The sequence below is a fragment of the Bradyrhizobium sp. LTSPM299 genome (assembly GCF_000938235.1).
GTDB lineage: Bacteria > Pseudomonadota > Alphaproteobacteria > Rhizobiales > Xanthobacteraceae > Bradyrhizobium.
In genome coordinates this window covers 1-57671 of the sequence record NZ_JYMU01000077.1, presented here as the reverse complement: position 1 = coordinate 57671, position 57671 = coordinate 1, and the positions used below count along the sequence as shown (strand labels likewise).

Sequence of the window (57671 nt, the reverse complement as noted above, 5' to 3'; positions counted from 1 at the left end):
TCTGAGCTATCAGCCCGGCGCGGGCATCAACGACGCCACGATTTCCAGCCTGGGATGCTTGCTGCTACCCGCCCTGAGCCATCCGGACCAAGCTAACCCTTTGTTTGTCGACCACGTCCTGCTGGCGGTCGGGGTGCATATCGCCCAGACCTATGGAGGCATGCGGCCAATGTCGCGGCTGACCCGGGGTGGGCTCACGCCATGGCAGGAGCGACGCGCGAAGGAATTTCTTCTCGCCAATATCAAGCGCAGAGTGTCGCTCAAGCAGGTGGCGCGAGAGTGCGGCCTGTCGATGGGCTATTTTTCGCACGCCTTCCGTCGCACGCTGGGAGTGGCGCCGCACAAGTGGCTCATTGAGCAGCGCGTCGTGCTATCCAAGGAAAAACTGCGCGATGACGGGCTGTCGCTATCGGATGTGGCCCTGGAGTGCGGCTTCAGCGATCAAAGTCACCTCACGCGAATTTTCAGACAGACGGTCGGCGTAAGTCCGGGCGCGTGGCGTCGAGCGCTCAAACGATAGCAAGCGATTAGATCGGCTGTCGTGTTGCGCTCACCGTCCTCCAGCCGCAGTCCGTGATAGCTCCCACGCCTCATTAGGTCGAGATTGGCCCCTTGCGGAACTAAGTCGGCTTTAAGGGCGCGCGCCATAGACCTTCGTATCGTTCCGTGACACCTTTGAATGCCCAACCTTTACCTACGTTCAATAGAGCCGCTGATCGCGATCGTCTTAACTGGGGTATGCGATAGCCTCCCGCTACCGTTGCCCTCCTTGGGCGTTTCCTCCCTAGACTTGGGCCGCTTGTGGCAACGCAGGCGGCCTTTTTTGGTAGATGCCGCGTCCGCAGCATTTCTGCGCCAGCACAGATTTCAAATCCAATCCGCAATCGATGCTACGGCGTCCAAAGATACTGCTCGGACCGAGTCAGTCTTGTGCCGTACACCGCTGAAAACCGGTGCAGCCGCGCTTGGCGTCATGGTCCTCGGAGCACCGATGCAAAGAGTGGCGCGAACAGTCGACGCGATCGGGACGGCCACCGCCATGAGCATCGACAAATTCATGGCCGCCGCCAGCTGCCTGATACAGCACGGGATCACCCGACGTCGGCGCGCGCATGGCGGGAATTCTCTACGCGAAGATTCCTACGCTCGATGCAGATATCAACGCGATCATCTCCACCGCCCGGGGGAAGAATTCCAAGGTCGTCGAGGATTTCTTCGATGCGCTCCCCGACGGTCATGTGAATGACTCTGCGCACCAAATCATCTTCGGCTGGTACGCGGTTGTTATTGACGAAAGCCCGACCGCCGAAGTCTTCGCCTATGAAGAGGCGCTAATGTATCAGCCGACAAAGAATGCGGTGGCGCTGCCGACATATTCGTTCAACGGGCCGTACCACTGGACTGACGTCGATTCGTCGCTTTCGGCCATGCCGGAATTTTGAACCGCCGCAAGCCGGTTTCGGCACTGCGCTTGCGTCCCTCGCAAGACTGGGCGGCCGCCGGGAGTTCTCCCTAGGCATCCGACCAGATCGCATAATATCCGACCAAGGGGTCCGATTGCGGCTGAGGGTCCTCATAACCTAGTGGCGGATGGCGAGCGTTGGACCCGCGGCAGAATCGCTTCGCCCAGTCCGAAGCCCTTGCAGCCGTAGCTTCACTCTAACACTTCAATCTGAGGCCGGCGCTCTCATATGCGACCGTCGTACGGACATTGTTTTTCGTTCTCTCCGTTCGTTATGAAAACTGCCAAGGATTTGAGAGCATTTACTCACGCTCCTAGGTTCCGCATCGCGATTGTTCTCAAAGAGGGCAAAAGCGTCGTGCTTCTTAAAAGTGGAGTTGGAAGCAGAACCGTTCCAGAGACGACAGTCTCATCAAAGATGATCATCGACCTGCGCGGCATAATCACGATCGAGCTTTGAGTTAACACGACCCAGATCGCAAAGAGGTGCCACATGTCGAGGCCGTTGTTGAAATCCTCTCAAGACGCTGTTGCGAGGGCGGCTAGCCCACGCCTCTTTGTTCTTGAGCTGAACGCCGGCCGCGTTCATTCGATGAATACGGACGGCTCCGGCCGCAAGACCATCGTGTCGGATTGCCATTTGCCCGACGGCATCGTCGTCGATGTTGAGGCTGGACATATCTACTGGACCAATATGGGCATCCCGAGCCTGAACGATGGCTCCGTCGAGCGCGCCGATATCGACGGCAAGAACCGCAAGGTTATCGTCAAGCAGGGAGACACCCACAGTCCGAAGCAGATCATCCTCGATAAGAAAGGTGGCAAGCTCTATTGGTGCGACCGCGAAGGTATGCGCGTCATGCGCTGCAATCTCGACGGTTCGCGACTGGAGACGCTGATCGAGACGGGGCGCGGCGAAGCCGACAGCCGGGATGCGACACGATGGTGCGTTGGGCTGACGATCGACCCGAAATTCGGGCATATCTACTGGAGCCAGAAAGGCCCTGATAATGCCGGGCTAGGCCGTATCTCGCGCGCCAAGCTTGAAATTCCCGACGGCCAAACTGCAGCGACCAGGTCGGACATCGAGATCTTCTACGACGGCCTGCCGGAGCCGATCGATCTCGAACTCGACCTCAAGAACCGTGTCCTCTACTGGACCGACCGCGGCGACCCGCCGCGCGGCAACACCGTGAACCGGGTCTCGATCGACAACAAGCCTGCCAAGCCAGAGATAGTGGTGACCCACCTCATGGAAGGGATCGGTATCGCGCTCGACGTTCCGAACGATCGCATGTTCGTGACCGATTTCGCCGGTTCAATCTTCTCCGCGCGGCTCGATGGATCCAGTGAACGAAATGTCCTCGAAGCACAGGGCAACCTTACCGGCATCGCATATGCCGAAATCCCGAATGAGAAGTAGTATGTCGCAGAACAAACCCATTCGCCGCATCGCCATCATCGGCACCGGTGTGATCGGCGCGAGCTGGACCGCGCTCTATCTCGCCAAGGGACTGAAGGTCGTCGCAACCGACATCGCGCCGAATGCAGAAGCCGCGCTGAGGAAGTTCGTCGAGACCGCCTGGCCGGCGCTCAAGCGATTGGGCTTGTCGCCCGGAGCGTCGCAGTCGAACCTGACATTCACGGCCGACCTTCCAAAGGCGCTCCCCGGGGCCGATCTCGTCCAGGAGAACGGGCCCGAGCGGATCGAATTCAAACAGAAGCTCTATGGGCAGCTCGACCAACTGTTGCCGCCCGAGGTGATCATCGCGTCGAGCTCGTCGGGGCTCACCATGAGCGAAATCCAGAAGGGCGCCGCGTCCCATCCCGAGCGTTGCGTCATCGCCCACCCGTTCAATCCGCCGCACTTGATGCCGCTGGTCGAAATCGTCGGCGGGGCCAAGACCTCCGAAGCGACGATCCGGCGTGCGGATGAATTCTACACCTCGATCGGGCAGCGGACGGTGCGCGTCAACAAGGAAATGCCGGGCCATGTCGCCAACCGTCTGCAGGCGGCGCTGAGCCGCGAGGTCTATTACCTCGTTGCGGAGGGCGTCGTGAGCGCCGCCGATGTCGATACGGCGCTTACCTGGGGGCCGGGCCTGCGTTGGGGCGTGATGGGCGGCTTGATGCTCAACCACCTCGGCGGCGGTCCAGGCGGCATCGAGCACTTCTTCCAGCAGTTCACCGGCCCGATGACGGCCTGGTGGAAGACTCTCGGCTCGCCGGTGCTGACGCCGGACGTGCAGAAGAAGCTCATCGACAGCGTCCATGCCGAAGCCGGATCGCGCACCATCCAGGAGCTGGAGGCGGAGCGTGACGAAGTTTTGCTCGGCTTGATCGAGCTTCGCAACAAGGTTGCCAGGTCGAGCCAAACGAAAGTGACGGCGACGGTCGCCTGAGGTCAGGCGTCACCGGCGAAATCAATCACGAGATCAATCATAAGTCCTTCGACTATTCCGGCTTTTAAGCCACGGCATCAGGAGCCCTAAATGCCCACCGCAACCGCAACACGCAAGACCGCCGCACCGAAGCCGATCCCCGTACCGAATGCCGACTTCTATCAGCTGATCGAGCTGCTCACACCCGAGGAGAAAGCGGTTGTCACGAAGGTGCGGACCTATATGCAGACCAAGGTACAGCCGATCATCAACAAGTATTGGTCCGACGACGCGTTTCCGTTCGAGTTGCTGCCTTCGTTCAAGGAACTCGGTATCAGCGGGCTCGGCTACGAGGGTTATGGCTGCGCCGGCGGCAGCCAGAAGCTGTACGGCTTCGTCACGATGGAGATCGCGCGCACCGACGCGTCGTTCTGCACATTCTGGGGCGTCCACAGCGGTCTGGCGATGGGCTCGATCTATCTCGATGGATCCGAGGAGCAGAAGCAGAAATGGCTGCCGCAAATGGCGCGTTACGAAAAGATCGGGTGTTTCGGGTTGACCGAGCCGCTGGTTGGTTCGGGAGCGAGCGGCGGGTTGACCACGACCGCCAAGCGCGAGGGCGACACCTGGATTCTCAATGGCCAGAAGCGGTGGATCGGCAACTCGACTTGGTGCGACATCTCCATTATCTGGGCGCGTGACCTCGCGGACAACCAGGTGAAGGGTTTCATCGTCGAAAACAAGTCGACGCCGGGCTTCAGCGTCGAAAAAATCGAGCACAAGATCGCGCTCAAGGTTGTGCAGAACGGCCAGATCACTCTGAAGGACGTACGCGTGCCCGAAGCGAACCGCCTGCAGGGCGGCAACTCGTTCCGTGACACGGCACGCGTGCTGCGGATGACGCGGTACATGGTGGGTTGGGCGTCAACCGGTATCCAGATGGGCGCATTCGAAGCAACCCTCAAATATGCCCAGGAGCGCCTGCAATTCGGCAAGCCGATCGCATCATTTCAGATGATTCAGGATCTGCTCTCCAAGATGCTTGCCAATCTGACCGCGTGCCAGTGCCTGATGCTCCGCCTGGCGCAGCTCGATGACGAGGGCAAGCTCGACGATCATCATGCGGCGCTGGCGAAGGCGTTCTGCACGGCGAAATCGCGCGAGACGGTCTCATGGGGCCGCGAGGTCCTGGGCGGCAACGGCATCGTCGCCGACTACAATCTCGCGCGCTTTTTCGCCGATGCCGAGGCGCTGTACTCCTACGAAGGCACGTATCAGATGCAGAATCTGATCGTCGGCAAAGCCATTACCGGCCACGGCGCCTTCATCTGACATCCCAGCCGGCGCCGGCGCTCCGGCGCGGGCTGCCCTCCCAATCCAGGAGATATGATTATGGTTTCGCAAGCTGCATCGTCTGTAACAGTATCCAACCCCTTGCCCAGGGCGGCATTGGCGCTTGCCAACGTTCAGTACGAGAAAAAGGCCTCGATCGCCTACGTGACGGTCAATCGGCCCAAGGTGCTCAACGCGCTCAATACGCCGACCTGGACCGATTTGAAGGCAGCATTCGAGGATGCAAAGGCCGACACGTCGATACACGGAGTGATCCTTACGGGTGCCGGCAACAAGGCTTTCATCGCCGGTGCCGATATCAGCGAACTCGCACATGTCGGAGCCTTCGATGCGGAGGAGTCCAGCCGCTTCGGGCAGGGGGTGCTGGATCTCATCGAGAATCTCGGCAAGCCGGTGATCGCGGCGATCAACGGCTTTGCGCTCGGCGGAGGTTGCGAGACCGCAATGGCTTGCACGATCAGGATCGCCGCCGAACATGCCAGATTTGGACAGCCCGAAGTGAAGCTCGGCCTGCTGCCCGGGGGTGGCGGCACGCAACGCCTGCCGCGCCTGGTGGGAAAGGGCCGTGCGTTGCAGCTGATCCTCACGGGCGAGACGATTACGGCTCAGGAAGCCTATCGCATCGGCCTCGTCAACGAAATTGTCCCGGCAGCCAATCTCATCGCGCGCGCCGAGACGATTCTGACGCAGATCTCCGCCAACGCGCCGATCGCGGTGAAGTTCTCGCTGCAGGCCGCGAACAAGGGGATGGACACCAGCCAGGCCGAGGGGTTTGCGCTCGAAGCGTCCTATTTCGGCATCTGCGCGGCAACGGAAGACAAGAAGGAAGGCACCTCCGCCTTCCTCGAAAAACGCGCGCCGCGGTTTCAAGGTCAGTGAATTTCGTGCAAGCGAGACCGGACATTTGCCATGACAACGCCTTCTCCCACCCCAGCTCCGACAGATCGCTTCCGACTGACCAGCTCCGACGGGCTGTGCATCGCGTGCGCCCGCTGGGACGGCCGCGGCCCAGCCCGCGCCGTTGTTCAGATCGCCCATGGAAGGGGCGAACACATGGGGCGCTACGCCGACACCGTCGATGTGCTCGTTGCGGCGGGTCTCACCGTCTACGCCAACGATCATCGCGGGCACGGCCTCTCGGTCCACTCGCAATTGGGAGAATTAGGCGGGGGCGGCTTTGAACTTCTCGTCCAGGACATGGTCAGCCTGAGCGAGATCGCCAGAGAGGAAAATCCCGACCTGCCGCTGCTCCTCCTCGGGCACGACATGGGATCCTTTGCCGCGCAGAGATACATCATCGACCACAGCGACGAGATTGATGGTTTGATCCTCTCGGGATCGGGAGCGCTTGAAGGCTTGGCCCGGGCTGCGCGTCCGGAGATCGCGGGCAGCAATCTTCTCAACGCCGCATTCGAGCCGGCGCGCACACCCTTCGACTGGCTGTGCCGCGATCAGGCGATCGTCGATGCGTTCATGGCTGATCCCTTGTGTTTTGAAGACCTTCACCCCGACTCTCTTGTTTCCTTCCTAGGTACCGCGCCGCGACTGTACGATCCGGTGACGCTTCGCAAGATCCGCAGCGATCTGCCGATCTATTTGTTCTCCGGAAGCGAAGACCCCGTCGGACAGCACCTGCGCGGCCTCCACACGCTGATTGGCCGCTACCGCGATGCCGGGCTGAGCGACATCGCCTTCGATTTTTATCCGGGCGGTCGGCACGAGATGCTGAACGAGATCAACCGACGCCAGGTCCAAACCCGTCTGCTCGGCTGGATCTCCCAGACACTGGAAAAACTGAACGACGATGACCGCCGCGCTTCAGCCGCGCTCGAACTTCAACAATAAGGAGAAAAACATGCCGAACGACAACATCTTTTCCGGACTCAAGGTAGTGGATCTTGCGAGCTTTATCGCCGGCCCGAGCGCTGCCGTGATTCTGTCCGACTTCGGTGCCGACGTCATCAAAGTGGAGCCGCCGAACGGCGACTTGTGGCGAATTGCGAACCACCTGCCGCCGCAGCCAGTCGCCGAGGATGCTTACCCCTGGCACCTCGCCAACCGCAACAAGCGGGGTATGGCGCTTGATCTGAAGTCGCCGAGCGCCCAGCAGGTTCTCGAAAGGCTGGTCAAATGGGCCGATGTCCTCATCGTCAATACGCCGCATCCCGCGCGCGCACGATTGAAGCTCGAATATCAGGATGTGGTGCAGTGGAATTCGCGGCTGATCTACGCGGACATCTCAGGATTCGGCGACAAGGGGCCGGATGCAAATCTCCCAGGCTTCGACATCACGTCGTATTGGGCACGCAGCGGATTGCTGTCGATGACGCGCGATGCTGGCGCGCCGCCGACCTGGCCGGTGGCTGGCAGCGGTGACAATGCCACCGCCGTCGGGCTCTATTCGGCGATCGTCACAGCCCTTTATCGTCGCGAGCGCACCGGGGAGGGGGCGCATGTTACGACCTCGCTGCTTGCCGAAGGCGTATGGTCCGCCAGTGTCTCGATCCAGGCAGCGCTGTGCGATGCGAAGTTCTTCGGGCTGCACGATCGAAAGAACCCTGCGAATGCGGCAATGAACGTCTGGCGCGCCAAGGATAACACCTGGTTCGTTCTCCTCATCACACCCGACAAGCTGGCAGCCGTCGCCAAGGCCATCGGCCGCCCTGACCTCCTGACCGATCTGCGGTTCTCCGATCCGGCAAAGCTGATGGCGAATATGCCACAGCTCACGGCGATCCTCGACGAGATCTTCTGTGCCGAGCCGATGACCCATTGGTACGAGGTGTTCAACGGCGTTCACGTGACGTTCGGAGCGGTGCGCGGGCCGCAAGAGGTGATCAACGACCCCCAGCTCCAGGCGAACGACATCATCGTTCCGCTCAATGGTGCCGGCGGCAAGCTGACGTCCACCATCTCTAGCCCGCTTCAGGTCCATGGCGTCGCCAAAGTACCGGCCAAGCGCGCTCCAGAGATTGGAGAACACAACGAGGAAGTTCTCCGCCAGCTCGGATTCAGCGCCACCGAGATCGATAGTTTGCGTGCGAGCGGTGCCGTTCCAAAAACAAAGGAACATGCGGCCTAGCACGACGGCACAGCGGAGGCGGTGGGAGCCGCCCCGAACCTCGACTTGCAGTGAAACTCACCAAAGTGGATCGACATGAGCCCATCCTTTAGCCCGCTCGACGACCATGCCGCCGCACAGAACGTCAGACTCGTCGAAGATCCGGCCCCGATCGCACTATCTCTCAAGGTCAACGGGCGCGCCTACTCGGTGCAAGTTCGCGAAGACATGCCATTGCTCTGGGTTCTGCGCGATCTCCTGGACCTCAAGGGCACCAAATTCGGATGCGGAATTGCACAATGCGGCGCCTGTACTGTGCATGTGGACGGCCGGCCGGTTCGATCCTGCATGTTGCCGGCGGCGAATGTCGGCTCTCGCGAGGTGACCACGATCGAAGCCATCGGGCAAAAGGAGAGCGGGCGCAGGATCCAACAGGCGTGGCTCGAACTCGAGGTCGTTCAATGCGGCTACTGTCAGTCTGGTCAGATCATGGGCGCGGCGGCTCTCATCGAACGTAATCCCGGTCCCGATGATGCTGAAATCGATGCGGCAATGGCGGGAAACATCTGCCGTTGCGCGACCTACGCTCGCATACGCGCCGCGATCAAATCGGCTTCGCGCAGATGACCGGACACCTTTCGATTTCCCGTCGCCAGTTGATCGTAGGTGGCCTCGTGGTCGCCTTCGCCTGGAGCGCCCGAGCAAGAGCCGCGACGTCCGAAGCGACAGGTCCGAGCGCAATCGGCGGTTTCGTTCGCATCTCGTTGGAGGGAGGCATATCGCTGGTGATGCCGAGCGTCGAGATGGGTCAGGGCATCTACACCGCGGAAGCGGCTTTGCTGGCCGAGGAACTCGACGTCCGTCTCGATCAGATCGTGGCGATTGCCGCTCCGCCCGACGGATCGCTTTACGCGCAGCCTCTCTTCAAGGCCCAGATGACGGGCGGGTCAACCTCGATCCGCGGATTTTGGACCCCTCTTCGGCAAGCGGGCGCGGCTGCGCGATCCATGCTCGTTGCCGCGGCGGCGCAGGCCTGGAGAGTGCATTCGGAAGAATGCTCCACGAAGGATGGCACGATCCTGCATTCATCGACGGGCCGCGTCCTGAAATATGAAGAGGTCGCTGAATCGGCCGCGACCCTGCCGATCCCCGAAGACCCGAAGCTGAAGTCGTCCGAAGAATTCAAGATCATCGGAAAACCCCAACGTCGCATCGATACGCCGGCTAAGGTAAACGGGAGCGCGGTCTACGGGATCGATGTGACGGTCGATGGAATGAAGACCGCGGCCGTGGCGATCAGCCCCGTGGACGGAGGCAAGGTCAAATCGGTTGACGAAAACGATGCGCGGAAGATCCCGGGCGTCATCGACGTCTTGCGCATCGACGACGCGGTCGCAGTCGTCGGCGAACACTATTGGGTCGCTCGTGCCGGAGTTGAAGCACTGGATATCGATTGGGAGCTGGGACCGAACGCGAAAGTGACCACCGCATCGATGCGCGCCGAAGCCGTCAAAGCGGCCGATGAGGGGACGCCGATCAAGGCTCTCGAACGCGGCGCCATCGAGACCAGCTTCAAGAACGCGACGAAGCGGCTGACAGCCGAATACGAACTTCCGTTTCTGGCTCACGCGACGATGGAGCCGATCAATACGACCGTTCATGTCCGTCCCGATGGTTGCGATATCTGGGTTGGCACTCAGACGCCCGCGGTAGCCCAGAAGCATGCGGCGAGGATCACGGGACTTCCGGTCGACAAGGTGGCCTTGCACAATCATCTCATCGGAGGAGGATTCGGGCGCAGACTCCAGGCCGACACGATCGAGCAGGCCGTTCATTTTGCCAAACAGGTCCCCTATCCCCTGAAGATCATCTGGACGCGCGAGCAGGATATCCGGCACGATCGCTTCCGCCCCTGTTATCTCGACAGGATAGCAGCGGGTTTGGACGAGCAAGGCCAACCCCTGGTCTGGACCCATCGCACCATATCGGGAACGGTCAGGCGTTACTTCGCTGAAGACGGCTGGCCGGAAGGAAAGCTCGACAAGGATGCCGTCGATGGCGCTTGGGACAGCCCCTATGCGTTCCCGGCCATCAGGGTCGACTGGATCCGACACGATCCGCCAGTCAAGTTGAACTGGTGGCGCGGCGTCGGACCTACGCACAACGTCTTTGTGGTCGAGAGCTTTCTGGACGAGTTGGCGCATACTGCGGGACAGGATCCGATCGCCTACAGGCGGGCGTTGCTCGATACCAATCCGCGCGCAATGGCCGTGCTGGACAAAGTTGCCGATGCCGCCGGCTGGCATAAGTCGTTGGAGCCAAGGTCCGGGCGCGGGGTGTCGCTGCATCAGAACTTCGGAAGCTACGCCGCTCTGGTCATCGAAGTCGCGGTGGCTCTCTCAGGCGAGATTTCGCTGAAGAAGATCGTGGCCGCCGTCGACTGTGGCATCCAGATCAATCCGAATACCATCCGCGCGCAGATCGAGGGCGGCGTCCTGTTCGGACTGTCGGCCGCTCTGTTCAACGGCATTACCTTCAGCGAAGGGCGAGTCGAACAGGGCAACTTCAACGATTACCGACAACTTCGCATCAACGAGACGCCGCCGATCGAGGTCCACCTCCTGGAAAGCGGCGAGAGTCCCGGTGGCCTCGGCGAGGTGGGAACGGTGTCTGCGGCGCCAGCACTCTGCGATCTTCGCAGCAACCGGGGTCCGCATCCGCCGCCTGCCGATCGACCGAAGCCTGCTTTCCAAACGGGAGAACGCATGAAGCGCATCCTCGTCGCTGGTTGCGCTTTCGGTGTCGTCCTCGCGATCTCGGCCGCGTGCTTCTTCTTTTGGCCCGCGTCGATTGAAGAGATCCAGGCCACGCACGCGCAACCAACTGGATCCGCACTCGTCGCGAAGGGAGAGTATTTGACCAAAGCGGCCGATTGCGCCGCCTGCCACACCGCTCCCGGAGGGCAACCGTTTGCCGGCGGGCGCGCCTTCAGGCTTCCGTTTGGAACGATCTACTCGAGCAATATCACGCCAGACCGGGGAACAGGGATCGGCCGATGGAGCGATGCGGAATTCGTAAGAGCCGTGCATAGGGGAATCGGGAAGAATGGAGAGGATCTTTATCCTGCCTTCCCGTACACGGCCTATGCGCTGCTTTCGACCGACGACGTCCTTGCCATCCGTGCCTACCTCTCAACTGTGCGACCAGTGTCACTCCGGAACACCGACAACACACTCGTTTTCCCGTTCAATCAGCGGTACTCGCTGAGAGCCTGGAAGCTCCTGTTTGTGCCGACCAGGCCATGGGAGCCATCCGCGGCCCATGACGCGGCGTGGAATCGTGGAGCATATCTTGCCGAAGCGCTCGTGCATTGCGGCGAATGCCATACACCCCGCAATCTGATGTTCGCGACAAAGAGCGGTAGGAAATACGCCGGAACGGTCGTGGACGGGTGGAAGGCCTACAACATCACTTCTGACAAAGAGACCGGGATAGGCGCATGGTCCGACGCTGAAATAGAACAATATCTGTCTTCCGGGCACGCGCCTGCGCACGGCAGTGCTGGGGGTGGCATGGCCGAGGCGATCGATCTCAGTCTTCGTCATTTATCCTCCGAAGACATCGCCGCGCTGACCCGATACTTGAGGACAGTTCCAGCGCAACGATCCGAACTCGCCGCTCCGGTCGTGCGCGATCCGGGAACGTTGAACGGCGCCACGGCGTGGTCGCCCGGAGCGGACCACGACGAGAGTGCCGGCTTCCAGGTATTCGCTTCGGCCTGCGCAAGCTGCCACGGTTGGGACGGCAATGGTCAGCAGACCGACAATGCAGGACTTCGCGGCTCTCGCAGCGTAAATGACCCCGCCGGTGCAAATGTTATCCGCGCCGTACTTGAAGGCATCAGGATCGGATCGCTTGGTGGCCACAACACGATGCCCCCATTCGCCGACGCATATTCCGACGAAGAGATCGCCGCAGTCAGCAATTACCTCATCGCGCATTTCGGCGGCAAACGAGGCAACGTCACGGCGGCCCAGGTTCGTGCCTCCCGTGATTGAGGCGGATTACCGCCTCGCCCGGATGGAAGGTCGTGACATGAAGCGAACCTGGTCGTTCAAACGGAAAACATCATGATGGAGAATGATCTTGGATAAGCCGATGAACGTGTGCGTATTGCTTGGAAGCCTCCGGAAGGCGTCGTTCAGCGGGATGCTGGCAAATGCACTGATGTCGCTCGCGCCATCCTCGATGGAACCCGAGGTCGTCGAAATCGGGCAACTGCCATTCTACAACCAAGACCTTGAGAGGTTGATCGACCCTCCGCCCGCGCCATGGACTGCGTTCCGTCAGCGCGTCAAAGCCGCTGATGCAGTGCTGTTCATTACGCCTGAATACAACCGGTCGGTGCCTGCCGTCCTAAAAAATGCACTGGATGTCGGTTCCAGACCTTATGGAAGTAGCGTCTGGGACCGCAAGCCTGGTGCGATCGTTAGTGGCTCGCCGGGCTCGATCGGAGCCTTCGGCGCCAATCATCATCTCAGGCAGTCGCTTGTGTTTCTGAACGTGCCGACCATGCAGCAGCCCGAAGCCTATGTCGGTCATGTCCACAAGCTCTTCGATCAACACGGCAAGCTCATCAACGATGATACCCGAAAATTCCTTCAGCAGTTTATGCGGGCGTTCGCGAATTGGGTCGAGACAATCCGATCTTGAGGCCAGTGGCGCGGAGCATCGGCGTGTAAAATGGGCACCGACGAAACTGCCGGTGAGGCTCTCCTCGGCGTGGCATCCGTGGCAGCAAAGCTGCTCCTTTCAAGGGCTTGGAAACCCTTCGACTGTTGCGCGAGGCTGTGGCCGGGGTTCGGACCTGATTTTATCATGCCACTCCATTTGCGGATCGGAATATCCAATCTTTTTGAGGGAACCCCCGCCATGAAAAGCCTTCGTTCGCAGCAGCCGCCAAAACGACCTCCCAGAAGTTGAAGAGTGGTTATCCGGTCCGTGGAATTGGAATCTTTGGCAGGGCGGGATATGGCCCACAAGCCACGAACCCCATTACCAGTTACGCAAGCGTCGGGCTGATTGCGCAGGGTCTCTTCAGCAGAAGGGAATACGATAGTTTCGGAGTTGGGTTCTACTACAACAGGACCAGCAACAATTTGAAGGCGGACATCACGCAGCTTACGTTGGGAACGACCAACGCGAGTGACGAGAGCGGCGTTGAGGTGTTCTACGATTTTGCGATCACACCGGCCATCCAGTTGATCCCCAGTTACCAGCACATATGGCATCCGCTTGCTGCCCAAGTCGCCAAGGGCCAGGATCACGCCGATCTCTTTCTGACGCGCCTCACTGTGGCGTGGTGAACTACCAAGGAGCGATCCCCGGAGGCGGGTTTCATCGAACGCCCTCCAGCAAGCGCCGGCGGGTACGGCATTCAGTTAGAGGAGGTGGCAGATGTCGATATCGGTCGGCCTGGACTGATAGCCCGCATCGCGCTTAGCTTCGCGTAAAGACCGACTAGACCGGGAATGTAGGCTTGATCGTGCTGAAGCGCATCTATCTGCGGCGTCTTGGATGAAATCTCCGCAAAGGATCTGCTGGCGGGCCTCCTCGTGAAGAACCCACTGGGCGCGGACTGGCTTGGTTCACGCAATTCGCAATTCCGCTCGTCAAGCCACCAACAACCGCTCCGGTGAGGGCGGAGAGCGCGGAAATGATCGAGGTTTCCACACGTGCAGTCCACAACCAGCCGCAGAGTCCGGAAATGGTAAATACCCAGCCAAACTATTACTATGACGCGGACGACCGCGGCCCTTCGGAAATCAGCCGCGAGCTCCGTTGTCCGGACAGATAGGACCAGAACCATTGCGTCTGAACGCGGAAACGGTTCTGAAGCTGCGGCAGCGCGAGCACGTGTAGCGCGGCCCACACCCACCAGGTCGCAAAGCCACTGCTGCGCAGATGGCCGGACTCAAGGATTGCAAAATTCTTGCCGACCACCGCCATATTACCTTTGTTGCGGTACCGAAACGGTCGACCATCCTTGCGCCCCCTGACGCGGTTGGCGATGACATGCCCCACAAATCGTCCCTGTTGAATGGCTGCCTGGGCCACTCCGGGGACGGGATGACCATCCTGGGTTATCGTGGCTGCATCTCCCACGACAAAGACATTGGGCGCCTCCGGAATGTCCAGGAAAGCGCCAACGGAAGCGCGGCCAGCGCGGTCCGTCGTGGTTCCGAGCATTTTTACGACAGGCGAGGCGCTGACGCCGGCTGTCCAGAGCACGGTTGCGCTGGGAATGCGGACCCCAGCCGCGATGACACCCTGGTCGTCAACCCTTTCGACCTTTGCCCCCGTCGAAACTTCAACCCCAAGCTTGGCGAGCCGCTTGGCCGCCTTTCGCGACAGCGATTCCGCAAATGTTGGAAGAACACGGGCGCCGCCGTCGACCAACACAATTCGACTCTTGGCGGGGTCGATCTTGCGGAAATTGTTGCGTAGGGTCACCGCGACCAGTTGAGCGATCGATGCGGCAAGCTCGACGCCGGTGGGGCCAGCGCCCACCAACACGAAGGTCATTTGACGCGCACGTTCCTTCGGGTCATCGGTCGATTCAGCCAATTCGAACGCACTCAGGATCCTGGTTCGGATCGTTTCGGCGTCGCTCAGGCTCTTGAGACCTGGCGCGAACCGCGCGAACTCGTCATGACCAAAATAGCTCGGACGCATTCCGACGGCGATCACGAGGAAGTCGTACTCGAGTTTTCGAGGACCTATTCCTGGGCAATATACATCGACGGTTCGAGCTCCCAGGTTGATTCCCTTAACCTCGGCCAGCAATACGCTGAGGTTTTTCTGCTTAGCCTCGAGCTGACGGATTGGCGCTGCGATCTCGGATGGCGCCAAAACTGCGGTAGCGACCTGGTACAGCAGCGGCTGGAAAATATGATGATTGCGTCGGTCGACAAGGGTGATTTCGACATCGGCCCGCTTGAGTCCGCGCGCCGCCGCAATACCGGCAAAACCTCCGCCGACGATCAAGATGCGTTTCTTGCCCGGGACCGCCTTTGTCACAGGCGGCATTTCTTGCGGGAACGCTTTGGTCAGAACTGAGGTCATGGAGACTCCGGCGATCTGAAAGCAACTCGGCCTTTGTTATGGATACGGCGGGTCCAGCGCTTATTCTTGAACGGCGTTGCCGTGCATGGAACGTTCGCGCCATTTTATATTGGCGTAGGGACGCGAACAGTAGGCCCGGGATGATCAGCAAGGTCATGGCCATGATGATCATAAATGCCGTGACGCCGCTCGTTACGATATTCGTCAGCTGACAGTTTTGAGCATGATTGGCGTTTATCGCGCAGCAGCGTTCAATCGCGAATGGCAGCGAGAAGACATATTGAATGCAGGTTTTGAGAAGCTGTTCAAACTCAACACGACAGCCTTCACTCTAGATGAAGCATTGAGCACCCGGCACGCCCAACTCTCGACCACCGGAGCATCCCCAATGAATGACCAATCCAAACGACCGCCGTTGGCCCATGCATCGGGCACCCCGGTCATGGATAATCTCAACATTCAGACGGCGGGACCGCACGGTCCTGCCCTGTTGCAGGATGTCTGGTTGATCGAAAAACTCGCCCATTTCGCTCGCGAAGTGATTCCGGAACGCCGCATGCACGCCAAGGGCTCAGGCGCCCACGGCACCTTTACCGTCACGCACGATATCACCCGCTACACCAAGGCAAATATCTTCTCGAAGATCGGCAAGCAGACCCCGATGTTCGCCCGCTTCTCCACCGTTGCAGGCGAGCGCGGCGCGGCTGACGCCGAGCGCGATATCCGTGGCTTTGCCCTGAAGTTCTATACGGAAGACGGCAACTGGGATGTCGTCGGCAATAACACTCCCGTGTTTTTCTTCCGCGATCCGCTGCGCTTCCCCGACCTCAATCACGCCATTAAGCGCGATCCGCGCACCGGCATGCGTAACGCCGACAACAACTGGGACTTCTGGACGCTGCTGCCTGAAGCGCTGCACCAGGTCACGATCGTCATGAGCGATCGAGGTATACCGAAAAGCTTGCGTCACATGCATGGCTTCGGCAGCCACGCATATAGCTTCCTCAATGCCGCAAACGAACGCATCTGGGTCAAATTCCACTTCCGTACCCAGCAGGGCATCCAAAACCTGACGGACGAGGAAGCCGAGGCCCTCGTCGGCAAGGATCGCGAAAGCCATCAGCGCGATTTGTTCGAAAATATCGACGCCGGCAATTTCCCGCGCTGGACTCTGTTCATCCAGGTGATGACGGACGCGCAAGCGAAGGCATTCCCATTCAATCCTTTCGACCTGACCAAGGTCTGGCCAAAGGGCCACTTCCCGCTGATCGAGGTCGGATATTTCGAACTCAACCGGAACCCCGAGAACGTCTTCGCCGAAGTCGAACAGGCGGCGTTTTCGCCTGCCAACATCGTGCCGGGCATCAGCTACTCACCGGACAAGATGCTGCAGGGGCGTCTCTTCTCCTACGGAGATGCGCAGCGCTACCGGCTGGGCGTCAATCACCACCACATCCCTGTCAACGCACCGAAATGCCCGTTCCACAGCTATCACCGCGACGGCGCGATGCGCACCGACGGCAATCTCGGTGGAACTCCGACCTACTTCCCCAATAGCCGGGGCGAGTGGATCGACCAGCCGCAGCTTAACGAGCCGCCGCTAGGGCTCGAAGGCGCGGCCGCACATTGGGACCATCGTGTCGATGACGATCACTACCAGCAGCCGGGCGACCTTTTCCGCAAGATGAGTGCTACCCAGCAGCAAACGTTATTCGACAATACGGCTCGCCAGGTCGGCGTCGCTGCAAGGCACATTCAGGAGCGCCATATCGCCAACTGCGCCAGGGCGGATCCGGCCTACGGCGCGGGCGTCGCGAAGGCGCTGAGCATCGATTTGAAATCGAACATGATCGCGGCGGAGTAGGCTTCGTCCTCCGGCCGACGTCGCTTCCCGCGTCGTCTGTCACCCCCAACCGCGTGCTGTTCCTGCCGTCGAAACAGGTTGTCGCGACGCGACGTGTCACGGGGTGGAGCCTGCCGCATCGGCGCGAAATGGAAAGGGAACAGGTGCTGATATGAGGAACGTATTGAGTCTGGCCACATTCGCCATCGGGGTGCTGTGCCTCGTGGCGTTCCTGACCAAAGTAAGACCAGTGTCCATCACTGCGACGCCTTCGTCGAGCGAGCAGGTGAACCGAAATTGCTCGATTTTCAGAAGCGATGAGCGTTGCCTGTAGCGCGTTATTCTATCTTCGTCGGAGGCTCGCTTGCGGCGCTACTGTTCATTCCCGGCCGGCTTCTGCCACCCCCCAAGCGAAGTGTGCTGATCAGTCGGTAGCCCTTGATAGAACGGTCATCCGGATCAAATCTGCGCACAAATGGACGGAAAAGATCGTTCTGGATACCAGTCAGCCGACCATCACACCTCCCGCTATCATGGAGCCCCCTGCGATCCAGTCGTCGATTCCGCTACCGTCTGACGAGGCGCCGGATCAGCCTATGCAGCCGGCCGTCATCAATCACTCAACGCAGAAAATCAAGCGCGGCGCAGCAAGGCCCGTTCGATCGAGGCGTGCGGCAAGAGGTCCCGTTATACACCACCGAACCATAATAGGCGAAGACTGTTGCCAGTTTGAGTGGATTCGTAGCGGTCAAACAAGCTCGAATGCCGTGCCGCCAGCGCGCGTCGCCATGAATCTTGGATTGAAGTGCGCTCGATCGGTAGAAATTGAAAGATGATAGATTTCTGCTGTTGCGCACGGAAGTACGCATCAACCATCTAAATAAATCACCAATGTACAAGATCATCCAGAGCACATCCGTTATTCATTGCAGCATCGAGAGAGACGAAATCCGCCGACTATCTGGCATCATGTTCAAGTAACACGCGCGGGTTAACCGGCATCTCGCAATAGGAGACGTTGTATGACCGAATACCTAATCGCCGCGCGCGCCGCGGTCATCCTCTGGACCAATCTTGCACTGACGCCAGCCGAGATCCTCTTTGGCGCGATCGAAGCCGAACTGGAGCGTCGCGGCGTCGAGCTATAAATGCCTCTGTCTGAGACCATTCGTCGCGCGAGCTGTCTGGAGCGGCGTTGCCATCCGAACGAAACTGCAGCGGACGCTTAGCTTCATTTTTGGCAGAGAGCACAATCTTCGAGCACGAAATGACAGAGCACATCGCACCGTTATCAAATCCCGATGGATCATTGCTTCTTCGTGAGTTGGACCACAGAATAAAAAACGAGCTCACGTCCGCAATATGCGCGGTTTCGGCTAAAGCCGTGCAGTCGGATAGTGTCGCGGTCAAGGCCGCGCTGCTCGACGTCGTAGACTTCTTGCATCAATGGGCCGACGTGCATCGCGCGCTGCGCATGCCGGATCAGGGACGCCTCACCGATGCAGCAAGGTACCTCCAGCAGCTTTGCTTTGCGATGACGAAATACCGTCTCGATTGCCTGGCCATTCGTGTCTTGTTCTCATCGGATGATCTGAGGCTTGAAGGAGAACGCTGCTGGAAGCTTGGATTGATCGTATCCGAGCTACTGACCAATGTGGCACGACACGTACAATTCGACGTTAGACATCCAGAATTGCGAGTGAAGTTGTTGCTTGCAGGCAATGTCGTAAAGTGCGGAGTCTCTGACAATGGGTCGGCACCTGAGCCCATCCGGCGGGGTAGAGGGCTTACGATCGTAGGCGAGTTGGCCAGCAGTTTGGGAGGGCGCGTTCATACGTCTTGCGTCGCTGCAGGGGCCTCTTTCCTTCTCACCTTCCCATTGACCGAGGTCGAGCTGCATGCTGCAGGCCGGACTCATCTTGTGCAGCCAAAGCGGAGAAAGGTGCGCCAGCCTCGGCGCTTGGAGGCGCCAACGTAGGTCAGACCGGGACCATTTGCATCATGCAAATTGGACTTCCGCTGCCGCACCTGCGTACGGCCACGCCGAACCGAACTTTGGTGTCAGCAAATCCAGGGAATATTCGTGGAGCCGCGCGCCGCCCAATTAACCTTGAGCGGAAGTTCAGGATTGCCAGACCGTAGCATTGGAACTCCGCCAGCGATTGAACCGAACGTTTCAATCGCTGCGTTCGATTTGGTTCGCGAATGCTCTCAACGGAAGCGAAAGCATCGTGCTTTTCAGAAGTGGAGTTAGAAGCACAACCATTCCACCGACGACACTCTCATTCAATATCGCGGCAAGTGTTGGCGGCACAATCGCGGGGCTGACCGACCGCGTCAGATCGTCACGCGGGTAGCGCGGCAAATGAAGCCTGTCACTGGTGGAAAGCGGAGGTAACTCGTGAACAACACCGCCAATGTTGCCCCGCACTTCGTTCAGCGTCGAGGCCTCCATATCGTCTTTGCCTCGACCAGCGGTCACACGGAGTACGTCGTGGATGCGCTGACCGATTCCTTGAAGAGCATTGCCCCTGGCTGGGAGATCGAGGCAACGATAGCCGAGAAAACGCAGCCACAGGATTTGCTGAGCGGAGATGTTCTCCTCCTTGCCTCCTCGACTTGGAATACAGGGGGCACCGAGGGACAATTGAATCCACACATGTGGGTTTTGCTCCATGACAAAGCGGCGACTCTGGACCTGGCCGGCAAACCGTGTGCGTGCATCGGACTTGGGGACCATCGATACTTCTATACGGCGCGGGCGGCCGATCATTTGCAGCATTACGTTAAAGCCCATCACGGTCGGCTGATTGCTCCAACGCTTAAAATCATAAATGAGCCCTACGGCCAGGAGGAGGCAGTAAGAGTTTGGAGCAAACAGTTGGTGGATGCTTCGAAGCCGGAAGATCGGTGTTAGGCGATGCCCCGAATCTCTCTCAAAATCGTCGGGGCTTCCGGACAGGGAATAAACTCCATTGGTGCGATTATCGCCAAGGGTCTCAAGAGATCAGGGTACTGCGTGTTCGGCTACCGCGAGTACCCGTCGCTCATCAAGGGCGGGCACGCGAGCTATCAACTGGACGTTTCGAATGAACGCATTTGCAGCACCGAAACCAAGGTGAACGTGCTTGTCGCGCTCAACCACCACGGTCTCGAGCTAAACATGGATGAACTGAAACAGGGAGGGATCGTGCTGCACGTGACACCCGGGTGGCAGTTTCCGGAGCATCATCGGAAGCTGATCTCGGAGCGAAGCCTTCGCGTCATCTATTTCCCGGTTGATGACATGCTCAATCGCCTCGGCGCGAGGGCAATTCTATCGAATGTGCTGCTGACTGCCTTTGTCTGGTCCATGCTGGACCAGGATATCGATGCCCTCAAGTCTCTCGTTGGAGAGAAGTTTGCAAAAAAGAAAGCGCTTCTCGATCTCAACATGCGATGTATCGATGAGGGATATTCCTTTGTCGATCCAGAGCAGGGGAGGATCTCTGTTGTGTTGCCGCCGCCTGACAAAGGCTTCGCCGGCCACCTTTTGATTACTGGCAGTCAAGCGATGGGGCTCGGCGCGGTTCATGCGGGGGTGCGGGTCTATGCCGGCTACCCGATGACGCCCTCCAGCCCGCTGCTGTCATTCATTGCCGAGCTCGAAAACAAGACTCATATGGTGATCAAGCAGGCGGAAGACGAAATCACCGCCGCGCAGATCGTGAGCGGGGCGATGTACATGGGAACTCGCGCGCTCACCGCCACCTCCGGTGTCGGCTTTGATCTTATGAGCGAGACACTGTCTCTGAATGCCATGATCGAGAACCCGACGGTGTTTGTGCTGGCGCAACGCCCCGGTCCGGCGACCGGTCTTCCGACCTGGACGGCTCAAGGTAGTCTGTTACAGGCCGCGAACTGCTCTGCGGGCGAATTCGCGCGCTGCGTGATCGCGGTCAGCAACAGCCAGGATGCGTTCGATTTGATGCCGGTCGCATTCAATCTGGCAGAGCAGTATCAAATCAGTGTCATTGTCCTCACCGACAAGCAGATCGCTGAGGCACTCTACACGCAACACCCTTACGATCTGGAAAAGGCCGAAATTGATCGTGGCAGGCTCGTCGTCGATCCCGAGAAGCTGAAAGCGCTGAGATCTTCTGACCGATATAACCCGCACGCCAAGGGCGGCGTTTCCTTGCGATGGCTTCCCGGTAGCGACGCGGCGACCTATTGCGCCCAGGGCGATGAACACAATTCTATCGGCGCCGTGGATGAGTCCAGCCCAAATACCAAGTTGCAAATGGAAAAGCGGTTACGGAAGTTCCACGGGTTAAGAGTGGGGCTTCCCGCACCTCATTTGAGTATCGGTGGTCGCAGCGCAACGACGACTGATTGGATGGATGCGGGCGGTGAAATCGAGTTGCTCGCGGTCGGCTGGGGAAGCACGGGTGACGTATTTGAAGACGTCATGCGCAGCGATGCCCTGCGAGGGCGGAAGATCGCGTATTTGCACTACACCTATCTCTGGCCGCTCCGCACCCAGGAGCTTCAGATACTGGCAAAGCGCTCGAAACACATTGTCCTGGTGGAGCAGAACTATCAGGGGCAGTTGGGCATGCTCATCAGGATGGAATGCGGTTTGGATATCCCGGATAAGATTCTCAAGTACGACGGTCGGCCGTTTTTTTACGATGAGCTTCTTTCGTTGGTGTCGGAGAGATGTGCAAGCACCCCGGAAAGCGAGGGGAACATGCCCGATTTCGAAATTGCAGATACCTCAACATGAATATCGCTCTGCAGACCCGCCCGCCCGCTCTTTCCGACTATTATTCGGAAACCAAATGCATCTGGTGCGACGGCTGCGGCAACTACGGCATTTGGACGGCAGTGAAGTATGCGCTGGTAGAACTGAATTTGCATCCGTGGCAGGTCTGCCTTTGCTACGATGTCGGGTGCAACGGCAACGGCTCGGACAAGATTGAGGGCTACCGTTTCCACGGACTCCATGGCCGCGTCATCCCGTTTGCAGCAGGCGCGAAGCTTGCGAATACGACGGTTCCGGTCATCGCCTTCGGAGGGGATGGCGCAACGTTCTCGGAGGGTATTGGGCATTTGATCCATGGCGTGAGGAGCAATTATCCCTTCACGTTCGTCCTGCACAACAACACAAACTTCGGGCTGACGACCGGGCAGGCGAGTTCGCTCACGCCACAGGGCCAGCCCATGAACACGAGCCCCAACGGTATCCCCGAGCATACGTTGGCGAGCATGGAGCTGATCTTCTCGCTCAATCCTACCTTCGTTGCCCGTGGCTTTAGCGGTGACATCAGGTTGATGACACGCATTCTCAAAGCCGCCATTCAGCACCGCGGCTTTGCTTTCGTCGAGATGCTGCAGGCGTGTCCGACATACAATCACTTCGCGACGCACGGATATCTGCTGGATAGGTACTTCGATGCGAATGCCGATGGCCACGATCCAGGCAATCTGCAGCAGGCTAAGGTGCTCGCTACACAGGTTCAGGATCGCATCGCCTGTGGAATTCTCTACCAACGCGAAGACATTCCCCACTTCTATGACCGGCTGATTCCGCGGCAAGGCCTGGAGACGACCTGCGTGGAGGAGGTTCGGAAATATGATGTGAGCGAGTATTGGAAGGAGCTGGTGTAAGCAATCCTCGCCGGATCCACTTTCGCACCTTTGCACCGTTCGCATTATACCAATGGCTAATGCCGAACAACCAGGAGCCAATCGCGCAATACGCGTGGTCAGTAGATCGCGCTAAACGATTTCATAAAGATGCTCTCGGAGCCAGTGCGCGGCTCAACGCCGCTTCCTTCGGATCATCTCCTGCGGGGCGGCAGGTGATAAGTGCAAAGACCGGTGTCAACGTGAAGTTCGTTTTCCCTTTCGATATGGCTTCTAATGCAGGAGTGGCCTTCGCGCTTCTTCTCCTGTCCATGTCAAATACAGCCGCACTTGGTGCGTTACAGTGCGATCAAGAGTCGACTCTGGGTGCTTCCCATATTCGGCGTGCGCGAGCGTCGCAGAACGGTGTGAGCCATTCGTCTGTTGATGAGAAATGCCGCGTTGTCATCTCCCAATTCGTCGAGGCAGTCACAGCCCGTCAAGCCGCCGCAACCTGCCAGAACAGTGTGAGCCGCGAACGTGCTCTAAGGATCATCGACGCCGAAATCGAGACGTTTAACGACCTCATCGGAGAACAGTCGTGTGGTCAACGACCCTGAAATGACCGTTCTGCGTCAACCCGGAGTACTTCGCGCATGATCATTTCGTTCATCCGTCTGTGCGAGCTACGTTGGCGTCGCCGGCGCTAAACAGCATCAACCTGCTGGCCAGCGTTCCTCTTCAACCAACCGTTCCTCGTCGATCTAAATGAGTGGGCCAATGTCAAAGAAACAACTGTTCGAAGCCCTATTATTGTTGCTGATCTGCGCACCATGCTATGCCGGCGCCACGTTGGATGACAAAATCAATGCGGCTCAGGAAAAGGATGCAAACGGCAACGAACTTACCGACGAGGCGATAAGCCGTGAACTCGAGTTGTTCCGAAGCGCGGAAGTATCACTACGCCAGGCGCTGAAGATAGCCGACAGCCTCCACCCCGGTTCGAGGATCGTGGATGTCAGTTTTGATGGCGGCTCCGGCTCATCCGTTTATCGCGTGAAGACGTTTCGGCAGGATCGCATCTGGGAAGATACGATCGATGCCAAAACAGGGCGGGTTGCGGGCAATGCGACAGCATCATCCATCAGCGAGTTGAGGCTAGAGGACCGCCTCAACTTGATCGCCATGCAATCTGTCCGGCAAGAGCTTGCAGATGCAGTGTTCGTAGCCGAGGATAACACCTCAGGAAAGGCGCTCAGCGGCGGACTGATGAACGAAGCCGGCAAGTTGATTTTTGTGATTGTGGTTCTGTCCGGCACCAACCTCAAGCAGGTCATGCTCGAACCGCCTACTGCTAACAACCTGGGGACGCTTCCACGTCGTTCAAAGCAGCATTGACGTCAAGGATCAGGCCGTACTTACGGCAACCGAGTGTTGGCCATCAATTCCTTTTCCGCTCCCCCGTACAGGCCGGCAAAATTCGCAGGCAGCTGGATACGGTCAGCGGCGAAGTCGAATGGACCGTGTTTCTGTATGATGACCGAACCACTTTTAGTTATCATAGAAAACTCGCTTCAAATCGCCTGGGATTACCTAGACGGCATCGGCGAGCTGGCTGACCAACAGCAAACCGCCGAATTCCTTCTTAGGGATATTCAATCGCAGATGCTGAGGGGCGAGCGCCGGACACTTATGCTCTCAAACCGCGCGATCGAAAGCTACCGCAAACAGCCAAACCATCTGCAGCTCGTTAGGTGTGGCTAGGTATGGAATACGTTTACAAAGACAAGCAGCGGCCCACCAAGGAAGAGCGTGTGGCAAAGAAAGAGAAAGCCCGCAGGGTGCGAAGCAGAATCTTACTACCACGGGCTCGAGCTTTGCCAAAGGGCCCCGCGTCTGCGCAGTCAGGTTACTTGACTCATTAAGCTTCACGAATGCCGAAAACCTAGGGGCCCTAGAACCGGGTGTTCCGCGATCGGCGACACCGAGTATCAAAGTCGGCTGCTAGTGCCACGCTGAGGGCAACGGCATCTTTGCGTCGTCGAATGGTTTCGACACCTGAAATCATCATCAAACGTCGCAAGGAACAGACCATGTCATATGACAGAATTACTGCAGACAACGCCGCCGTGCTCTTCGTCGATCATCAGACCGGACTTGCCAATGGGGTTCAGACCCAGAGCCCGCCGGAATTCATCAACAACGTGAAGGCGCTCGTCACGATCGCGCAGATCTACAAGCTGCCGTCGATCATCACCACCAGCGCCGCCGACGGACCGAATGGCCCGATCATGCCGGTCGTTGCGCAAGGCCTGCCTGACGCGACGGTCGTGCATCGGCCGGGCCAGATCAACGCTTTCGACAATGCCGACTTCGCGGCCGCGGTGAAGAAGATCGGACGGAAGAAGCTGCTCATGGCCGGTATTTCGACGGAAGTGTGCGTCGCCTTCGTCGCGCTGTCGGCGCGCAGCCTCGGCTACGAACCCTACGCGGTGCTGGACGCGTCGGGCACCTGGAGCAAGCTAGTCGAGGATGCTGCCATCGCGCGCATGGTGCAGGCCGGCGTCACTGCATCCGCCTCGCGACGATATTTATTTTCTGTCGGTGGCCGAGACGGTCCAGGAGATTGTCGATGGCCGCAGTCTCAGCCTTCGAAACCCGTCAGGCCGTGACGGAGCCAAGATGCTGCAATGGCGCAAGAGCAAAACCGACGATCAATGGGTGGATCTGGCGGTCGCAAGTGATGCCGAATGGGCTGCCGACGTCCTCGATCAATCTGCAGCATCGCAAAAATCAATTGGGTCGCGTCGATGCGGCAACGACGAAGCGGCTGCATTGTCAACGTCACTTCGGTCGCCGGGCAGTCCCGCGCCCGCGGCCCATCAGTCCGGCAAGTCGCGCCATGGGGTTTCCGCCGGGTACCGCGCCCATTCCGACTTCGAACTGCCCGAGGATCGCCCGCTCGCGGCTAGCGAAACGCATATCGCAAGCCAGGACGAATTCGCTTCCGGCGCCCCGCGCCCGGCCGCGGATCTCGGCGATGGAGGCGACCGGCGCGCGCGACAGCCGCACCAGCACGTCGGCCCACGGGTGCAGGCCCGTGGGACCAGGTGGCATTGCCGCGACCTTTGCCTTGTCGGTGAGCACATCCCAGTGCGCCAGAAAGAAATCTGGGTCCGCACTGGTGATGCCCTGGTTGGTCAGCAAATCCCCTTGTTGAAAGTCGACCACCTCACTCCAGTCGAACCAGTTTCACGACCCGTCCTCTTTATCGGACATGTCCCGAAATCCTCGCGGCATCCGCGGCACCTCGCCATCGTCAGGCTTGTTGCAGGCCGGGCAGGGCGCACCGGCGCCGACATCACGGGGGACAGGTGCTGCCGGAATGGAACCTTCGAGCTTCTTCAGTACTCCCATCAGACAAACCCGCGCGGTCAAATTTTTGCCCGGTAGTTCGAGGACCATGCGCTGAACGCGAACAAGCGCAAGAATTTGCATGGAGTAGCGTGCATGGTGACTGTTGTAAGCGTTGGGGTGAACGAAAAAGTTCCGTTTAGGTTGTTCCATATGCCTTGCTGCGATCATCCCCTGTGCTGGGTAGGTCCGCGTCTCCCGAAGCATTGCCCGGAGTGCGGAACCCACATTCTGCTCGCACTGAGGACCGGAGAACACACCCGTATCATCGATGACGATGCATGGATCAGATACAAAAGATGAGCGAGCCGGCTAAGCCGGGAAACTCAAGTTTATCGACGATCGATGATACGCCGCAGCAGACGCAGCGGCCGCTCATCTCATCAGCCCGAACAGCTCCTTGACCTCGCTCAGCCGCAGCTTGGTGCCGTCTGGGCGCGGTGCCTCGCCGATGCTCCGGCCCTCGCTGAGGGGGTCAGCGAGGGCCTTGGGTGGTAGCAGGAATGGCGCGCTGTGGGCTTGGCGCCGTTAGCAAGTCGACGCCCCTGAACGCCGGGAGTCGAGCCCAATGATTGGGCTGTCGCCGTCAATACTGGCGTGTCAACCAGTTATCCCAGCTATCCACAGGCGCGCGACGCTAGGCTCAAAGACAAGCGGGCATCGAATTTGCTTCGATACCATCGGTTCGCACCGGGAGGGGGACGTGATCGGACGAGGCAGGCGACCAGTTTCGCTCGCTGCATTTGCACGGCTAAACCGAGAAGCTGCCGAGAAGCTGCCTCCCGGCACGGAACGGGACATGCTCCTCGAGAAGGCGCGAAAGGCCGATGAAGCTACGGATATCGGTAGTTCGACGAAGCGACGGCGGGATTGACTAAGGGGCCTCAGCGATGGCCCAACACGCTACACTGAAGGGGCGTCGGCCCCGCAGGGCTGCAGGGTCTTGATTATGTGCCCGCGCAGGCATTCGTGGTGATCTTGCGCGTAGACTGCTATTCCCATCAGAATCAAAACGACTAAGACAAGTCCTGCCACGAAGTTCTGCGCCATGGCTGCCACTCCCGGGACCGCACCGTTTAAAGGGGACGATGGACACCAGCGAACAGGGCGCAATCAGCATCTGGCGGAAGTGAATTTCAGCAACCCGCCGACCGGCGCAGATTCCATCCTTGCCGGAATGGTGCGAAACCCCGCAATTCTCCGGTGTTGCATCGAACCTGTCGCCGCTAAGCTACAGATGAATTCAATCGACTTATCACATCGAGCAAATTTCAAGCCGCCGGCCTTTTCTTCAGCGAGCCCGCGCATTGCAAACATCTGTGAAGCGAACCAGGGCCTCGGGTGCAGACCTCATATGGAAGGTCCATGAGCGGCTGCTATCATTTAAAGACTTCCCGAAAAACGGGGAGATTGCGCTAGCTGTCTTACCTGCCTCCAAACCGAGAGGGTGGACTGTCGTCTTAGGTAGAAGCAAAAACTTCCACGCTCCAATTTGGCAGAGACGGATCAAACGGATCGAAGCAGAGCTTCAGTCCCTCTATGATTTGAGGACGTAAGGTGAAGCCAGGACCGCATCGGCGGGGACGGTCTCTCGCATTCCCGCGACTGATATTGAAGACACCATCGCAAAATCCCTAAACGAATATCTTGTCGCCAACCAAGGCAACGCGAGAAAGAGCGCTGAGAGTTTGGGGGATCGCGAACCGTTGCGGAGCTCGTCGCCGGGATTGTCGTACATCCGAGTCCGATTTGGGTCAATCACGCCGTTTGGATCGTCCGCCGATGACTTCCGGTCTACCCCAGAGAACGGACATTCTGAGGCCTCGACCGCATGTCTCAAACGGGCAATAAGCTGAGATTGCAGAGCCGACAAAATTGTCGGGGCGCCTTGTGGCTGATGGCGAGGGATTTATCGAACAGGGGATTCCGAGACCAAAATAGTCATATCCTCAAGAGAGGGTACAATGGATGGGGCTTCCAACTCGCTGAGCTCCAACTCGCGCAGCAAAGCCATTATTCTCTGCGAAGGGGCTGCGGACCTTCCATCAAGATATAGCCGCAGCCGCTCGCCGACTTCGTCGCAAATGGCCCTGCAATGCTCGCTGCTAATACGAACTGTGCTCATGGCGATTGTCCCCGTCAGGAGCATCGCGATCATTCAATTATCAAGGCCTTAAATTTGGCAAATCACCCTTGAATACGGTGAAGCACATGTAAAGGAGCAGCCCAGCCCAGCCCAGCCCAGCCCAGCCCAGCCCAGCCCAGCCCAGCCCAGCCACTAAGCTGCGGCTGCCACAACTGCTTAAAATGAACGTTAACGGAGATCGGTTATCTTCAGCAGGGGCCTATGCACTGTGGGGGTGTAAATTGGACATCGTGCTTTTTGGTATGCTCGGGCTATTGGCGGCCTTCGCTTTTTCAGCCTGGTCATGCGGCCGCTCGTACTTTTTAAAGGGAAGAATCCGAGGCTTGGAAGAAGCAGTTCGTGAGCTGCAAGTGGGTATGGCCTCGCATTTGGGAACACCGCTGGCTCCCGACGCGCAGAAAGCCTTGACGGACTACCGTATTTGTTTGGATCGCTATTCTGGACGACGCGTGCACGGCACGGACCCAATCCACGCCCATCTTTGGGCGCTCGGTGCCTCTCTAGGCGAGGAATGTTGGTTGAAAGGGCACGGCGCCGGAGTTCGGCGAAAGGCTCCCACAGAAGGAAATGTCCGGATTGATCTTTCGGCAACCGAGTTGCTCCAATTGGGAGGTCTTGCAAACTTGGGTTTCCAATACATGATGCCTAACATGCGGATCATCGACGCCCGTAGATTTACGGGCAGGGATGACGCGCTGGACGCATCGCGATCGATCACCAAGGTCGAAGCTTCAATCCCGAAGAAATACCGACCGGACCTGTTGCTCCAGGTAGAAAGTCGGGAACGTCTGATTGAAAACTGGTGGCAACCGATCGTTCATAAGGCCACTGCATAGAAGACTGCGGCCCCGGGTCAATCGCGTCGGTTTGACCGTCGAGCAGTCGCTTCCGGTCTACCCGCAGCTCCGGAAATGCCGCTGCACCACGGCAACTGACCCTATGGGCTAACTACGGAAGTAGGCATCTCTTGCGCAAAGGGCTTTTTTCGAAATGGTCAACCACACGGCGCTTCGGATCAAGACCAAATGTAGCAGTCGCGCAGTCCGTCGACGTTAGGTTCTCGGTCGCAATTGATACTTTTCTTCCAAATCGCTCGTTACAGCAATCACAAGGTCGGTCTTGAGTCGCATTATCCAAATCCATCCCTCTTCTATCAACGTGAAGACCATAAAGAAGCCAGGCGGCAGAATGGCTGAGAACTGCCCACTAGAAATTTTGGGATAAAGCTGCGTCAAGGTGTTTGCGAGAAACACGCGCGCATCATCGAAGAATACGACGGTATTCAAAACTACGAGAACCAGGCCCATCGCTCCAAAGCGAAGCCATTGCCAATGTCCGAAATGTACTCAACGAAAGCATCTAGTCTCTCAAGCGAGAAGAAATCTTGTGGCGCCGTCCGATAGATTTCCTTCGATTCCACAATTGCCGGTCCAATTGCCGCCAGCAACCAGCGCCAAGCGAATACATTGTCGGATCGACCGCACTGATGACGTCGGGAATCGGAAAAGTAGTGAACGTGAGGAACGCGTAAACCGTTGCCAACGTCATCGCCCCCCACGCAACAGCGCTTCTCGCTTGAGCGGGGATGGGAAACGGGGCGTTGGCCATAGGCCCCAAGCTACCGCGCCCATCCTCGACTCTACCGAAGCGGAAGTTGCGAGGCCACCAGTGAAGACCCGGACAAGTCCGGACAGACCCGCACTGGCTTAAAGCTAAAGATTGCCGAACTTTGCAAAGAACGACGCTTGCCGCCCAAAACGTCGTGACGTTAGTTGCGATCCGAACCGAAGTGAAGCAATGCGCCGAATAATCGTATCCATACTGTTTCTGTCGGTGCTTGCGGGTAGCTTATCCGTCAGCGGCTTTTGCTTTGGTGAACATCGGTTCCTGTCTGATCAAGAGTTTATAGACGCAGCGGTCCAAGAGTTGATGAAGGGTCGCGGTACGTATTCGCTGTTACACGCCGGTGGGAGCAATACGGCAGTTTCCGGAGTTCCATATGTAAGCAAAGAGGAGTTTATCAGCGATAACCCCGATTGTTGCAGCATCGCGAGTATCAATTACCCGCGCGACAGCGGACCGCAATTCACAATACTCGACCGCGTACTCGGCAGGGCTGCGAAGCTTGTGAAGGTGAAATACAAAGAACGCTGGACAGAAGACGGTGAGCCAAAAGTGCAGGTTGTAGACGGCTACTTAGGGCTGACAAATTGTGGTGAAGTGAATCACGCTCGTGACTACTGGTGGAAATAGCTGGCAGCAGCTTCTCTAGTACAAGACGTCTGCCTCTGACCCAAAGCCGACATTTGCTTCTGTTGCTATCTGTCAGGCTGATAGCGACGACACACGAACGTTGGTTTGCCGGAGTCCAGATACTCCGCGCAGCCCTTCAAAGTGCACCTATGTTCGTCGCAATAGTTACAGCTATCGAGCCATGCAACGCAGCCTTTTGGTGGATTGAATATCTCGCAGGCATGAAATCGAAACGTCTCCTCGCAAGGCTGTCTACCCTTGGCGTCAGTTGGTGCGGTGCGGCGTCAGGTCCGAAGTCAGAGTAGAACCGGAAGTCATCGGCGGACGATCAAAACGACGCGAATGATGATCCAAAGCGGACATCGGCCAACATCTCATATTGAAGTGGAAAAAATCGGTTTCAGCCTCAACGCCGGGCCCGAACGCCTTTTCGTTCGTTGACTGGACGAAACCTGCTAGGCTGTGCGTGGACGCATACTCCATGGGAGGCAGCAATGCGGATTTTGGCATGGACTATCTTGGTAATGGCGCTGCCGATATTCGCGTTCGCAGCCGAGCATGAAATGGAGACTCGCTGCAGGCCGATCAGCGAGCGCGTTGGTGGCGATCCCGGATGCTGGATCATTGTAAGCCAGCCGGTTGGAAACCTGACCAAGCCGCTGACGTTCTGGCACCTCGACGCCTATCCTACCCGCGCCCTTGCGGAAGGGGCAAAGGGCGTGCATGGGGCCGCTGTCGAGTCGCTGGGTAAACACTGGTTGCTCAGCATCGAAGATGCCGGATGGCGCGCGCCTGCGGGCGGAGAACGCATTGCCGAGATCGGACCGCTGGAGGTTCAGACAGGTCAGGCCTATACGGCGCAGTACATGGAAGCGGTGTTTAACCCCGGCATGACCGCGCCCGCCCATGTGCATTCAGGTCCGGAGGCTTGGTACACGCTGACCGGAGAAACGTGTTTGGAGACGCCGGACGGCATTCAAATTGGCCGGGCGGGAGGTCAATATGTGATCGTCCCGGGCGGCCCGCCAATGCACCTGACTGCCACCGGTAAGGAACAGCGGCAAGCATTGGTCCTGATACTTCATGACTCCACGAAGCCTGCCTCGACGTTGGTGAGTGACTGGACGCCGAAGGGTTTGTGCAAGAATTAAATAGTGGTGGTCCAATGACTACCGACTTCCGGTATTAGCCCGAAGCAGACCAACCGGGCCGCTGTAACGATGTCCGTTGATTGGGCTACACCGGAGTAGGGGCGAGGCGTCAAGCCGACGCGAATGACCCATTTCAGACATTCAGTTTTGTGGGCGGAGTTAAAGGTTGCGGACACCTTTCGGGGCGGTTCCACTGCAAGGCCAGGCCAACCTTCGCCAAAGAGTTACTTAGCAGCAGGCCTATCGGTGCTCGTACGCAAGAAGCCCTTGGCGAGCGCATGGTAAATTCCTTCGGGACAAATGAGACCCGAGGTCGCGTGGGCGATCAGCGCAGCGGCCATTAGCGGAACGACCATGGCATGATTGTCGGTCATCTCGGTGACGATGACAAAAGCAGTGATGGGTGCCTGCACAACGCCAGCGAAATAAGACACCATACCGAGCAACATAATGGCGCTGAGAGGCGCGCCCGATAACAGGTGTGCCACGTTGGCTCCGATGCCAGCGCCGACGGCGAGAGACGGCGCGAAAATGCCACCTGGAATTCCACTGACCGCGGAAAGCGCGGTGGCTGCGAGTTTCAACAGGCCAAAGTCCCAAGGTAGAAGCGTGCCGTTCTCGAGCGCGGTCTTTACCTGCGCATAGCCGGTGCCATAAGTCATGTCGCCAGAGGAGAGCCCGCACAGCGCGACGCCGAGACCGCAGGCCATCGCGACCGCAATCGGTTGTCGCTTGATGAGCCGTCCTAACCTGCCGGGAAAACCGCGTGCCACCTCGATGACGAGGCGGCTGAACGCTCCCCCTGCGAGCCCTCCTGCGACACCGCACAGTGGTACCGCGAGCCAATCTAGGCCGTTTCGTAGCATGGTAGAACTGCTACCAAAATAGTCGTAATTGCCTACCAAGGCGAGCGAGGTAAGACCGGCCGCTATCACAGCAGCGATGATTAGCCCGCTGGTGCGCGTTTCGAACGCGCGACTCATCTCCTCGATGCCGAACACGATGCCTGCCAGCGGCGTATTGAAGGCGGCGGCAACCCCGGCTGCGGCCCCAGCCAGAATTAATCCCGGTTGGCGGCGTGGCGACATGTGGCCGATTGCGAACATGATTGAGGCACCGACTTGTACGGTGGGACCTTCGCGACCGACCGAAGCGCCACAAAGAAGGCCGAGGAGAGTCAGCAGCATCTTGCCCATGGCAATCCGGATTGAGACCAGCTTGCCACGCGCCGCCTGATCGGTGAGGTGGCGCGCCGCAATCGCCTGCGGGATGCCGCTGCCCTGGGAATTGGGAAAGTAGCGATTAGTCAGGAAGACCGATAGCGCAAAACCGAGCGGTGTGACCAGCAACGATGCGTAGCGCGACTTCGACAACAGGATGGCGAAGGCCAATTGAGCCTTGTCAGCCAGGATCGCAAGAGCTACTGCTGCCGCGCCGACTACAATGCCGCCCAGCAGAAAGACGGTGCGCCGTTGCCAGCGCACCGAAATTACCTTAACAGATCGCAGGCGGCGAGCGGATAGCAGTTCTCTCATGCGGACTGGGCTTTCGCTGATGGCATTTCAGATGACGCGCAATTAACAGAAATGCTGCAAACGCCATACCAGCTTTAGACAAGTGATCCCGGCTGACGGAAGACGGCCTCTAGGTCCGTTCATGGCCCAAAACAGACCAATCGGTCAGGTCAGGCGATGTCCGTTCATGCGAGTAGACCGGACTATCGCAGCTCAGGGATAGACCGACGCGAATGACCCGAAGGCGACATTCGCGGTCAAGCCGTCACAGGATCAGGGCGACGGGCGAGGATCGCGGTCGGCGTGAAGGTGTATACCGCCTCGCCATTCTGGTTGTAGGCCGTCCATTTGACCTTCGCGATCCCCTGCGGCTTGGTCCGCGATGGAATTAGCTCCACCACTTCGCCCTCGACATGAAGGACATCGCCAGGGCGCACCGGCATCATCCAGCGTAAGCTGTCGACGCCAACACCCATGAGTGGCTGAGATCCAAATGGCCGGGCTTCAACGCAAAGGCGCATCGAAATGGCCGCAGTGTGCCAACCGGATGCTGCAAGACCTTTGAATACGGTTTTCTCGGCGGCGGCTTCATCCAAATGAAACGGCTGCGGATCGAACTCCGCAGCAAACCGCTTTATATCTTCCGTCGTGATCGTAACCTCGCCGGTTTTGATACGAATCCCCAACGCCAGGTCGTCGAACCACTCGATCATTTTTGCTTCGCCTCCAGTGAACTACGCTGATCTCTTGCGCCGGCTAAGGTCTCGACGCTGAGCGAGCGCAAGGAATGTCGCCGCGACGCACGCGAGCAGGATGAGAGCAGCACCGAACACGTTGGCCGCCGCAAGTAGCCCGATCTCCTGCGCCAAGTAGCCGGCGCCGACAGCAGGCAAAGCGTGGGACAGATAGCCCTCCATATAGAAAGCCGCCATCAAGGCGCCGCGCTCATGCGGTTCCACCAGTGGCGCGATGCTGCCCAGCGCGCCAAGATAGGCAGCGCCGAAGCCGATGCCAGCGAGCGCGGAACTTGCCAACAGCAGAGAAGGTGACGCGAGATTTGCTCCGGCGAGAACCCCAAGCAGGCCGGCTACCAACGCTCCCGCTCCTAGAATGAGAGCGGATGAAGCCGAGTAGCGACGGTGGACTAGAATGGCGGCGGCGGCGCCTGCCATCAACGCTGCTACCGCAAGCCCGCCCAACCAGGCGGCGGCAGGGTCGGTTATCGTCACGAGCAAGGACGGCATCAGCGCCAAGTAGAAGCCCGATAGGGCCCAAAGCGCTACATTGATCGGGGTCATGGCGAGGAATGCGACCCGCGCCCGCGCCGGCACAGCGAACCTCGGCTTGAAGGACCATCGTTGGAGCGATCGCGTAGTGATCGTTTCAGGGGCATGCGCCGTCCGGATTGCCTGAACGACGACGAGCGCGAACAGCAGGACATAGCCGAGATGGAGTGGCGCAGGCGCGTATTGCGCCAGAAGGCCGGAACCCACTGCCCCGAACGCCGTGCCTGCTATCGTCGCGAGAGCGTTGGTCAGCGCTCCTCCACGCCGGTCGATGTCGAGCATGGCAGCCCCGAGCGATGTGGTCGCAAGGCCGGTCGCGAAGCCCTGGATCAGCCGGGCAAACACCAACCACTCCATACCCCGAGCCGTGAGAAAGAGCACGAGGGCGACGCCCTCAAGCGTCAGCGCCGCTAGGATGACAGGGCGACGACCTGTCCGATCGGATAGCGACCCAAAGATGAGTAGGGCGGCAAGCAGGGCCAATGCATAAACCGCGAAGATCACGGTGAGCATCAATGGAGAGAACCCCCATTCTCGCTGATACAGACGATACAGGGGAGTAGGTACGCTTGCCGCCGAGAGGAACAAAATCAACGTCACAGCATGGAGGAAGCGAGGCTGCCGATCCTCAGCGAAAGCTTCGGCTGTAGAGGTGATCATGCGCGTGGCCTCGTGGTAAAAGCAAAAAGTTTGCTTTTGGTGGATAGGGTATATAGGATAGACCGGCCACTAAAGCAAATTGTTAGCGTTAGACGGGGCGGAGGCGCGTGGGAGAATGCAGAAGGAGGCAGTCGACAGGTCCAGCCCGCGACCCGGCGGGCGGAGCGCGCGGGTGCAGAAGGCCGTGCATCGGGCCGTTCGCGAGCTTCAGGCCGATGGTGGCGAAGGGGAACTGGCCGTGCCCGCCGTCGCGGCTCGGGCGGGGGTCACGCCGTCGACGATTTACCGACGCTGGGGGACGCTGTCGCAGCTTTTGTCCGACGTGGCGCTGGAGAAGTTGCGCCCCGAAACGGCCCCCGTTGACACGGGAAGCCTCAAGGGGGACCTAACTCTGTGGCTTGAACAGTATGTTGAGGAGATGGCTTCCGCCCCGGGACGTGCGATGATCCGTGACATACTCCGCGAAACGCTGCCGGGGAATGCCAGCCAATGCTCCGCTTTCACATATGGGCAGATCGAAACCATTCACGCTCGTGCACTCGACCGAGGGGAATTAGCGCCTCCGGCAAAGCTCTTGTTGGAACGCGTCATCGCGCCCATCATGTATCGGATTTTGTTCACTCCGGCGCCGCCCACGGCCGATGAAGCGCACCGCCTTCTCGACGAGGTCCTGACGCACCCGTTAGGGCAAAGCAACACCGACGGCCACGGCCAATAAATGACGGCTCTCCGGTCCCAAAGCAGACCCTCTCAAGATCAACTTGCCGGATGGGACTTCGCTATGGCTCGAACCAATTTGAGGTGTCACTTAGCGAACGTCCCAGTCGGCGAAGCGCCCGACATCGACTTTCTCTGAGCCCGACAGACATTCCGCTTCGGATGCGCTCGTAAATGCGCGATCTGAAATGTCGGCACTTTGGCGCATCGGCCGACATTAGCTGGCAATTGAACGAGGACCGGTTAGAACGCCAAAGCAGAAACCCTAATCCGTTAGGGCATTGAGAGGTGACTGCTGTTCGTCACTTCATCATCGGAGGTGTAACCTTTGCGATGCGGCGCAATGGCCCTTGCAAATACCGGCGCTGCGACTTTTCACCGAAGACAGTGCCGGATTCGAATTTGATCAGACGCATCGCATCATTTCGCGGATGCGACACGAGGGGGTGCTTTCGCGCCCGCGCCGACGAGGTGATCGAGTAAAGGTCGTGTTTGCTGCGCTGCACGAGTCCGATGATGACCCCGGAGCAGACTTCGCCCGTCCATTCCCTTGTTCGGGTGCTCAGAACAGCTATGCTGACGGGGGTATTGAAATACGACTTCCCCACTGCTTGAGACGGCTTGGCAATGCCACAAATGAAGCAGCGCCGCCAGAACCAAAAAAACCTCCGAAAGCGCCCTCGGCTCCCTGCGTCGGTTCGCTCAAGGCTGCAAGATGAACTGACTGAGGTCACTCGGCATCGGGCGGCCATCTCTGATCTGCTACGCGCCATAGCCAGCTCGCCGCACGATTTGCAGCCCGTATTCGATGCGATTGTCGACAACGCCAACAGCCTCTGCGAAGCCGAGCTGGGCGTTTTGCGCCTCAGCGAGCAAGCAGGCCTTCGTCTAGTTGCGGTAAAAAGTAGTTTGCCGTTCTCACCACCTGAGCTTTTGGAACATAGGAGTTTTGTAGGTCAGTTCGCGGCAAGCCGGTCTCCAGTGCACATCCCCGACCTGGCAGCACATGAACTCTATCGACGCGGCGACCCTTACCTTCTGACGTCGGTCGACGTGGGGAGCTTTCGGACGGCCCTCTACGTCCCGATGGTCAAGGACGAGGAGCTAATCGGCGTGCTTAGTGTGGGCCGGACGTGCGTACAACCGTTCACGGACCAGCAGATTGAATTAGTCACGGACTTCGCTGCAGAAGCTGCCATTGCTTTACAGATGACCCGCCGCGAGCGGGAGTATCGACAGGTCCAGAACGAGCTGGCACACGCGAACCGCGTAGCGACAATGGGAGAGCTCACAGCCTCGATTGCCCATGAACTCAAACAGCCCTTGACCGCAGCGGCGACGAACGGAAGTGCCAGTTTGGGTTGGCTCATGAGAAACCCGCCTGGAATTGACGAAGCAAAACGATCCGTTGAGCAGGTGATCCAGGATGTCATGCGAGCCTCCGACGTGATCGACCGGATTCATAGCCTCGTAAAGAAGCACGCGCCGCGCAAGGAAAAGCTAGATATCAACGGTGCGATCCTCGAGCTTGTTGGCCTGATCCAGAGCGAAATGTTGAAGAATAGCATCACCACGCGGATGGAGCTGGCAGAGTCCCTGCCACACATTCAAGGAGATCGAGTCCAACTTCAACAAGTGATCCTCAACTTGATGATCAACGCCATACAGGCGATGAGCGATTTGGCTGGGGGCGAGCGCGAGCTGCATGTCACCACAGAGCTGATCACATCGGAAGGTGTTCGCGTCGGCGTGCGGGACAGCGGTCCGGGGTTCTCCGCAGAGAGCCTGCAACGTCTGTTTACACCCTTTTACACGACGAAGCCCAACGGCATGGGTATGGGCCTATCGATCTGCCAGTCGATCATCGAGGACCACGGAGGACGGCTGTGGGCGAGCCGGATAGAGCCCCAAGGTGCTCTTTTTCAGTTTACGATCCCAGTCACTTAGCCGGTCAAATCATGATCAGGTCGATGTCGCTCTTTGGCCCGAATGCGGAGTCCAGGCGGCGTCCTCGGTGGTCGGCTCATGGAGGTAGACCGGAAGCAACCGGCCGCCCCTCCGAACGGCGCTCATGACTCAATTCAGACATTGCGCCAGTGCCGACCTCACTGATCGAAACTGACTGACCTCGCTTACTTTGGCGGAAACCCAAACACGGCCGCGGCGAGGTCGACCATGGTCATCTCACGCAACAGCACCTCAAGGTCATTCTGAACTTCAATTTAATGGTGCACGAAAAACTCGCGACTATGTTTCAGTTGTTAAAACTTCGTCCTTGCACAGGGAGTGATAACCGATGTTCTCGAGACGCGATATGTTGGCGGCGACAGCCGTGGGTGGAGTGGTGACGGCAGCGACAATGACCACGGCGGATGCGGGTCCGGTGAAGAGTGATATTAGCTTCGGCAATCCGAACGATCCGCCGCAAGGTGCGATAAACGCCAAGAATCCAAGGAGCATCACCGATCCTGGTCCGCAGAATCCGGCCATCAGGGACCAGTTTCCGGCGGCATTTTCCCCGCCGGCGACCGATGTCGGCGATATGCCGCTGAGCTGGGCGTCATTCAACAACGCGCCACGGCGAATTCAAAATGGAGGATGGGCGCGTCAGGTCACACAAGATTCCTTCGCAGTTGCGGACACCATCTCCGGCGTCAACATGCGGCTCACGGCCGGCGGCATCCGCGAGATGCACTGGCACCAGTTTGCCGAGTGGGCCTACATGACCTACGGCACCTGCCGGATCACCACTCTCGACGAGTTGGGCCGCCCTTATATCGCCGATGTGAAGGAAGGCGACCTCTGGTATTTCCCCGCCGGCCTTCCGCATTCGCTGCAGGGGCTCGGCCCCGACGGCTGCGAGTTCCTTATCTGTTTCGATGAAGGCAAGGCTTCCGAATTCACGACCCTTCTGATGTCGGAATGGTTCACGCATACCCCACCGGATATTCTCGCCCAGAACTTCGGTGTTCCGGCCGAAACATTCCAGGATATTCCGCTGCGCGACCTCTACATCTTCCAGGGCAAGCTGCCCGGCGATCTGGCCGCGGACCGCCAAGCAGTGAGCGGACGGGGCGCGCCGCCGCACCCGTTCACCTTTTCGCTCGGATCGGGCGCCCCGGCGCGCGAGACCAAGGGCGGCACGGTACACATTGCCGACAGCCGCAACTTCACCGTTGCCACAACGGTCGCTGCCGCACTGGTAACGGTGCATCCCGGCGGCATGCGGGAAATGCACTGGCATCCCAATGCCGATGAATGGCAGTACTGGATCAAGGGCAAAGGGCAAATGACGGTCTTCAACACCGGCCCGAACGCCGTCACCATGGACTTCAACGCGGGCGACATCGGCTACGTCAAGAAGAACCTCGGACATTACATCAAGAACACAGGCGACACCGACTTGCAGTTCCTTGAAGTGTTCAGAGCTCCCTATTTCGCAGATGTCTCGCTGTCCGACTGGATCGCCCGTACGCCGCCGGCGATGGTCGCCCAGCACCTGAACGTGAGCGAGGCTACTATCGCGAAATTCCCCAGGAACAAGCCGGAAGTCATGCCGGTATGATGATCTGGACTCCCTTCGGAGCCGGTCGTAGCCACCGATGCATTGACCTTATCAAAAAGATTTATTGGTCTCGAAAGCACCCGGTGCCTACTTCCTGAAATAGAACCAGGAGATGGACCTTGACGATCGTCACTGGAAGACGGTGCGCATTGGGAACGTTCGCTTTGACCATGGCATCAGGCGCGATCGGTCTTACATTGGCACGGATCAAGCCAGCGGCAGCGGCCGTCGAGTCAGCGTTGACGCCTTCCGGTGCCACGCATCTAGATGCGTTGAAGGAGTGTCTCGCGCAGGCACCCCGCCGTCGCGATTTCAAGACCGTGCCGATGATCTTGAATAATCCAAAGCAATGGGATCACGAGGCGTTATCCGAGGTGCTCTCGTACAGGCCTGTGCCTAAGCAGGCCTGGGATAGCATCGAAATCGGAGGTCCCTGGCTGAGCCTGATGCGCAACACGCTCAATACCCAGATCTGGTCGTTCAAACATCCTGACTTCCTCGCTGTTTCGGTTACGCATGGTACGGCGCACCTTGCGCTCTACGATCAGGCCATGTGGGACAAGTATCAGCTCACCAGACTGGCCGGCGAGAAGTTCAAGACCAATACGCTGATCGTCGAGCAGAAAGGGGCGGCTGCCGATCCGGCGAATTATGAGGATCCAGCGGGTGTCTTCTCGGGCGAGGATAATTCCATACCTGCGCTGATGCGGCGCGGCGTTGTTTTCATGTGCTGCCACAATGCCATCTGGGCACAAGCAGCCATCCTCATCAAAGACGACGTCAATCCCGACAAGCTCTCTCATCCCGCGCTTGCAGCCGAATTGACCAACCATCTGGTGGAGGGCGTCGTTCTAATCCCCGGTGCAGGTGCCACGATGGTCGAGTTGCAGCAAGCCGGGTTCCACTACGCATAGTAAATTCGCCCACTGGATCCGCTACGGTAAAGAGAATTATCATGTCCACCCTTACTCTCGATGGCACGCCGGCAGAATCCAAGTCGGCCACCCAACGCAGCCAGGCAGACGCGCAGCGCATCGCTGCACTTGCTTTTCTGTCTATCCGATTCATTCAGGGATTCATCTATTGGGGCGGCGGTTCGCGCCGCTTCATCTACGGCCCCGCCAAACTCGATCCGAGTGCAGCGAGCTGGATGGCCAACAAATTCCAATCGGCGATGCCGGGCGCGTTGCTGGGAACCGACCACATCATCGCCTTCCTGCTTCATCATTTCTATCTTCTCTATGTCTCGCTGATCTTGTTCAGTGCGGCCGAGCTGATCACGGGACTGTTCTTGATGGCGGGCTTACTTACGCGGGCTGCGGCGCTGGTTTCGATCGGCCTTTCAGTCGTACTGATGCTGATGTTCGGTTGGCAGGGCGCCACCTGCATAGACGAATGGACCATGGCAGCCTGCAATTTGGCGATCGGCGCCACTTTAATGCTTGGCGGCAGCAGCGCATTTTCGCTCGATAATGCGCTGCTGGTGCGCAGGCCGGCGTTCGCCGAGCGCGGGTGGTTCCGCTGGATCTCCGGCGCCCTGCCGCTTCCGATACGAAGCGATGCTTTCCAGAAGCTCGCGCTGGCTGTTTTTGCGGCGACCGTCGTCTTCAATGTCGCCACCTACAACTACTATCGAGGATCCGTCTTTACGCCGTTTCATGGTGGTCCGGTCAGCCCAAGCAAGCATCATCTTAGCCTGGCCGATGCTGTGCTACTCTCGAACGGGGCCCTGCGTTTCCATGCTTATCTCGACGGCGGTACACCGGCGGCGCCTTCCAATGTGATGGCTGCGATGCTGAAGTCCAATGATGGCAAGGTGCTCGAGCAATGGGACGGTACGGCGTTGAGCCATCTGCCGACTTCCGCGATCGCCAACGAGTTCGCCTACAATCGCTTTGCGCCGGGTCCGTTTGGGCTACGGGCGGAGATGGGGGCGATGGCGACGATTACGCTGCCCGGCACGAGCAATGCGAATCCCGGTAGCCTCCAGAGCGCTGCAACGTTGCAGCTACACACCGTCAACGGCAATACATTCAACGTCGACGTCGGAATGGAATAAGATCGAGGAAGCGGGGGCATGTCCCCTCGGGCCCCGCCGGCCGCACCTTTATGGTATTTTGCTGCAGTGCATGAGTCTCCTGTTGGCCCTTAACGTCGGTTGCTGCGACGTAACGGCATGTCCGGAGTTGGAGATAGACCGGAAACAGCCGGTACTCGGCCAAAGTGTAGCGAATGACCCATAGCGTGACTGGCTATGCACGTTGCCTCCGCCTAGAATTATTTCATGCCGCTCGACACCAAGCAGATATTCGCATTGCGGCAACTCGCTTCGCAGCCCAATGGCGCGATGCGTGCGTTTGCTTTTCTGACTGACTTGGATCACTCGGTAGCAAGTGCGCAAGACCTGCTGAAGAAGGGACTGATATCCTTAGTCGAGAGCCCCGGCGATGGCGTGATGATCACTCAGTTGGGGCGAGACGCTTTAGGGCTAGGCACAATAAAGTCTGACGACGGTGTCTAGAGCCGCAGCCCAGCGTTGCCCACAGCATCATGCCGAACAGCCGTGACGATATCCGCTTCCGAACGAAGACCGGAAGTGCCGACCCACCAGGTGCGAGGTCTCAGTTTGACCCATAGCAGACCAATATCCTCCTGTGACTTTCCTGCTCTGACCGCGCACTATTGGATGGTCCTCATCCGCGCCGGCTCTCAAAATCGCGCTTCCAGCGGGATGGACTTTGACCAAACGCCTGCCTGAAGAGCCTGCACAGATGTGCTTGATCGGAAAAGCCGACGCTCAGGGCTATTTCGCTCAGCGATGCCGAGCTGGTAATCTCAGATGACACGCCTTCTCCAGCCGTCTCCTCACCACGTAAGCGTGCGGTGGTTCTCCGAAAGCTTTTTTGAAGGACCGCGAGAAATGTGCTGTGCTTCGCTGCGCTATGGCGCTGAGGTCCATGGTATGGATGGTGCGGTGCAGATTCTCGTCGATGAAAGCGCGCACGCGCGCCATCTGCCAGCCTGCTAGTGCGCCGGGTCTAGCGCCCTTAGGGCGCGAACGGCGTTCGATTTCCGATTGCAGGATAGATGACGCCGTGGCCAGCGACGCCTTCGCCGCCTCGCGGTCGCGCTCGAGCTCACGCTTCGTTGTCTCAAGAAGCTCGAACACGTTGTTCGCCAGATAGATGAACTGCTGCAGGTCGGTTGGCGAGAGAGTATCGTCGAACTGGTCCGCAGCTATCGTCATGATCCTGCTCCTTCGAGTCGGCGACGTTAGTATCGTTCTGCAAGCCAGAACTTGGGATTGCCTAGCCTAATTGTCCAATATATGGATGGAGCGAAATCAATACATTCACGGTATTACACGCATGGACCTGAGACACCTGCGCTACTTCGTTGCGGTCGCCGAGGAGCGACACTTCACGAGAGCCGCCGAGCGACTCGGCATCAAGCAGCCGCCGCTGAGCCTGCAGATCAAGCAGTTGGAACAGGAATTGGGAACGCCACTATTCCGCCGTCTGACGCGCGGCGTCGAGCTTACCGAGCCTGGGACACTGCTGCTCGACGAGGCGCGGCAAATTCTGGAGCAAGTGGAACGGACAAAGGCAAATGTTCGAAATCGGGCACGCGGCGAAACCGGGCAGATCCGGGTCGGATTCGCGGGAGTGACCTATTTCCACCCGCGCGTGCCGAGACTCATTCAAGCCTATCGAGAACGCTATCCGGGCGTGCTGCTGTCGTCAGCGGAAGGCTACATGCCCGACCTAGTCAAGACTGTCCAGACCGGTTCCGTTGACGTGGCCTTCGTTCGACTACCGCTCGAACACAACGAAGCGATCGCAATTCATCCGCTGGTCGATGAGACGATGCGGATTGTGCTGCCATCGTATCACCCGCAAGCTCGCAAGCTCTCCGTGTCGCTCGCTACCCTCGCGCAGGAAAGGCTTATTCTTTTCCCGCGCGCGATGTCGCCCGGTCTCTACGACAGCGTCATCGCAGGTTGCCAGCGCGCAGGATTTAGCCCGATACTGGGAGAAGAAGGGCTACAGATCGGTTCAATCTTATCCCTGGTGGCAGCAGGGTTCGGGATATCGATCGTGCCACGCTCGATCGAGCAGATCCGTGTCGACGGCATTGTCTATGTACCAATAAAGGGCGATTCGCCCCGGACGGCGATCAGTCTCGCTGTCCGTAAGGACACTCGTTCCGCAGTAATTCGAAACTTTGTCGCTCTGGCGCGTTCGCGGACTCGGGCACCAGATTGATCAAACGCTCTCCACAGAACTTCAATGACGAAGTGATCGAATAGTGGTGCGGTTTGCTGCGGTGCATGAGTCTCTTCATGGCCCATCGCGTCAGTTGGCGCAGTGCAGCGATATGTCTGAAGTTGGCGGCAGATCGGGCACGGCTGACCAACGACGAGAATGTCGAGAATGACCCATATCGGAAGTCAGCTGTGCAGGCGGGACCTAACATGCTGGAGCCAGTCTTAACTTTCAAACGGACCTGTTCGGTCGCAATAGGAAACGGCTGTCGGATACATGGTGGCGTCTATCCCGGTGGTATGTCGCCAACTCAGAACAGCCGGAAGATCAATGGAAGCAGGATGGCAGTGAGTACGCCGTTCAAGCCCATGCCAAGCCCGGAAAAGGCGCCGGCGACCTCATTGATCTGGAGTGCTCGAGCAGTTCCGATTCCGTGGGAAGCAATGCCCATCGTCAGGCCCACGACCCGCGGATCGTCAATACGAGCAAGGCGCGCGATAATGGGGCCGAGTACGGCTCCGGTAATGCCAGTCATGATCACGAGCACAATCGTAAGCGTTTGGAGGCCACCGATCTGCTCGGAAATGCCGACCGCAATTCCGGCGGTTACCGACTTGGGCGCTAAGGAGAGGATGGTCTGCGAGCTTGCTCCCATCGCCCACGCAATGCCGACAGCGCTCAGAACTCCAACCGGCAATCCGACACCTAATCCAACCGCGATCAACCGTGCGGAAGCGCGGATAACGGCCCGCTGACGAAATAGCGGTACGGCCAACAGAACGACCGCAGGCCCCAACATAAAGTGTATCGGGTCAGCGCCGCGCAAATACGTCTTGTAAGGGATATGCGTCGCTTCGAGGCCGAGCGAAATAAGGATGATCGCGAGAAGGGTTGGGTTGAGCAACGGGTGATTGCCGCCGAGGCGCGATATGCGAGTTGCTGCCAAAAAAGCGAATACCGTCGCACCCGTTTCCAGGATCGGTTGGTCAGCCAGACTGACCCAAGTCAGACTTGTAAGATCAAGCGTTGACATCGCGTACTGCTCCCTCAACGCGTGCGGGCTCAGGCTCTCGATTCTTTGCAGTCGTTCGGCCGAGCAGGTTCACAACGACCATCGTGACAAAAAGAGTAATGGCGGTGCCTCCAATCACTGCGGCCAAAATTGGCGTTGCTTCGGTCTTAAAGACATCCAAATGGGCGATCACGCCGACGCCTGCCGGTACAAACAACATGCCCAGAAACTGAAGCAGTCGATCTGCAAGGATACCAAGATCGTCGGGCAGCCGTCCCTGAACCGCGAGTTCGGCATAGAGCAGAATGAGGCCGGTGACAGGCGCGGGAAGCGGCAACAAGCCAGACCTGGCGGCAATTTCACCCACGGAAAGCCATAAGAGTACGCGAGCAATCTGTTCAAGCATGGCAATAGTCTCCAAAACCATCTTGCGCGAAATAATTTCGGCGGCCCGTCCATTCGCGGGCCACCATGTGCTTTCACCAGCTCACGGCCTATTTGCGTGCCGCCATTTCCGACGGCAAATAGTGCCGCGAGCGCTCGGTTCGATTTTCAGGCGAGCCAATAAAGGTCCATATGCAGACCGCCGTGATGACGGATACAACAAAGCACCACGTGGTCAGTCGTAGGCGATCATTTGTCACGGCCATGCCGTTGTGGTCGCAAGCTCAGCCTGGGTGACACCTGGCTGACCTGCTGCCAAGTAGATAGCGGCGATCGCGACGAGCGCCAAAAGCACACATCCGACGGTGATGAAGCCGCCGTGATTGTGAATAGCCAAGGGGGATTGAGTGGTAGAGCGGGGAATCGCAATCTTCATGACAACCCTCCTGCAAATACTTCCATTCAAAACGCCGGGCAGTATCGCGGAGCAGGCACAACAGCGTAGTGAAATCGTTCACATGCACGCCCGCACCAACAGCATTATTAGCCGTCGGGGATCCGGATGACTGCTCAATTTTTTCGCATCACCTGCAAAAGAGATGGGCAGCATATTCGAGAGAGTATGTTGATCAGTACTCACCGTCATCGACCTATTGCGAAATCATGCACGCATAATATGCCAGATCTGCTCTTGGATGATTTCGCGACTTTGGAAAAGCTGTTTCGTCCGGCGGGCCATTGTTTCGTCGATACGAGCCCCACGAAACACGTTCACGACATTGCGAACCGCGGCGCCGAATTTGCTCCTGTGCCGATGTCCTGTGCTGGCCCATCGCGCCAGTTGGCGCAGTGCAGCGACATGTCCGAAGTTGAGGGTGGACCGGAAGTTCGACGCGATTGACCCAAGCAGACTCCAGGCGGACCCGGGCAGACTCTGTCTCAGCTGGCGGGGCGCCCCACCGCTTTTGTGGCTTCCACGGTGCTCTCTGCTTCCGAGCGAGCCCTGCGATGCTGCTCAAAATACTGCCTTAGCCAAAATCCGAGATCGGCAGAGCGGCGCAGCTGAGCGTTGAATAGAACTTGATCTAGATCTTGAAAACTTACGCGCTTGTCTTCCGACATTGCTTTTCTCCAAAGCTAATTCGGGAATGACGTTAGGGCTTCGCGAAGAAACGGGGCACGGGCTTGCCATGGTGCGCTGGCGCCGGTTGTCCAATCGCAACCCAAATAATCAGGCCCAACGTAATGGCTGTCAGGATGGTTGCCGCGACCGGATGCTTTCCTGTTCGGGCCACAGCTTAACTCGCTTTCAGGCTTGCATCTGCTTACTGTAAGAGTCGGGATACTGACCATGGATTGACGCCCACCCGTAAGTCTTTAGCGGTCTTAGGGCATAATCTGCGCCATTCACATTTCGGAAATGCCTGGTACTTCTGCAAATCGGTCGACGTGGGGCGTTGATGCTCTGATGCGATAAAGCTTCTGCAAATTGATGGGCAGTAGAATGACATGAAGAATAACGACTGGATAAATGTGCGCGAGGAAACCGTAGAGCACGAACAAAACATTGCTTGCGAGGGCTGCCATGCGAAGGTTCAGAATTGAGTTCATGGAGAACCCGACCAAAACTGCGGCTGCAGCTGCGAAGCCGAGCAAGTCTACCCCACGCACATCGCGCCTCCTTAGATAGCTCTGCCTCTGTCCTCTATTCGGCTGCTCGTGATCTCAGAACGGCGCCACGGAGACGTCAAAGGCACTCAGAAATGTTTGTCGTGAGTCGAAACACGCGTAGACGCCGATCAGCAAAACGGTGACGGTCCAAACAGCCAATATGACCTTACCCGTTCCAAATCGAAGGAAACCGCAAGCGGTCAAGTAGGTGTGGACTGATGGGACGGGATGTTTGGTCACAATGGCGGTGGGCATGAAAAGGCTCCGTTCGAAATGCGCCGGGATAAGCCGTCGCTAAGGCTCGCCGAATTAGCTGTCTGAAATAATCGAAGTCTGTATTATCTATGTATAGCGCGAATTATTGGTGCGCACTAGCCAGAGCGTGTGCCTTCCAAATCCCAAAATGACGACGCAGAATCCCAATCTCGGCCGGTAGCCCGTGCGATGTCAAAATGGCATTGCGGACGCTTTCCCCGGTGCAATGGGTGGCTTCATAATGATGCAGCGAACGCCCAATTTCAGGGCAAAACCGAAGACTAGGGTCAAAACCGAAGACTAGGGTGGAGTATGAACCAAAGCCAGTCACCGTCCGGTCGCTTTAAAATTCCAAAATATGACATGCGCCTCGGTCCAGACACGGGCGGTGCCGCCGCTGCGATTTACCGACAATACACTGAGCTACTCTACACTCTCACCTTTTCTCCAGAGGCCGCCGCCGGCTTTCGTTTTCATTCGGTGACTTACCAGCTGCCGCGCGCTGCCATAGCAAGTGTGGAATCGGTCGCCCAGACCCTCAATCGTGGACCAACCGAGATCGCGCGCGGTGGCAATCAACTCCTCATTTGGCTCCAGCTCAGCGGCGAGAGCGATGCCAACTATGCTGGGCGCGAATGTAAACTTCGCCCCGGTGACGTTGTCGTTCTCGACTATGCCCGCGAGATCTTCGTCCGGGCGCCGGATTTCGCCAGTATCTATGTAATGATGGAACGTAACATGGTGCCGCCGGTGTTTCATGCACCTTTGACGCACGGCACCCTCTTCGCGGCCGATAGCGGCCCCGGTCGGCTTCTATGTCGCTCGATCGAATCGTTGTTTCAGACGATGGATGCGCTCACTCTCGCGGAAGCTAATGTAGCGCTAGACGCCCTGATCACGATGGCTTCGGGAATGCTTGAGGGTGAAATGGCTCGCCGAACGGTAAGCGAGGTGTCCGGCGACCCTCTCCTCGATAAGGCACTCGCCTTCATCGACCGCAATCTAGCCCGGCTTGATCTCACGCCGGCGCTTCTGGAAAAGAGTCTCCCGTTGTCGCGCTCCAGTCTCTACCGTTTATTCGAGCCGCTTGGCGGCGTGCGCAACGCTATTCTCGAGCGGCGCCTGGAGCGAGCCATGAAGGTACTGTTGACTAGCACCGCCGCAAGACCGCCGCTGTTCATCATCGCGCGCGATCATGGTTTTGCGTCGGGGAAACAATACAGCCGCGCATTCCGCGCGCGTTTCGGCACCACTCCCCATCAATTCTACGACATGGTGCGAAGCAAGGACTCCGCAGCACTTGCTGCGCAGGCCGAACGCTTTGGATTTGAAGGTTTGCAGAAGTGGATCAGGGAGCAAATCTAGTTAGCGTCCGATCGGACACGATGAACGAGCGCCGCGGCTCATTACGATTCGATTAACGAGTACAACGGGCGTGCCGCACTGTGCCATCTCACCAGCGGCTCTTCAGAGAAATGTCAACGTCGCGCAAAATTACCGGCCGCGCGGTCCTCACGCGTGCGAGTTGGTGGCGACAAAAGCCGCTCGGGCAGCATTTTGCGTCATTCGAGTGGCCGTTAACCTCAGGAAATATAACGATAAGCCTGGATTGCGCTCGCACAGCTTCTTGAGCGCTCCGTCGCTAATCCACAACAAATCCACGTCAGTTTCCGCCCTCGCAGTCTGAGTGCGTCGCCGCTCCAGAGAGAACAGCCCAATCTCTCCAAACAAGTCACCAACAGAAAGCCGCCGATCAATTTCCGGGAATCCGACTTCGCCCGATACGATCATGTAGAGCAGGTCGGCATGCTGCCCCTTCCTAAAGATCGTCTCTCCCGCCTTGAAATGCTTCGGTTGCATAAAAGGCTGCAGCCAGTTTGGAGACAGATCCGTGGCAGCAGCGAGCTTCGCTTTCCCAAGCAAGTTTGTCATGCGATAGAGTAACGTGACGTTCAACGGAAGCAATATGAGGTGCAGAATAAGTACAGGGTACAATTCGGCGCCAAGTGCGTAACTGATAAAAGCGAAATTGCTGCATATTGCGACCGCACGCAATCTCACCATCGTGCTCATGCAGAATGTAAGCAGGACGAGAGCTGACGCCAAATAGCCGACGCCGTTGATCAATGTTGTCGTCACGGTGCCAAATCCCAATGATTAATTGCAAATTGATGGATGCGAGGATCGCTTATCTTATTGGGCAGAAATGAGGCTGGTGGAGTGAGGTCGGATCGATCTCGCGATGTCGGTGGCATGGCCCATGTTGACCAGCGCCTGCTTGCGCTGCTCCAGTGCCGCCCTCACCTCCTGGCCGAACCCTTCACCCGCGAGGGAAATGCGCTGGCGGGAGACCAGTTCTCGGTCGAGCCAGGTCGCGCCGTCATGGCCGATCTGCTGGTCGAGGCCGGTTGGTGACAGCACACTGACCCTGATGTTGGCACGGTCCCACGCCAACCCCTACTGGAACACCAGCATCTACGGTGCCTACGCCCAGGTCATGTATAACAGCACGTCCAAGGGTTACATCTGCGGCCCGGGCGGTACCGGTGTGGGTGGTACGTTCGGCATTACCTTCGGTGCTGCCGGCCTGACCTCCTGCAACCCCGACTACGCCATCGCGCAGATCGGTACGCAGACCCAGTGGACCCCGGTCAAGAACTTGACCTTCACGGCAGACTTGATCTACCAGCGCCTCGACCAGAAGTGCGCTGGCACGATCACCACCGCGGCCTTCGGCTCGGTCGGCAAGCCGCTTGCTACCTACCAGTTGAAGGATCAGGACGGCGTCAGCCTGCTGCTCCGCGCTCAGCGCAACTGGTAACACCTGGTTGATCTGATCACGATCTAACAGAGCCCCCGACGAGAAATCGCCGGGGGTTTTGCTTTGTGCGGCGCGATCAGTGCGGAGATACAGGCGCGGGAAAGGATACCGACGATCTTTATCAGAGATGGCCGTTGGATATCGGCTAACGCCGGCTCCCGAATGCCTCGGATCCTTTGATCAAGACCCCGCGCTTCGGACATTCTGAATTAGAACATAAAGAGAACAAAAATCGAGTCCGATCGAGGCTCCTCCGTGAAAAAATCCTCCTGTTGGAAGCGTCGCGATGTCGGAACCAAGCCTGGCCATTCGTCTTGAATCCAGCATCAGTAGTGGAGTTCCCCCATCATGGCCCCCCGCGCTAACTGGAAAGGCTTCCTGCGTCTTTCCCTCGTCACCTGTCCGGTTGCGCTCTATCCGGCCACGTCGGACTCCGAAAAGGTCTCGTTCAACCAGCTCAACCGGAAGACCGGCCACCGCATCAAGTACGCCAAGGTGGACGCCGAAACCGGCGAGGAGGTCGCCAACGAGGACATCGTCAAGGGCTACAAGGTCGACACCGACACCTTCATCGAGGTGTCGAAGGAGGAGCTCGAGAACGTCGCGCTGGAATCGACGCGAACCATCGAGATCGACGAGTTCGTTGATCGCAGCGAGATCGACCCGAGGTATCTGATCCGTCCCTACTACCTTGTGCCGGACGGCAAAGTCGGTCACGACGCCTTCGCCGTCGTCCGCGAAACGATCCGTGAGATGAACAAGGTAGCCATCGGACGGGTGGTGCTGACCAACCGTGAGCACATCATCGCCCTCGAGCCCATGGACAAAGGCCTGATGGGAACGCTGCTGCGCTATCCTTACGAAGTGCGTTCTGCGGACGAATATTTCGACGACATCCAGGATGTCAAAGTCACCAAGGACATGCTCGATCTCGCCAGGCACATCGTCAATCAAAAGGCGGGCCACTTCGAGCCGGACAGGTTCGAAGACCAGTACGAAACCGCCCTTCTCGATCTCATCAACCAGAAGCGCGCCGGCAAACCCATCACCGCGAAAGCGCGTCCCCGCGGCGAGAACGTGGTGGACCTGATGGACGCGCTGCGCAAGAGCATCGGTGGAGGCGCGGCGGCATCGGCAGAGACGCCGAAGAAGCCAGCGAAGAAGGCGCGCAAGGCGGCGGCCGGGCAGAAGGAAATGCTGATGCCGATCGCCGGCAAGAAACCGGCCAAGGAGGCAGCGGCAAGGAAGCCGGCGGCCAAACCGCAGCGGAAGTCAGCTTAAGGTATCTTTGCGGTGGGTTCACGGAAAGCTCGCTCCGACAAGCTGGAAGCGTCGAAATATCTCCCGGGCCGGCCGCTCTGTTCGCCCGCTTTGGAAGTTCTCTGCTCGCGAGGTAGACAGCACGGCTGATCGCATGGCAGCGGTCAGTCGGCGGTGCGGGGAAGCGTCTCATGGCGAGAAAACTGAATACCTACCAGACCTCGCTGGGCTTCTTCGATCTGGCGATGGCCGCTCCCTCGATGAAAGTGGCTCTGGAAGCGTGGGGCGCCGACAGCAATCTCTTCCATCAGGGCGCGGCAAAGGAGAGCCACGACCCGGACGTCATCGCCGTGACCATGGCAAAGCCTGGCGTCGTTCTCAGGCGTCCGGTTGGAACCGATCGACCTTTCAGCGAACATGCCGAGCTGCCCACCGATCTTGGCGGCGGAGGACCGACGAAGGCCGCCCCCAAGTCGAAAGGCCCAAAGGCGAAGCAGCCTTCCTCTCGCCCCGTCGACAAGGTTGCGGAGCGGAAGGCTGCTCTCTCCTACGAACGCGAACGGAGGAGCCGCGAGCTTGAACGGGCGAAGGAAGAGGCCGCCAGGCAGAAGGAGCGTGAACGCCGTCAACTGGCGGTCGACAAGGCAGAGGCTGCGTTGGACAAGGCCGAGCAGGGGCATGCGAAGCGGGCCGCCGCCATCCAGGCCGAATTCGATGCACTCAAGAAGAGATCGCAAGCCGAAAAAGCCCGCTGGGATAGGGAGAAGGAGCGATTGGAAGCTGCGCTGCGGCGTGCGCGGGGTTAGTTTCCGCCATGCTCGGCGCCGGTCCTTCTAATCGGGAGGCATACATGGCTGGGATTCGCAAAGGCGGGGACACACCGCTTGGAGTGATATCGCACGCGAACTGTTCGCTACGGAACGCGCAGACCAATGTGCCACTGTTCGCCGAAACAGAGTTGGTTTTGGCTGATAGGTAGTACGCAAATTGGACTCAGTTCGCCAACTGATAAGGTTTGGTGACAAATGGAGTCGGCTCGCTGACTGATAAGCTTTGGCCGCAAAGCTTATCAGTCCGGAGGTTTCTCGTAGGTCGACACCCACGACAGTGCGCCGGTTCTGCTGCCGCAATAGGGAAGACCGCCTTCGGGACAGCTTTTTTTGAGCCCACCGCTAGACTGGAAACCATCCAAAAAAGGGTAGTGTCCTTTTGAAGGATGGATACAGCTTGCCGTTTCGCATTCTCAAAAGTGATGCAGGGCGTATGACCACAACGGCAACGTTAAAAAAGAAAGGGATATGCCGAGACCGACCATCAGCGATACCAGGGGCGGGTTGAGGCCATGCTGTACGGCGACGATCGCGCCGCCGATTTGCGGACCCATCGCGGCCTCGAACAGTGTCACTCGCGTCGTTTCTTCCGTCGTACCTAGGATGCCGAAATACAGCAGCGCAAGCACGGCAGGCGCAAGAAGCAGCTTGAACCCAAGGCCAGTCGCCAACGCGGTCTTAAGTCCGCGAGCCTGATCAAACCTGAGCTGCAAGCCAACCGAAACCAGGGCCAGCGGTGCGAGCGTGTCGCCCAATCGCTTTAGTGCGTCGGCAGCCCAAATCGGGAACTCAAAGGGCATCAGAGCGAAAGCAACGACCAACGCAATCAGCGGCGGGAACACGATAATCCGCTTGAAGATGGCAGCCTTCGACTGCGTGCCCGCGGAATAAATGGTTGCAACGGTGATACCCAACGTGCTCAGCACGAGATAGGTGCCAAGCTGATCGATCAGAATACCGGTCGCCAAGTTTGGGGCGCCAAAAAACGCTTCGATCATCGGCAGGCCGACGAAAGACGTGTTGGCAAGGCCACCCGCGAGCATCAGCGCGCCGGTCGTTTCCCGCGAAAAGTTCAAGCGAGCGGAGAGCGCCCAGAAGAACCAGACCCCGAGGCCGAACATAAGCCATGGCATCGCAATGCTGAACAGCAACGAAGTGTGCAGCTTGGCATTATGGATCTGCAGAATAATCAACGCCGGCAGCGATATGTGAATGATAAAAGCATTGAGCGCGAGATGAGCGTTCTCCGGCGCCTTTTTAGCGGCGTGGAGACCCATGCCGAGCAGCAGGCAAAAAAAGAGCAGAACGATGTTGTTCATTGCGTCTTCTCCGAACGTCTGCATGTTGGAGACGTCAAACGGCGGCTTTCACGTCAACGCGGAATATAAAAGGTGTGTGCCGTTGACGACCAGAAACAGCGCGAATAACCCGGCCAAAACGCGCGAGGGCAGCCAATGCGCAACTGCCACGCCAAGACGCACGGTAAACAACGTTCCCGCAACGAGCGCAGCCAGTGCGGGTAAATTGATGTAGCCAAGCATCCAATGACCTAGTGGGACGTTTCGGCCCTCCCAGGCGTAGGCAAAAGCGCCGGCCAGGCTGACCGGCAGTCCGATCGCCGCGGAAGTGCCGATCGCAAGCTTCGGCTCCATTCCAGCGGCCTTGAAATAGGGCGTGAACAGCGTTCCGCCTCCGATCCCGGCGAGGGCCGCAATGCCGCCGAAAGCCAAGCTGAATACTTTCAATGAGAGGCCACGGCGCGCGACTACTTGCAGCGCGCCTATTTTTGACACATCGGTCACCATCAACGCCGCCGCGAACAATTGGAAACAAGCCACGAAAATGAGGAGTGAAATCGCTGGCGCCTCAGCGGCAACTGCACTTCCAAATGCGACGCCGACGACGACCCAGGGTGTGGCTCGGCAGATCATGTCGGCGGAAGTACTGCCGCGGCGATAATGGCCGTATGCGCTCTGCGCCGCGGAAAACACAATTGCAGCCATCGACGTTCCAAGAGCCATTGCGACTGCGTGCTCTGTGCCTGTCCCCGTTGTCTTGAACGCGTACACCAACACTGGCACCATGATCAGTCCTCCGCCAATGCCGAACAAGCCGGCGAAGAACCCCGCTGCAACCCCACTCAACCCAAACACAGCCAGAGTTAGCTCAGCGCCCACTTCGCCCTCCCTTGTTTATGGCACCTTTGAAAGCGGGCCGCCGTTTCCCTGAGAGGATGATAGGTTCGCTACCGCGTCTGAACGAACGGAAGAGTAGATCAACCAATCTATTGGCCAATCGAAACCACGATCGACGCTTGAAAATGCCAGTGAACCAAAGAGAAGCATCTATGGAGCGGCGATGTTGTGCGCTCCGCCAGACCTTGGCAAAATCATCGCCGTCAAGATCGTACTTCGCATGTCGCACGTCTAACTCCTCAAAGTATTCGGAGAAGGGCAATTTGCGCTAGCGAGTGCACCTCAGCGAGGCTAATCAGCCTGCTTGAAGGCACCTCAGATAATTCCCAAGTGCCCGCGCTCGCTCGCAGGCCATCACCGAGCGGAATGGCTGTACAAAAAACTGTTGGCATCCCGGACCGCTGATAATCGACCCGCGATGAGTGCAATACCGGCTTCTGCAAACCGCAGCGGCGCCGGTCAGGTCAAACTTGGCAAGAGTGCGCTACGGAAAAACTGTCATTCTTGCGAGATCGCCAGGTGCCGTTCCCGGCGACAAGGAGCCAAAGTATATTGCGATCATGAACACGACCGCAAAAGTCACGTAGCCCAGCATGATCGCTGCGTCGTGCCTTGCGCCTTTACGTTGATCCGTCTTGAGCCTAGCCCGCTGTACGATTTCCATTGTCTAATCTCCAATGTGGTCGATGCGATCCGGCGCATCACTAAAATACATTCGGAGGCGACCTAGCAGGTGTGACGTCGTTCACACCGGCGGAACAAAAAAAGCAATCAACCGACTTCACCAATACTCGTCAGCTTAAAGCCGATGCCGTTCTAGTTCTGCGACGAAGTTGTCGGCAATTCACAGATCTTCGCGATAAAACGGTAACGGCCTTCGACGCATTCCGGCTTTCGCCGCGACTCGTTACGAGCAAGCGGCATACCAAAGACCTCACCATTGAAAAGTCTATCGATTTTGTTTTTGGTTCATCTGATATCTGATCCGCAGACTATCTTTTGTGCACTTGTTGCTCGAAACATGCGGACATTCACCGCGATAGGAGCGGAGCCCGATCCGGCCCAGATCGGTCCTTCCGTTCTGGAGAAAGTTCAGGATCGGCTCGACCACAGCCCCGATGCAATGGGTGTCCGTCGTCAGACAGTGGAGCATCCGTTCGGCACGATGAAGTGCTGGACGGGAGCAACGCATTTCCTCACAAAAAAAGCTACCGAAGGTAGCCACCGAGATGGTGCTCAACGTGCTCGCCTACAACATGAAGCGCGTGATGACGATCATGGGCGTAGCCGGATTACTGGAGGCGATGCGGGCGTGAGGCTGGCCTCTGGACGACCAAATCAGCTCCTACGCGAAGCTCCTGGTTACCACTGAAAATTACAGCTCGATTCCATCGAACTAGCAGCCTGACGGCCGCGAAATGCGTCAGCGCGCCCCAAGTTGCGCGATTTTAACACGGCCTGGGCCTATAGCGTCAGTTACCGCGGTGCAGTGACATGTCCGAAGTTGAGGGTAGACCGGAGTGCGCCGGGAGACCGGCAAGGAGTAGATGGTGCAAGTCCATCACGATGAAGGAGTAGCGAACCGCATCGACCCCGAGTCATGCGCAGAAGCCCGCGAGGGCATCGGCGAAGCGTTGACAGGGGAGCGCATAGGCCAGCCATTGAGCCGCGAAAGTACCCTCATCCTGGGTGCCGACGTCGTTCCGGTGACGGAAGGCAACACGGATGGGCGCGATAACGCGAGCGCCCAGACGGCCCGGCGTGGTCTTAGACACTGGCATGTGCGCACGCTCTTTGCGTGGGAACCGGGAGATCTCATGGTCGGCCAGCACCAGCATGTGTGCTGCACTGGCCCGCGTCGGGAAGGCGAGGAGCCGTAGCCGATGATGTACGATCATGAGAAGTCTGACCCCGTCATAGTAGCTGTGAAGCCGACGAACAAAGCCGGGCAACCGGCGGCGGAGTTGGTGGAGCCAAGGGCGGGGGCCGAGGGGAATGCGAGTCAGCAAAGCACGGGCCGGGCACAGTACCGGGGAACCGTGTCACAGGCGCTGGAGCGCATACGGCAAGCTGCAAGGCAAAGGAAGAAGGAGAAGTTCACCGCGCTCTTCCATCACGTCAGTATTGATCACCTCGCAGAGGCATTCTCTGAACTCAAGGAGAATGCTGCAGCTGGAGTGGATGGGCTGACATGTCGGGATTACGAGCAGCACCTTGAGCGCAATCTTGAGGACCTGCATGCTCGCGTCCATCGGGGAGCGTATCGGGCACTACCGGCGCGGCGGGTCTACATACCCAAGCCGGATGGTCGGCAACGCCCGATCGCGGTCGCCGCCCTTGAAGACAAGATCGTCCAGAGGGCGACGGCTGCGGTGCTGAGCGCGATCTACGAGGAAGATTTCCTCGGGTTCTCGTATGGGTTCCGACCCGGACGCAGCACGCACGATGCGATGGATGCGCTCGTGGTCGGGATCACCAGCACAAAGGTGAACTGGATACTGGACGCCGACATCCGCTCGTTCTTCGACACGGTGAGCCAGGAGTGGCTCATCAAGTTTGTGGAACATCGCGTCGGCGACCGACGTATCATCCGCCTGATCCAGAAATGGCTCAAGGCAGGCGTCCTGGGAGACGGGATCGTGACGGTCAGTGACAAGGGGACCGGGCAGGGATCGGTGATCTCACCGCTTCTGGCCAATCTCTACTTACACTACGTTTTCGATCTCTGGGCCGAGCGCTGGCGACGGCGTGAGGCCGCGGGCAATATGATCATCGTGCGCTACGCCGACGACCTCATTGTTGGCTTCGAGCACGAGACCGACGCCCGTCGCTTCCTAGACGAGATGCGTAAGCGGTTACAGGAGTTTGCACTGTCGTTTCATTCGGAGAAGACCCGGCTGATCGAGTTTGGACGCTTCGCGGTGGAAAACCGCAAGCGGCGCGGGCTCGGTAAACCGGAGACCTTCACCTTCCTGGGCTTCATCTTTATTTGCAGCAAAACTCGTCGGGGTAAATTCCAAATCAAACGGAAGTCTCGGCGGGACCGCATGCAAGCAAAGTTGCAAGCCATCAAACAGGAATTGCGACGGAGCATGCATCAGCCGATTCCCCAGCAGGGAAGATGGTTGCAGCAGGTCGTCACCGGCTACTTCAACTACCACGCGGTGCCGACAAACAGTTCGACACTGACCGCGTTCCTATTCCACGTTACCAATCTCTGGCGGCGCACGCTGCGGCAGCGGAGCCAGAAAGACTGGACGACTTGGGAGCGGATCAAGCGGTTGGCAGACGACTGGCTTCCGAAGCCGCGAATCCTTCATCCGTGGCCACAAAGTCGCTTCGCCGTTAGACACCCAAGGTGGGAGCCGTATGCCCGAATTGGGCCCGTACGGATCTGTGCGGGGGGCGCGAGGTAACTCGCGTCCCTACCGCGAAAG

Annotated in this window: 55 protein-coding genes and 3 pseudogenes (1 of these 58 running past the window's edge); 40 read left to right on the top strand and 18 right to left on the bottom strand. The window is 58.4% G+C overall.

All coding sequences use genetic code 11. From position 1 onward, the window contains the following. From UP10_RS34630 to UP10_RS34565, 12 genes and pseudogenes are all read left to right on the top strand, one after another. Positions 1 to 520, top strand: partial view of a helix-turn-helix domain-containing protein gene (locus tag UP10_RS34630; RefSeq protein ID WP_044591660.1) — the 3' portion only. Its footprint begins 386 nt before the window's first position; the window shows 520 of its 906 coding nt (coding positions 387-906); its start codon lies beyond the left edge, outside the window; its stop codon occupies positions 518 to 520. A 583-nt stretch (positions 521 to 1103) separates the two neighbouring features. Further along, positions 1104 to 1442 (top strand): annotated as a pseudogene (locus tag UP10_RS34625) (sugar dehydrogenase complex small subunit); the annotation flags it as partial. A gap of 612 nt (positions 1443 to 2054) precedes the next feature. After that, positions 2055 to 2885, top strand: a complete 831-nt coding sequence (locus tag UP10_RS34615; protein ID WP_245322088.1) for a 3-hydroxyacyl-CoA dehydrogenase — start codon at positions 2055 to 2057, stop codon at positions 2883 to 2885. Position 2886: 1 nt separating this feature from the next. Further along, on the top strand, positions 2887 to 3864 hold the full coding sequence (locus UP10_RS34610; protein WP_044591657.1) for a 3-hydroxyacyl-CoA dehydrogenase NAD-binding domain-containing protein: 978 nt from the start codon (positions 2887 to 2889) through the stop codon (positions 3862 to 3864). 90 nt (positions 3865 to 3954) lie between these two features. After that, positions 3955 to 5175: an acyl-CoA dehydrogenase family protein gene (locus UP10_RS34605; RefSeq protein WP_044591656.1), complete on the top strand. Its 1221-nt coding sequence runs from the start codon at positions 3955 to 3957 to the stop codon at positions 5173 to 5175. A 60-nt stretch (positions 5176 to 5235) separates the two neighbouring features. Beyond that, complete coding sequence (locus tag UP10_RS34600; protein ID WP_082077412.1) at positions 5236 to 6075, top strand: enoyl-CoA hydratase-related protein; 840 nt, start codon at positions 5236 to 5238, stop codon at positions 6073 to 6075. Between the two features lie 30 nt (positions 6076 to 6105). Beyond that, on the top strand, positions 6106 to 7041 hold the full coding sequence (locus UP10_RS34595) for an alpha/beta fold hydrolase (protein ID WP_044591654.1): 936 nt from the start codon (positions 6106 to 6108) through the stop codon (positions 7039 to 7041). Beyond that, entirely contained in the window at positions 7001 to 8278 is a 1278-nt protein-coding gene (locus UP10_RS34590; RefSeq protein WP_245322087.1) for a CaiB/BaiF CoA transferase family protein, read from the top strand. Before UP10_RS34595 ends, UP10_RS34590 begins: the two co-directional genes overlap by 41 nt. A 150-nt stretch (positions 8279 to 8428) precedes the next feature. Continuing rightward, positions 8429 to 8884 (top strand): (2Fe-2S)-binding protein, encoded by a 456-nt coding sequence (locus UP10_RS34585; protein WP_502692351.1) that lies wholly within the window; start codon positions 8429 to 8431, stop codon positions 8882 to 8884. After that, positions 8830 to 12315, top strand: coding sequence for a molybdopterin cofactor-binding domain-containing protein (locus tag UP10_RS46110; RefSeq protein WP_245322086.1), 3486 nt, complete (start codon positions 8830 to 8832; stop codon positions 12313 to 12315). Before UP10_RS34585 ends, UP10_RS46110 begins: the two co-directional genes overlap by 55 nt. Before the next feature lie 88 nt (positions 12316 to 12403). Further along, positions 12404 to 12970: an NADPH-dependent FMN reductase gene (locus tag UP10_RS34570; RefSeq protein WP_156180550.1), complete on the top strand. Its 567-nt coding sequence runs from the start codon at positions 12404 to 12406 to the stop codon at positions 12968 to 12970. A 266-nt stretch (positions 12971 to 13236) separates the two neighbouring features. Further along, on the top strand, positions 13237 to 13623 hold the full coding sequence (locus tag UP10_RS34565) for a carbohydrate porin (protein WP_044591651.1): 387 nt from the start codon (positions 13237 to 13239) through the stop codon (positions 13621 to 13623). Positions 13624 to 14050: 427 nt separating this feature from the next. On the opposite strand, the gene UP10_RS34560 is transcribed toward UP10_RS34565, so the two are convergent. Beyond that, positions 14051 to 15382 carry an NAD(P)/FAD-dependent oxidoreductase gene (locus UP10_RS34560; RefSeq protein ID WP_082077410.1) on the bottom strand — a complete coding sequence of 444 codons (1332 nt, stop codon included), beginning with the start codon at positions 15380 to 15382 and terminating at the stop codon, positions 14051 to 14053. Between the two features lie 388 nt (positions 15383 to 15770). Here UP10_RS34560 and UP10_RS34555 point away from each other — a divergent pair, with 388 nt between their 5' ends. From UP10_RS34555 to UP10_RS34520, 10 genes are all read left to right on the top strand, one after another. Then, entirely contained in the window at positions 15771 to 17246 is a 1476-nt protein-coding gene (locus tag UP10_RS34555) for a catalase (RefSeq protein ID WP_044591650.1), read from the top strand. Between the two features lie 1001 nt (positions 17247 to 18247). Continuing rightward, a complete protein-coding gene (locus tag UP10_RS46425; protein WP_283807702.1) occupies positions 18248 to 18373 on the top strand; it encodes a hypothetical protein in 126 nt (41 codons plus the stop codon). Positions 18374 to 18492: 119 nt separating this feature from the next. Continuing rightward, positions 18493 to 19203 (top strand): histidine kinase dimerization/phosphoacceptor domain -containing protein, encoded by a 711-nt coding sequence (locus tag UP10_RS34550; RefSeq protein WP_156180548.1) that lies wholly within the window; start codon positions 18493 to 18495, stop codon positions 19201 to 19203. A 423-nt stretch (positions 19204 to 19626) separates the two neighbouring features. Beyond that, on the top strand, positions 19627 to 20142 hold the full coding sequence (locus tag UP10_RS46810) for a flavodoxin domain-containing protein (protein WP_050043941.1): 516 nt from the start codon (positions 19627 to 19629) through the stop codon (positions 20140 to 20142). 3 nt (positions 20143 to 20145) lie between these two features. After that, positions 20146 to 21993 (top strand): 2-oxoacid:acceptor oxidoreductase subunit alpha, encoded by a 1848-nt coding sequence (locus tag UP10_RS34540; RefSeq protein ID WP_044591649.1) that lies wholly within the window; start codon positions 20146 to 20148, stop codon positions 21991 to 21993. Then, entirely contained in the window at positions 21990 to 22877 is an 888-nt protein-coding gene (locus UP10_RS34535) for a thiamine pyrophosphate-dependent enzyme (RefSeq protein WP_050043940.1), read from the top strand. Before UP10_RS34540 ends, UP10_RS34535 begins: the two co-directional genes overlap by 4 nt. Before the next feature lie 59 nt (positions 22878 to 22936). Next, positions 22937 to 23455, top strand: a complete 519-nt coding sequence (locus UP10_RS44845) for a hypothetical protein (RefSeq protein WP_156180546.1) — start codon at positions 22937 to 22939, stop codon at positions 23453 to 23455. Between the two features lie 160 nt (positions 23456 to 23615). Continuing rightward, entirely contained in the window at positions 23616 to 24233 is a 618-nt protein-coding gene (locus tag UP10_RS34530; RefSeq protein WP_044591648.1) for a PepSY domain-containing protein, read from the top strand. 138 nt (positions 24234 to 24371) lie between these two features. Beyond that, on the top strand, positions 24372 to 24599 hold the full coding sequence (locus UP10_RS34525; RefSeq protein ID WP_044591692.1) for a hypothetical protein: 228 nt from the start codon (positions 24372 to 24374) through the stop codon (positions 24597 to 24599). A 329-nt stretch (positions 24600 to 24928) separates the two neighbouring features. Then, on the top strand, positions 24929 to 25507 hold the full coding sequence (locus UP10_RS34520) for an isochorismatase family protein (protein WP_044591691.1): 579 nt from the start codon (positions 24929 to 24931) through the stop codon (positions 25505 to 25507). A 196-nt stretch (positions 25508 to 25703) separates the two neighbouring features. On the opposite strand, the pseudogene UP10_RS34515 reads toward UP10_RS34520, so the two are convergent. After that, a pseudogene (locus tag UP10_RS34515) lies at positions 25704 to 26018 on the bottom strand (enoyl-CoA hydratase/isomerase family protein); the annotation flags it as partial. Between the two features lie 69 nt (positions 26019 to 26087). Next, on the bottom strand, positions 26088 to 26420 hold the full coding sequence (locus tag UP10_RS44840; RefSeq protein ID WP_156180542.1) for a hypothetical protein: 333 nt from the start codon (positions 26418 to 26420) through the stop codon (positions 26088 to 26090). 2196 nt (positions 26421 to 28616) lie between these two features. Between UP10_RS44840 and UP10_RS44835 the strand changes: the two genes are divergently transcribed. Next, a complete protein-coding gene (locus UP10_RS44835; RefSeq protein WP_156180540.1) occupies positions 28617 to 29231 on the top strand; it encodes a hypothetical protein in 615 nt (204 codons plus the stop codon). Positions 29232 to 29447: 216 nt separating this feature from the next. On the opposite strand, the gene UP10_RS45650 is transcribed toward UP10_RS44835, so the two are convergent. Further along, complete coding sequence (locus tag UP10_RS45650; RefSeq protein ID WP_044591646.1) at positions 29448 to 29702, bottom strand: hypothetical protein; 255 nt, start codon at positions 29700 to 29702, stop codon at positions 29448 to 29450. Between the two features lie 490 nt (positions 29703 to 30192). On the opposite strand from UP10_RS45650, the gene UP10_RS34495 reads away from it, so the two are divergent. Together UP10_RS34495 and UP10_RS34490 are read left to right on the top strand one after the other, a co-directional pair. Further along, complete coding sequence (locus tag UP10_RS34495; protein WP_044591645.1) at positions 30193 to 30648, top strand: hypothetical protein; 456 nt, start codon at positions 30193 to 30195, stop codon at positions 30646 to 30648. Between the two features lie 494 nt (positions 30649 to 31142). Continuing rightward, the gene (locus UP10_RS34490) at positions 31143 to 31799 is read left to right on the top strand and encodes a cupin domain-containing protein (RefSeq protein WP_156180538.1); all 657 of its coding nucleotides are present in this window, start codon (positions 31143 to 31145) and stop codon (positions 31797 to 31799) included. Between the two features lie 224 nt (positions 31800 to 32023). Here UP10_RS34490 and UP10_RS34485 read toward each other — a convergent pair whose 3' ends face one another. The 3 genes from UP10_RS34485 to UP10_RS34475 form a co-directional block, all read right to left on the bottom strand. Continuing rightward, on the bottom strand, positions 32024 to 33334 hold the full coding sequence (locus UP10_RS34485) for a chloride channel protein (RefSeq protein WP_044591643.1): 1311 nt from the start codon (positions 33332 to 33334) through the stop codon (positions 32024 to 32026). Positions 33335 to 33570: 236 nt separating this feature from the next. Beyond that, positions 33571 to 34026, bottom strand: a complete 456-nt coding sequence (locus tag UP10_RS34480; protein ID WP_044591642.1) for a MaoC family dehydratase — start codon at positions 34024 to 34026, stop codon at positions 33571 to 33573. A 21-nt stretch (positions 34027 to 34047) separates the two neighbouring features. Beyond that, positions 34048 to 35259: an MFS transporter gene (locus tag UP10_RS34475; protein WP_044591641.1), complete on the bottom strand. Its 1212-nt coding sequence runs from the start codon at positions 35257 to 35259 to the stop codon at positions 34048 to 34050. A gap of 115 nt (positions 35260 to 35374) precedes the next feature. On the opposite strand from UP10_RS34475, the gene UP10_RS34470 reads away from it, so the two are divergent. The 6 genes from UP10_RS34470 (at position 35375) to UP10_RS34440 (ending at position 42062) form a co-directional block, all read left to right on the top strand. Continuing rightward, entirely contained in the window at positions 35375 to 35977 is a 603-nt protein-coding gene (locus UP10_RS34470; RefSeq protein WP_044591640.1) for a TetR/AcrR family transcriptional regulator, read from the top strand. 626 nt (positions 35978 to 36603) lie between these two features. Next, a complete protein-coding gene (locus UP10_RS42335; RefSeq protein WP_082077407.1) occupies positions 36604 to 37923 on the top strand; it encodes a sensor histidine kinase in 1320 nt (439 codons plus the stop codon). Between the two features lie 349 nt (positions 37924 to 38272). Next, on the top strand, positions 38273 to 39541 hold the full coding sequence (locus UP10_RS34455; protein WP_044591638.1) for an oxalate decarboxylase family bicupin: 1269 nt from the start codon (positions 38273 to 38275) through the stop codon (positions 39539 to 39541). A gap of 119 nt (positions 39542 to 39660) precedes the next feature. Then, positions 39661 to 40455, top strand: coding sequence for a thiosulfate dehydrogenase (gene tetH, locus UP10_RS34450; RefSeq protein WP_245322082.1), 795 nt, complete (start codon positions 39661 to 39663; stop codon positions 40453 to 40455). A 41-nt stretch (positions 40456 to 40496) separates the two neighbouring features. After that, entirely contained in the window at positions 40497 to 41600 is a 1104-nt protein-coding gene (locus tag UP10_RS34445; protein ID WP_044591636.1) for a TQO small subunit DoxD, read from the top strand. Between the two features lie 225 nt (positions 41601 to 41825). Then, a complete protein-coding gene (locus UP10_RS34440; RefSeq protein WP_044591635.1) occupies positions 41826 to 42062 on the top strand; it encodes a MarR family transcriptional regulator in 237 nt (78 codons plus the stop codon). 172 nt (positions 42063 to 42234) lie between these two features. On the opposite strand, the gene UP10_RS46805 is transcribed toward UP10_RS34440, so the two are convergent. Beyond that, positions 42235 to 42561: a helix-turn-helix domain-containing protein gene (locus UP10_RS46805; protein ID WP_082077406.1), complete on the bottom strand. Its 327-nt coding sequence runs from the start codon at positions 42559 to 42561 to the stop codon at positions 42235 to 42237. 348 nt (positions 42562 to 42909) lie between these two features. On the opposite strand from UP10_RS46805, the gene UP10_RS34430 reads away from it, so the two are divergent. Next, positions 42910 to 43806 (top strand): LysR family transcriptional regulator, encoded by an 897-nt coding sequence (locus UP10_RS34430; RefSeq protein ID WP_044591687.1) that lies wholly within the window; start codon positions 42910 to 42912, stop codon positions 43804 to 43806. A 310-nt stretch (positions 43807 to 44116) separates the two neighbouring features. Here the strand turns inward: UP10_RS34430 and UP10_RS34425 are convergent, their stop codons facing one another. The 3 genes from UP10_RS34425 to UP10_RS34415 all read right to left on the bottom strand — a co-directional run bounded on the left by UP10_RS34425 (position 44117) and on the right by UP10_RS34415 (position 45638). Next, positions 44117 to 44839, bottom strand: a complete 723-nt coding sequence (locus tag UP10_RS34425) for an LrgB family protein (protein ID WP_044591686.1) — start codon at positions 44837 to 44839, stop codon at positions 44117 to 44119. Further along, positions 44826 to 45224, bottom strand: a complete 399-nt coding sequence (locus tag UP10_RS34420; protein ID WP_044591685.1) for a CidA/LrgA family protein — start codon at positions 45222 to 45224, stop codon at positions 44826 to 44828. The genes UP10_RS34425 and UP10_RS34420 overlap by 14 nt, the downstream gene beginning before the upstream one ends. 234 nt (positions 45225 to 45458) lie before the next feature. Next, positions 45459 to 45638, bottom strand: a complete 180-nt coding sequence (locus tag UP10_RS34415; protein WP_044591634.1) for a hypothetical protein — start codon at positions 45636 to 45638, stop codon at positions 45459 to 45461. A gap of 126 nt (positions 45639 to 45764) precedes the next feature. On the opposite strand from UP10_RS34415, the gene UP10_RS44830 reads away from it, so the two are divergent. Further along, complete coding sequence (locus tag UP10_RS44830; RefSeq protein ID WP_156180536.1) at positions 45765 to 46103, top strand: hypothetical protein; 339 nt, start codon at positions 45765 to 45767, stop codon at positions 46101 to 46103. 38 nt (positions 46104 to 46141) lie between these two features. On the opposite strand, the gene UP10_RS44825 is transcribed toward UP10_RS44830, so the two are convergent. Both UP10_RS44825 and UP10_RS34410 read right to left on the bottom strand, forming a co-directional pair. After that, complete coding sequence (locus tag UP10_RS44825; protein WP_156180534.1) at positions 46142 to 46324, bottom strand: hypothetical protein; 183 nt, start codon at positions 46322 to 46324, stop codon at positions 46142 to 46144. 285 nt (positions 46325 to 46609) lie between these two features. Further along, positions 46610 to 46873 (bottom strand): YgjV family protein, encoded by a 264-nt coding sequence (locus UP10_RS34410; protein WP_044591633.1) that lies wholly within the window; start codon positions 46871 to 46873, stop codon positions 46610 to 46612. A 567-nt stretch (positions 46874 to 47440) separates the two neighbouring features. On the opposite strand from UP10_RS34410, the gene UP10_RS34405 reads away from it, so the two are divergent. Further along, positions 47441 to 48493: an AraC-like ligand-binding domain-containing protein gene (locus UP10_RS34405; protein ID WP_082077405.1), complete on the top strand. Its 1053-nt coding sequence runs from the start codon at positions 47441 to 47443 to the stop codon at positions 48491 to 48493. A gap of 147 nt (positions 48494 to 48640) precedes the next feature. Here UP10_RS34405 and UP10_RS34400 read toward each other — a convergent pair whose 3' ends face one another. Then, entirely contained in the window at positions 48641 to 49267 is a 627-nt protein-coding gene (locus tag UP10_RS34400; RefSeq protein WP_245322081.1) for a Crp/Fnr family transcriptional regulator, read from the bottom strand. Positions 49268 to 49321: 54 nt separating this feature from the next. Continuing rightward, on the bottom strand, positions 49322 to 49549 hold the full coding sequence (locus UP10_RS34395) for a DUF3363 domain-containing protein (protein ID WP_245322080.1): 228 nt from the start codon (positions 49547 to 49549) through the stop codon (positions 49322 to 49324). A gap of 10 nt (positions 49550 to 49559) precedes the next feature. Between UP10_RS34395 and UP10_RS34390 the strand changes: the two genes are divergently transcribed. The 3 genes from UP10_RS34390 to UP10_RS34380 all read left to right on the top strand — a co-directional run bounded on the left by UP10_RS34390 (position 49560) and on the right by UP10_RS34380 (position 52015). Then, positions 49560 to 49949: a porin gene (locus tag UP10_RS34390; protein ID WP_245322079.1), complete on the top strand. Its 390-nt coding sequence runs from the start codon at positions 49560 to 49562 to the stop codon at positions 49947 to 49949. Positions 49950 to 50297: 348 nt separating this feature from the next. After that, on the top strand, positions 50298 to 51230 hold the full coding sequence (gene ku / locus UP10_RS34385; protein ID WP_044591629.1) for a non-homologous end joining protein Ku: 933 nt from the start codon (positions 50298 to 50300) through the stop codon (positions 51228 to 51230). A gap of 170 nt (positions 51231 to 51400) precedes the next feature. Next, positions 51401 to 52015 carry a hypothetical protein gene (locus tag UP10_RS34380; RefSeq protein ID WP_044591628.1) on the top strand — a complete coding sequence of 205 codons (615 nt, stop codon included), beginning with the start codon at positions 51401 to 51403 and terminating at the stop codon, positions 52013 to 52015. Positions 52016 to 52452: 437 nt separating this feature from the next. Here UP10_RS34380 and UP10_RS34375 read toward each other — a convergent pair whose 3' ends face one another. Both UP10_RS34375 and UP10_RS34370 read right to left on the bottom strand, forming a co-directional pair. Then, complete coding sequence (locus UP10_RS34375) at positions 52453 to 53358, bottom strand: AEC family transporter (protein ID WP_044591683.1); 906 nt, start codon at positions 53356 to 53358, stop codon at positions 52453 to 52455. A 48-nt stretch (positions 53359 to 53406) separates the two neighbouring features. Next, a complete protein-coding gene (locus UP10_RS34370) occupies positions 53407 to 54216 on the bottom strand; it encodes a sulfite exporter TauE/SafE family protein (protein ID WP_050043935.1) in 810 nt (269 codons plus the stop codon). A 753-nt stretch (positions 54217 to 54969) separates the two neighbouring features. Between UP10_RS34370 and UP10_RS44820 the strand changes: the two genes are divergently transcribed. Together UP10_RS44820 and UP10_RS46095 are read left to right on the top strand one after the other, a co-directional pair. Continuing rightward, positions 54970 to 55218, top strand: a complete 249-nt coding sequence (locus UP10_RS44820; protein WP_156180532.1) for a hypothetical protein — start codon at positions 54970 to 54972, stop codon at positions 55216 to 55218. A 91-nt stretch (positions 55219 to 55309) separates the two neighbouring features. Then, positions 55310 to 55550 (top strand): annotated as a pseudogene (locus UP10_RS46095) (IS5/IS1182 family transposase); the annotation flags it as partial. A gap of 282 nt (positions 55551 to 55832) precedes the next feature. On the opposite strand, the gene UP10_RS44815 reads toward UP10_RS46095, so the two are convergent. After that, a complete protein-coding gene (locus UP10_RS44815) occupies positions 55833 to 56072 on the bottom strand; it encodes a hypothetical protein (RefSeq protein WP_044591365.1) in 240 nt (79 codons plus the stop codon). 45 nt (positions 56073 to 56117) lie between these two features. Between UP10_RS44815 and ltrA the strand changes: the two genes are divergently transcribed. Then, positions 56118 to 57650 carry a group II intron reverse transcriptase/maturase gene (gene ltrA / locus UP10_RS34355; protein ID WP_502692203.1) on the top strand — a complete coding sequence of 511 codons (1533 nt, stop codon included), beginning with the start codon at positions 56118 to 56120 and terminating at the stop codon, positions 57648 to 57650. The last annotated feature ends 21 nt before the right edge of the window (positions 57651 to 57671 follow it).

Excerpts from the sequence above, each read along its gene's own strand:
- UP10_RS34615 (WP_245322088.1), top strand. The coding sequence starts at position 2,055 with ATGAATACGGACGGCTCCGGCCGCAAGACCATCGTGTCGGATTGCCAT.
- UP10_RS34610 (WP_044591657.1), top strand. The coding sequence starts at position 2,887 with ATGTCGCAGAACAAACCCATTCGCCGCATCGCCATCATCGGCACCGGT.
- UP10_RS34605 (WP_044591656.1), top strand. The coding sequence starts at position 3,955 with ATGCCCACCGCAACCGCAACACGCAAGACCGCCGCACCGAAGCCGATC.
- UP10_RS34600 (WP_082077412.1), top strand. The coding sequence starts at position 5,236 with ATGGTTTCGCAAGCTGCATCGTCTGTAACAGTATCCAACCCCTTGCCC.
- UP10_RS34595 (WP_044591654.1), top strand. The coding sequence starts at position 6,106 with ATGACAACGCCTTCTCCCACCCCAGCTCCGACAGATCGCTTCCGACTG.
- UP10_RS34590 (WP_245322087.1), top strand. The coding sequence starts at position 7,001 with ATGACCGCCGCGCTTCAGCCGCGCTCGAACTTCAACAATAAGGAGAAA.
- UP10_RS34560 (WP_082077410.1), bottom strand. The coding sequence starts at position 15,382 with ATGACCTCAGTTCTGACCAAAGCGTTCCCGCAAGAAATGCCGCCTGTG.
- UP10_RS34555 (WP_044591650.1), top strand. The coding sequence starts at position 15,771 with ATGAATGACCAATCCAAACGACCGCCGTTGGCCCATGCATCGGGCACC.
- UP10_RS46425 (WP_283807702.1), top strand. The coding sequence starts at position 18,248 with ATGACCGAATACCTAATCGCCGCGCGCGCCGCGGTCATCCTCTGGACC.
- UP10_RS34550 (WP_156180548.1), top strand. The coding sequence starts at position 18,493 with ATGACAGAGCACATCGCACCGTTATCAAATCCCGATGGATCATTGCTT.
- UP10_RS34540 (WP_044591649.1), top strand. The coding sequence starts at position 20,146 with ATGCCCCGAATCTCTCTCAAAATCGTCGGGGCTTCCGGACAGGGAATA.
- UP10_RS34535 (WP_050043940.1), top strand. The coding sequence starts at position 21,990 with ATGAATATCGCTCTGCAGACCCGCCCGCCCGCTCTTTCCGACTATTAT.
- UP10_RS44845 (WP_156180546.1), top strand. The coding sequence starts at position 22,937 with ATGCCGAACAACCAGGAGCCAATCGCGCAATACGCGTGGTCAGTAGAT.
- UP10_RS34530 (WP_044591648.1), top strand. The coding sequence starts at position 23,616 with ATGTCAAAGAAACAACTGTTCGAAGCCCTATTATTGTTGCTGATCTGC.
- UP10_RS34525 (WP_044591692.1), top strand. The coding sequence starts at position 24,372 with ATGACCGAACCACTTTTAGTTATCATAGAAAACTCGCTTCAAATCGCC.
- UP10_RS34520 (WP_044591691.1), top strand. The coding sequence starts at position 24,929 with ATGTCATATGACAGAATTACTGCAGACAACGCCGCCGTGCTCTTCGTC.
- UP10_RS44840 (WP_156180542.1), bottom strand. The coding sequence starts at position 26,420 with ATGATCGCAGCAAGGCATATGGAACAACCTAAACGGAACTTTTTCGTT.
- UP10_RS45650 (WP_044591646.1), bottom strand. The coding sequence starts at position 29,702 with ATGGGCCTGGTTCTCGTAGTTTTGAATACCGTCGTATTCTTCGATGAT.
- UP10_RS34495 (WP_044591645.1), top strand. The coding sequence starts at position 30,193 with ATGCGCCGAATAATCGTATCCATACTGTTTCTGTCGGTGCTTGCGGGT.
- UP10_RS34490 (WP_156180538.1), top strand. The coding sequence starts at position 31,143 with ATGCGGATTTTGGCATGGACTATCTTGGTAATGGCGCTGCCGATATTC.
- UP10_RS34485 (WP_044591643.1), bottom strand. The coding sequence starts at position 33,334 with ATGAGAGAACTGCTATCCGCTCGCCGCCTGCGATCTGTTAAGGTAATT.
- UP10_RS34480 (WP_044591642.1), bottom strand. The coding sequence starts at position 34,026 with ATGATCGAGTGGTTCGACGACCTGGCGTTGGGGATTCGTATCAAAACC.
- UP10_RS34475 (WP_044591641.1), bottom strand. The coding sequence starts at position 35,259 with ATGATCACCTCTACAGCCGAAGCTTTCGCTGAGGATCGGCAGCCTCGC.
- UP10_RS34470 (WP_044591640.1), top strand. The coding sequence starts at position 35,375 with ATGCAGAAGGAGGCAGTCGACAGGTCCAGCCCGCGACCCGGCGGGCGG.
- UP10_RS42335 (WP_082077407.1), top strand. The coding sequence starts at position 36,604 with ATGCCACAAATGAAGCAGCGCCGCCAGAACCAAAAAAACCTCCGAAAG.
- UP10_RS34455 (WP_044591638.1), top strand. The coding sequence starts at position 38,273 with ATGTTCTCGAGACGCGATATGTTGGCGGCGACAGCCGTGGGTGGAGTG.
- UP10_RS34445 (WP_044591636.1), top strand. The coding sequence starts at position 40,497 with ATGTCCACCCTTACTCTCGATGGCACGCCGGCAGAATCCAAGTCGGCC.
- UP10_RS34440 (WP_044591635.1), top strand. The coding sequence starts at position 41,826 with ATGCCGCTCGACACCAAGCAGATATTCGCATTGCGGCAACTCGCTTCG.
- UP10_RS34430 (WP_044591687.1), top strand. The coding sequence starts at position 42,910 with ATGGACCTGAGACACCTGCGCTACTTCGTTGCGGTCGCCGAGGAGCGA.
- UP10_RS34425 (WP_044591686.1), bottom strand. The coding sequence starts at position 44,839 with ATGTCAACGCTTGATCTTACAAGTCTGACTTGGGTCAGTCTGGCTGAC.
- UP10_RS34420 (WP_044591685.1), bottom strand. The coding sequence starts at position 45,224 with ATGCTTGAACAGATTGCTCGCGTACTCTTATGGCTTTCCGTGGGTGAA.
- UP10_RS34415 (WP_044591634.1), bottom strand. The coding sequence starts at position 45,638 with ATGAAGATTGCGATTCCCCGCTCTACCACTCAATCCCCCTTGGCTATT.
- UP10_RS44830 (WP_156180536.1), top strand. The coding sequence starts at position 45,765 with ATGACTGCTCAATTTTTTCGCATCACCTGCAAAAGAGATGGGCAGCAT.
- UP10_RS44825 (WP_156180534.1), bottom strand. The coding sequence starts at position 46,324 with ATGTCGGAAGACAAGCGCGTAAGTTTTCAAGATCTAGATCAAGTTCTA.
- UP10_RS34405 (WP_082077405.1), top strand. The coding sequence starts at position 47,441 with ATGAACCAAAGCCAGTCACCGTCCGGTCGCTTTAAAATTCCAAAATAT.
- UP10_RS34390 (WP_245322079.1), top strand. The coding sequence starts at position 49,560 with ATGTTGGCACGGTCCCACGCCAACCCCTACTGGAACACCAGCATCTAC.
- ku (WP_044591629.1), top strand. The coding sequence starts at position 50,298 with ATGGCCCCCCGCGCTAACTGGAAAGGCTTCCTGCGTCTTTCCCTCGTC.
- UP10_RS34380 (WP_044591628.1), top strand. The coding sequence starts at position 51,401 with ATGGCGAGAAAACTGAATACCTACCAGACCTCGCTGGGCTTCTTCGAT.
- UP10_RS34375 (WP_044591683.1), bottom strand. The coding sequence starts at position 53,358 with ATGAACAACATCGTTCTGCTCTTTTTTTGCCTGCTGCTCGGCATGGGT.
- UP10_RS44815 (WP_044591365.1), bottom strand. The coding sequence starts at position 56,072 with ATGCTGGTGCTGGCCGACCATGAGATCTCCCGGTTCCCACGCAAAGAG.
- ltrA (WP_502692203.1), top strand. The coding sequence starts at position 56,118 with ATGATGTACGATCATGAGAAGTCTGACCCCGTCATAGTAGCTGTGAAG.